Annotated in this window: 56 protein-coding genes (1 of these 56 only partly in view); 19 read left to right on the forward strand and 37 right to left on the reverse strand. The window is 50.3% G+C overall.

Annotated elements, in window-relative coordinates:
* Positions 1-389, reverse strand: the 5' portion of a protein-coding gene (locus D4L85_RS21295) for an SDR family oxidoreductase (RefSeq protein WP_119756199.1). 385 nt of this gene lie to the left of the window's left edge; only the first 389 of its 774 coding nucleotides appear in the window; it begins with the start codon at positions 387-389; its stop codon lies beyond the left edge, outside the window.
* A gap of 133 nt (positions 390-522) precedes the next feature.
* Here D4L85_RS21295 and D4L85_RS21300 point away from each other — a divergent pair, with 133 nt between their 5' ends.
* The 4 genes from D4L85_RS21300 (at position 523) to D4L85_RS21315 (ending at position 3227) form a co-directional block, all read left to right on the forward strand.
* Positions 523-933, forward strand: a complete 411-nt coding sequence (locus D4L85_RS21300) for a winged helix-turn-helix transcriptional regulator (protein ID WP_119758888.1) — start codon at positions 523-525, stop codon at positions 931-933.
* Between the two features lie 137 nt (positions 934-1070).
* Positions 1071-1595, forward strand: coding sequence for a dihydrofolate reductase family protein (locus D4L85_RS21305; RefSeq protein WP_228450565.1), 525 nt, complete (start codon positions 1071-1073; stop codon positions 1593-1595).
* Positions 1596-1635: 40 nt separating this feature from the next.
* Positions 1636-2019, forward strand: coding sequence for a RidA family protein (locus D4L85_RS21310; RefSeq protein WP_228450567.1), 384 nt, complete (start codon positions 1636-1638; stop codon positions 2017-2019).
* Between the two features lie 227 nt (positions 2020-2246).
* Positions 2247-3227, forward strand: a complete 981-nt coding sequence (locus D4L85_RS21315; protein WP_160143894.1) for an ornithine cyclodeaminase family protein — start codon at positions 2247-2249, stop codon at positions 3225-3227.
* Positions 3228-3271: 44 nt separating this feature from the next.
* On the opposite strand, the gene D4L85_RS21320 is transcribed toward D4L85_RS21315, so the two are convergent.
* From D4L85_RS21320 to D4L85_RS21370, 11 genes are all read right to left on the reverse strand, one after another.
* Positions 3272-4111 carry an SDR family oxidoreductase gene (locus D4L85_RS21320; RefSeq protein ID WP_119756202.1) on the reverse strand — a complete coding sequence of 280 codons (840 nt, stop codon included), beginning with the start codon at positions 4109-4111 and terminating at the stop codon, positions 3272-3274.
* A gap of 181 nt (positions 4112-4292) precedes the next feature.
* Positions 4293-4715: an OsmC family protein gene (locus tag D4L85_RS21325; protein ID WP_119756203.1), complete on the reverse strand. Its 423-nt coding sequence runs from the start codon at positions 4713-4715 to the stop codon at positions 4293-4295.
* Positions 4716-4813: 98 nt separating this feature from the next.
* Positions 4814-5917 (reverse strand): NAD(P)H-dependent flavin oxidoreductase, encoded by a 1104-nt coding sequence (locus tag D4L85_RS21330; protein ID WP_119756204.1) that lies wholly within the window; start codon positions 5915-5917, stop codon positions 4814-4816.
* Between the two features lie 12 nt (positions 5918-5929).
* Positions 5930-6382, reverse strand: a complete 453-nt coding sequence (locus tag D4L85_RS21335; RefSeq protein WP_119756205.1) for a nuclear transport factor 2 family protein — start codon at positions 6380-6382, stop codon at positions 5930-5932.
* Between the two features lie 4 nt (positions 6383-6386).
* Positions 6387-7121 carry an SDR family NAD(P)-dependent oxidoreductase gene (locus D4L85_RS21340; protein ID WP_119756206.1) on the reverse strand — a complete coding sequence of 245 codons (735 nt, stop codon included), beginning with the start codon at positions 7119-7121 and terminating at the stop codon, positions 6387-6389.
* A gap of 4 nt (positions 7122-7125) precedes the next feature.
* The gene (locus D4L85_RS21345; RefSeq protein ID WP_119756207.1) at positions 7126-7344 is read right to left on the reverse strand and encodes a tautomerase family protein; all 219 of its coding nucleotides are present in this window, start codon (positions 7342-7344) and stop codon (positions 7126-7128) included.
* A gap of 12 nt (positions 7345-7356) precedes the next feature.
* Positions 7357-7893: a YceI family protein gene (locus D4L85_RS21350; protein WP_119756208.1), complete on the reverse strand. Its 537-nt coding sequence runs from the start codon at positions 7891-7893 to the stop codon at positions 7357-7359.
* 132 nt (positions 7894-8025) lie between these two features.
* Positions 8026-8616: a Crp/Fnr family transcriptional regulator gene (locus D4L85_RS21355; protein WP_228450568.1), complete on the reverse strand. Its 591-nt coding sequence runs from the start codon at positions 8614-8616 to the stop codon at positions 8026-8028.
* Between the two features lie 90 nt (positions 8617-8706).
* Positions 8707-9516 (reverse strand): AraC family transcriptional regulator, encoded by an 810-nt coding sequence (locus D4L85_RS21360; protein WP_119756210.1) that lies wholly within the window; start codon positions 9514-9516, stop codon positions 8707-8709.
* Between the two features lie 83 nt (positions 9517-9599).
* Positions 9600-10616 carry an SDR family NAD(P)-dependent oxidoreductase gene (locus D4L85_RS21365; protein ID WP_119756211.1) on the reverse strand — a complete coding sequence of 339 codons (1017 nt, stop codon included), beginning with the start codon at positions 10614-10616 and terminating at the stop codon, positions 9600-9602.
* A gap of 142 nt (positions 10617-10758) precedes the next feature.
* A complete protein-coding gene (locus D4L85_RS21370; protein ID WP_119756212.1) occupies positions 10759-11166 on the reverse strand; it encodes a DoxX family protein in 408 nt (135 codons plus the stop codon).
* 130 nt (positions 11167-11296) lie between these two features.
* On the opposite strand from D4L85_RS21370, the gene D4L85_RS21375 reads away from it, so the two are divergent.
* The 3 genes from D4L85_RS21375 (at position 11297) to D4L85_RS21390 (ending at position 13338) form a co-directional block, all read left to right on the forward strand.
* On the forward strand, positions 11297-11635 hold the full coding sequence (locus D4L85_RS21375; protein ID WP_119756213.1) for a winged helix-turn-helix transcriptional regulator: 339 nt from the start codon (positions 11297-11299) through the stop codon (positions 11633-11635).
* Between the two features lie 221 nt (positions 11636-11856).
* Complete coding sequence (locus D4L85_RS21380; protein WP_119756214.1) at positions 11857-12318, forward strand: DUF2267 domain-containing protein; 462 nt, start codon at positions 11857-11859, stop codon at positions 12316-12318.
* A 759-nt stretch (positions 12319-13077) separates the two neighbouring features.
* Positions 13078-13338, forward strand: coding sequence for a helix-turn-helix domain-containing protein (locus tag D4L85_RS21390; protein WP_160143895.1), 261 nt, complete (start codon positions 13078-13080; stop codon positions 13336-13338).
* 161 nt (positions 13339-13499) lie between these two features.
* Here the strand turns inward: D4L85_RS21390 and D4L85_RS21395 are convergent, their stop codons facing one another.
* Both D4L85_RS21395 and D4L85_RS21400 read right to left on the reverse strand, forming a co-directional pair.
* On the reverse strand, positions 13500-14120 hold the full coding sequence (locus D4L85_RS21395; RefSeq protein WP_160143896.1) for a DUF4136 domain-containing protein: 621 nt from the start codon (positions 14118-14120) through the stop codon (positions 13500-13502).
* Positions 14121-14365: 245 nt separating this feature from the next.
* On the reverse strand, positions 14366-16876 hold the full coding sequence (locus tag D4L85_RS21400; RefSeq protein WP_119756218.1) for a TonB-dependent receptor plug domain-containing protein: 2511 nt from the start codon (positions 16874-16876) through the stop codon (positions 14366-14368).
* 307 nt (positions 16877-17183) lie between these two features.
* Between D4L85_RS21400 and D4L85_RS21405 the strand changes: the two genes are divergently transcribed.
* The 3 genes from D4L85_RS21405 (at position 17184) to D4L85_RS21415 (ending at position 20989) form a co-directional block, all read left to right on the forward strand.
* The gene (locus D4L85_RS21405) at positions 17184-18212 is read left to right on the forward strand and encodes a helix-turn-helix transcriptional regulator (RefSeq protein WP_160143897.1); all 1029 of its coding nucleotides are present in this window, start codon (positions 17184-17186) and stop codon (positions 18210-18212) included.
* 118 nt (positions 18213-18330) lie between these two features.
* Positions 18331-18795, forward strand: a complete 465-nt coding sequence (locus D4L85_RS21410; RefSeq protein WP_119756220.1) for a (2Fe-2S)-binding protein — start codon at positions 18331-18333, stop codon at positions 18793-18795.
* A 16-nt stretch (positions 18796-18811) separates the two neighbouring features.
* Positions 18812-20989, forward strand: a complete 2178-nt coding sequence (locus D4L85_RS21415) for a xanthine dehydrogenase family protein molybdopterin-binding subunit (RefSeq protein ID WP_119756221.1) — start codon at positions 18812-18814, stop codon at positions 20987-20989.
* Between the two features lie 122 nt (positions 20990-21111).
* Here the strand turns inward: D4L85_RS21415 and D4L85_RS21420 are convergent, their stop codons facing one another.
* The 6 genes from D4L85_RS21420 to D4L85_RS21445 form a co-directional block, all read right to left on the reverse strand.
* Positions 21112-22839, reverse strand: a complete 1728-nt coding sequence (locus tag D4L85_RS21420) for a RagB/SusD family nutrient uptake outer membrane protein (RefSeq protein ID WP_119758890.1) — start codon at positions 22837-22839, stop codon at positions 21112-21114.
* Between the two features lie 39 nt (positions 22840-22878).
* Positions 22879-26208, reverse strand: a complete 3330-nt coding sequence (locus D4L85_RS21425) for a SusC/RagA family TonB-linked outer membrane protein (RefSeq protein WP_228450570.1) — start codon at positions 26206-26208, stop codon at positions 22879-22881.
* A 57-nt stretch (positions 26209-26265) separates the two neighbouring features.
* Positions 26266-26442, reverse strand: coding sequence for a hypothetical protein (locus D4L85_RS34480; protein ID WP_160143898.1), 177 nt, complete (start codon positions 26440-26442; stop codon positions 26266-26268).
* Positions 26443-27559: 1117 nt separating this feature from the next.
* Positions 27560-28399, reverse strand: a complete 840-nt coding sequence (locus tag D4L85_RS21435; protein WP_228450572.1) for an alpha/beta fold hydrolase — start codon at positions 28397-28399, stop codon at positions 27560-27562.
* A gap of 6 nt (positions 28400-28405) precedes the next feature.
* Positions 28406-28879 carry an SRPBCC family protein gene (locus D4L85_RS21440; protein ID WP_119756225.1) on the reverse strand — a complete coding sequence of 158 codons (474 nt, stop codon included), beginning with the start codon at positions 28877-28879 and terminating at the stop codon, positions 28406-28408.
* Positions 28860-29201, reverse strand: a complete 342-nt coding sequence (locus D4L85_RS21445) for an ArsR/SmtB family transcription factor (protein WP_119756226.1) — start codon at positions 29199-29201, stop codon at positions 28860-28862. Before D4L85_RS21445 ends, D4L85_RS21440 begins: the two co-directional genes overlap by 20 nt.
* A 74-nt stretch (positions 29202-29275) precedes the next feature.
* Here D4L85_RS21445 and D4L85_RS34485 point away from each other — a divergent pair, with 74 nt between their 5' ends.
* From D4L85_RS34485 to D4L85_RS21465, 5 genes are all read left to right on the forward strand, one after another.
* The gene (locus tag D4L85_RS34485; RefSeq protein ID WP_160143899.1) at positions 29276-29788 is read left to right on the forward strand and encodes a hypothetical protein; all 513 of its coding nucleotides are present in this window, start codon (positions 29276-29278) and stop codon (positions 29786-29788) included.
* A 143-nt stretch (positions 29789-29931) separates the two neighbouring features.
* A complete protein-coding gene (locus D4L85_RS21450) occupies positions 29932-30576 on the forward strand; it encodes a DUF2231 domain-containing protein (protein WP_119758891.1) in 645 nt (214 codons plus the stop codon).
* 36 nt (positions 30577-30612) lie between these two features.
* A complete protein-coding gene (locus D4L85_RS34690; RefSeq protein ID WP_185154859.1) occupies positions 30613-30909 on the forward strand; it encodes a heavy metal-binding domain-containing protein in 297 nt (98 codons plus the stop codon).
* Between the two features lie 116 nt (positions 30910-31025).
* Positions 31026-31589, forward strand: coding sequence for a TlpA family protein disulfide reductase (locus D4L85_RS21460; RefSeq protein ID WP_119756227.1), 564 nt, complete (start codon positions 31026-31028; stop codon positions 31587-31589).
* On the forward strand, positions 31582-32775 hold the full coding sequence (locus D4L85_RS21465; protein WP_160143900.1) for a sialidase family protein: 1194 nt from the start codon (positions 31582-31584) through the stop codon (positions 32773-32775). Before D4L85_RS21460 ends, D4L85_RS21465 begins: the two co-directional genes overlap by 8 nt.
* Before the next feature lie 44 nt (positions 32776-32819).
* On the opposite strand, the gene D4L85_RS21470 is transcribed toward D4L85_RS21465, so the two are convergent.
* The 5 genes from D4L85_RS21470 to D4L85_RS21490 form a co-directional block, all read right to left on the reverse strand.
* The gene (locus tag D4L85_RS21470; RefSeq protein WP_160143901.1) at positions 32820-33608 is read right to left on the reverse strand and encodes a cyclase family protein; all 789 of its coding nucleotides are present in this window, start codon (positions 33606-33608) and stop codon (positions 32820-32822) included.
* A gap of 238 nt (positions 33609-33846) precedes the next feature.
* Positions 33847-34251 (reverse strand): helix-turn-helix domain-containing protein, encoded by a 405-nt coding sequence (locus D4L85_RS21475; protein ID WP_119756230.1) that lies wholly within the window; start codon positions 34249-34251, stop codon positions 33847-33849.
* Position 34252: 1 nt separating this feature from the next.
* Positions 34253-34639: a hypothetical protein gene (locus D4L85_RS21480; RefSeq protein WP_119756231.1), complete on the reverse strand. Its 387-nt coding sequence runs from the start codon at positions 34637-34639 to the stop codon at positions 34253-34255.
* Between the two features lie 143 nt (positions 34640-34782).
* The gene (locus tag D4L85_RS21485; protein ID WP_174236167.1) at positions 34783-35124 is read right to left on the reverse strand and encodes a DUF488 domain-containing protein; all 342 of its coding nucleotides are present in this window, start codon (positions 35122-35124) and stop codon (positions 34783-34785) included.
* Between the two features lie 85 nt (positions 35125-35209).
* A complete protein-coding gene (locus D4L85_RS21490) occupies positions 35210-36274 on the reverse strand; it encodes a substrate-binding domain-containing protein (protein ID WP_119756232.1) in 1065 nt (354 codons plus the stop codon).
* A 255-nt stretch (positions 36275-36529) separates the two neighbouring features.
* Here D4L85_RS21490 and D4L85_RS21495 point away from each other — a divergent pair, with 255 nt between their 5' ends.
* Complete coding sequence (locus tag D4L85_RS21495) at positions 36530-39847, forward strand: SusC/RagA family TonB-linked outer membrane protein (protein WP_119756233.1); 3318 nt, start codon at positions 36530-36532, stop codon at positions 39845-39847.
* 28 nt (positions 39848-39875) lie between these two features.
* Positions 39876-41477 (forward strand): SusD/RagB family nutrient-binding outer membrane lipoprotein, encoded by a 1602-nt coding sequence (locus D4L85_RS21500; RefSeq protein WP_119756234.1) that lies wholly within the window; start codon positions 39876-39878, stop codon positions 41475-41477.
* 79 nt (positions 41478-41556) lie between these two features.
* On the opposite strand, the gene D4L85_RS21505 is transcribed toward D4L85_RS21500, so the two are convergent.
* From D4L85_RS21505 to D4L85_RS21525, 5 genes are all read right to left on the reverse strand, one after another.
* Positions 41557-42384, reverse strand: coding sequence for an aspartate/glutamate racemase family protein (locus D4L85_RS21505; RefSeq protein WP_119756235.1), 828 nt, complete (start codon positions 42382-42384; stop codon positions 41557-41559).
* On the reverse strand, positions 42381-43175 hold the full coding sequence (locus D4L85_RS21510; protein ID WP_119756236.1) for a class I SAM-dependent methyltransferase: 795 nt from the start codon (positions 43173-43175) through the stop codon (positions 42381-42383). The genes D4L85_RS21505 and D4L85_RS21510 overlap by 4 nt, the downstream gene beginning before the upstream one ends.
* The gene (locus D4L85_RS21515; RefSeq protein ID WP_119756237.1) at positions 43172-43564 is read right to left on the reverse strand and encodes a DoxX family protein; all 393 of its coding nucleotides are present in this window, start codon (positions 43562-43564) and stop codon (positions 43172-43174) included. Before D4L85_RS21515 ends, D4L85_RS21510 begins: the two co-directional genes overlap by 4 nt.
* An 80-nt stretch (positions 43565-43644) precedes the next feature.
* Complete coding sequence (locus D4L85_RS21520; RefSeq protein ID WP_119756238.1) at positions 43645-44226, reverse strand: Crp/Fnr family transcriptional regulator; 582 nt, start codon at positions 44224-44226, stop codon at positions 43645-43647.
* Positions 44227-44339: 113 nt separating this feature from the next.
* The gene (locus D4L85_RS21525; protein ID WP_160143902.1) at positions 44340-44726 is read right to left on the reverse strand and encodes a DUF5763 domain-containing protein; all 387 of its coding nucleotides are present in this window, start codon (positions 44724-44726) and stop codon (positions 44340-44342) included.
* 262 nt (positions 44727-44988) lie between these two features.
* Here D4L85_RS21525 and D4L85_RS21530 point away from each other — a divergent pair, with 262 nt between their 5' ends.
* Positions 44989-45777, forward strand: coding sequence for an alpha/beta hydrolase (locus tag D4L85_RS21530; RefSeq protein ID WP_119756240.1), 789 nt, complete (start codon positions 44989-44991; stop codon positions 45775-45777).
* A 581-nt stretch (positions 45778-46358) separates the two neighbouring features.
* Positions 46359-47822: a TIR domain-containing protein gene (locus D4L85_RS21535; RefSeq protein WP_119756241.1), complete on the forward strand. Its 1464-nt coding sequence runs from the start codon at positions 46359-46361 to the stop codon at positions 47820-47822.
* 121 nt (positions 47823-47943) lie between these two features.
* Here the strand turns inward: D4L85_RS21535 and D4L85_RS21540 are convergent, their stop codons facing one another.
* The 7 genes from D4L85_RS21540 to D4L85_RS21570 all read right to left on the reverse strand — a co-directional run bounded on the left by D4L85_RS21540 (position 47944) and on the right by D4L85_RS21570 (position 57551).
* Positions 47944-49125, reverse strand: a complete 1182-nt coding sequence (locus tag D4L85_RS21540; RefSeq protein ID WP_119756242.1) for an adenylate/guanylate cyclase domain-containing protein — start codon at positions 49123-49125, stop codon at positions 47944-47946.
* A 33-nt stretch (positions 49126-49158) separates the two neighbouring features.
* Positions 49159-49860, reverse strand: coding sequence for a hypothetical protein (locus tag D4L85_RS21545; protein WP_119756243.1), 702 nt, complete (start codon positions 49858-49860; stop codon positions 49159-49161).
* Positions 49861-49964: 104 nt separating this feature from the next.
* Positions 49965-53096 carry an efflux RND transporter permease subunit gene (locus D4L85_RS21550; protein WP_119756244.1) on the reverse strand — a complete coding sequence of 1044 codons (3132 nt, stop codon included), beginning with the start codon at positions 53094-53096 and terminating at the stop codon, positions 49965-49967.
* A 35-nt stretch (positions 53097-53131) separates the two neighbouring features.
* Positions 53132-54187, reverse strand: coding sequence for an efflux RND transporter periplasmic adaptor subunit (locus D4L85_RS21555; protein ID WP_119756245.1), 1056 nt, complete (start codon positions 54185-54187; stop codon positions 53132-53134).
* Positions 54188-54233: 46 nt separating this feature from the next.
* Positions 54234-55565, reverse strand: coding sequence for a TolC family protein (locus tag D4L85_RS21560; RefSeq protein ID WP_160143903.1), 1332 nt, complete (start codon positions 55563-55565; stop codon positions 54234-54236).
* Positions 55566-55903: 338 nt separating this feature from the next.
* Positions 55904-57073 (reverse strand): helix-turn-helix domain-containing protein, encoded by a 1170-nt coding sequence (locus D4L85_RS21565; RefSeq protein WP_119756247.1) that lies wholly within the window; start codon positions 57071-57073, stop codon positions 55904-55906.
* 133 nt (positions 57074-57206) lie between these two features.
* On the reverse strand, positions 57207-57551 hold the full coding sequence (locus D4L85_RS21570) for a hypothetical protein (protein WP_119756248.1): 345 nt from the start codon (positions 57549-57551) through the stop codon (positions 57207-57209).
* Positions 57552-57671: the final 120 nt, after the last annotated feature.

Raw genomic sequence — 57671 nt, forward strand, 5'->3', positions numbered from 1 at the left:
CTTGATTTCAACATTTCCATAAAAAGGTTGTTCAGACGGATCACGCCGAGATAATTGACATTCATTTCATGCTCCGCCTCATGGGAATGCCTGTCGTTCGCTACTCCCAGGTTAGTGGAGAGGCTTAAAACACCGGCATTATTATATAGAATATCGATTCCACCGAGTTCCTTGATTTGATTGAAAAGCGTTTGCGCATCGCCGGCATTGGCAACATCACTTTTTATGGCCGTCAGGGCTGGATATAATTTTTTCGCCTGGTCCAATTTTGATTGATCCCTTCCAGTGATGATCACTTTAGCACCCTTGGCTAGAAATTGCTTTGCTGCTTCGAGGCCAATGCCTGCCGTGCCGCCGGTGATCAATATTGTTTTTCCTTGTATTTCCATGTTTTGACCTTATTTAATAGTATTTAATGTGCCGGGTTTGTTTCTTTTCGTCTTGTCCTTTAAATTTACTTGCAAATTGCAAGTGCAAAGATTGTTATTTACTTGCAAAATGCAAGTGATTTATGCTATTTTTATGAAGAAGACGAAAAAACGATCGGATTGCCCGGTGAGTACCTCGCTGGACATATGGGGAGATAAGTGGTCACTGTTGATCATCAGGGACCTCATGTTTGCAAAAGAATGCACCTATGGCGACTTTCTAAAATCCCCGGAAGGTATAGCGACGAATATTTTGGCCTCAAGATTAGAAGTGCTGGAGGAAAACGAGCTGATCGAAAAATTAGATCACCCGGACAGCAAAGCAAAAGTGTTGTATAGACTCGCCAAAAAGGGAATTGACTTACTTCCCATCATGATTGAAATAAACTTATGGGCTGAAAAATATTTTCCCATACCGGCCGATAGAAAGGCAATGTTGAAAGAGGTGAAAAAGGATAAAACCGCATTTATTAAATCAAAGATCAAGGAATTGGAGACGCGATGATTAGGGGATTCAAGGGAAAAGCGTTTTGCAAGACAAGCATAGGGAAACTGTCGTGGATAGACACTCATTTTTAACAGAATTGACATCAACAGCGCATACCGAAAATGACGACAACCCCATTTAAACTAACGATCCACATGGTCTCAAGCCTCGACGGGATCATTGCCAAAAAAGACAATAGCGTTTCGTGGTTTGATACCCCTGACCACTACGAGAAGGGCGTTGGCGAACCAGACGTAGCAGCGTTTCTTAAGACAATAGATTGCTACGTCATGGGCGCCCGCACCTACGAACACGCCATAGAACTTTCGAAGTCCTATGGCTGGGCTTATGGGGACGTCCCGACCATCGTGGTAACCCACAGAAACATTCCCATTGACAGACCCAACATCGAAATTTACTCAGGTGACTTGAACAAACTTGTGAATGAACGGCTCAAGCCAAACTATAAAAATGTTTGGCTCGTCGGCGGAGCACTGCTCGCCAAGGATTTCATTCGCGCAAAATTGGCGGACGATATCAGGTTGTCGGTCCTGCCCATTATTTTGGGTGACGGACTGCTGTTTTTTGATCAGATCGGAAAAGAACAAGCCCTGCACCTCAAAGACGTGACCGCCTACAAAAGTGGAATGGTGGAGTTGTGGTATGAAATAAAAAAATAGTCGCACCGAAGCCATGCGATAATCCGTAAAAGCTCTTACTATGGAAAACAGAAGAAATCACAACTCTACCAAAGTGCCCCGCATGTCGGAGATATTTCCCCAGGCGGTCATTGCCGACAAGTTTGTCTTTCTATCGGGAACTCCCGGCATCAACCCCTCGACGGGAAAGCTTAGTGAAAGTTTCGAGGAACAAACGAGACAAGCGTTCTTAAACATAAAAACCATATTGGAAGAAGCCGGAAGCAGTCTGGAGAAAATTGTGAAGACGACGGTTTTTATGGTTGCCGGCAACGACTTTGCTTTGCTGAACAAAGTCTATAACGAAATCTTTCCCGCCAATGCCCCAGCGCGAAGCGCTCCTCAGGTGATGCCGTTCCCTGGAGGCATTTTAGTGTCTGTTGAGTGCATTGCACTTTTGGAATAATTTAAGTTGTGTTTTACGCGAAGTTGGAGATCCCGTGCGTCTCCGTCTTGCGCACTGGCGTTGAGGAACTGCCGACGTGCAGCCGTTTCCTGCAATGCCCACTTTTTCAGCAAAAAGAGTTCAGAAAAGTAAACAAGATCCCAAAAGTAAATTTCCTTCTATACTTGATGATCTGAGTTTTATAGCTTGTATGGACGATTCTCGATGCTATGGATCTCCAGGAAACATTGATCATCACCAAACGGGAAGTAGAGTGGCTTTTAGATATCCAGGAATGCATGGATGCCGTAGCGTATGCTTTTAAGTTGCATGCCGAAGGAAAAGCTTTGCAGCCCAAAATACTTGGCCTTCACGTTCCGCACGGCGGCTTTCACATCAAAGCCGGAGCAATGGATCTTGGGCGGCCCTACTTTGTAGCAAAAGCAAATGCAAACTTCCCGGACAACATGAAAAACAATGGGCTCCCCACGATACAAGGCGTCATTATAGTTTGTGATGCTGCCAACGGAAAACTGCTCGCCCTGATGGACTCTATTGCAATAACCGTCATCCGAACGGGAGCCGCGACAGGTATTGCTGCAAAATATCTGGCAAGAAAGGACGCCAAGGTGGCAACGATCTGCGGATGCGGCAATCAAGGCAGAGTATCATTGAAGGCCATGATGACTGTGCGCCCCATCGAAAGGGTCTATGCTTACGACATTGACCAAACACAAAAAAATAAGTTCACCAAAGAGTTGACGGAAGCGCTGAACGTTCAGGTCATACCGGTTGATGACCTCGGCTTGGCCGTGAGGCAGAGCGATATCTGCGTGACCTGCACGACATCGAAGAAACCTTTCCTGAATAAGGAAGATGTCAAACCGGGGACATTCATTGCCGCGGTCGGGGCCGACAGCGAAGACAAACAAGAGCTACAAACCACGTTGCTGGCATCCTGCAAATTGGTGGTTGACATCCTGGAGCAAAGTGCAACGATCGGAGAGCTTCATCATGCGCTGGAATATGGAGTGGTTACGCGTGACCATGTTCATGCCGAATTGGGTGAGATCATTGCCGGCAGTAAAACAGGGCGAACGTCTGATGATGAAGTTATTGTCTTTGACAGTACGGGGACAGCCTTGCAGGATGTAGCCTCCGCGGCCATTGTTTATGAGAAAGCGATCGGAGCTGGAATTGGGATGAGCGTGAACTTGGCGAACGGATGAGCAAAATATGAAATCACCGTTGATGAAAACGCTGTAAGGTGTTTCTATTTAAAATCCGCCCCGATCGTTATTGACTTCCATTCTTCCAACTCCGCAGACATCGCCGTTAATTTTTCCGAGGCTCTATTGTAAGCATCCTTCCCAAGAAACAGATGAATCGGGGGCTCCGGACTTTCAGCCAGTTCCATAAATATTTCAGCTGCACGATCCGGATCTCCTGCCTGTTCGCCATTCATAGCAAGGTAACGCTCCTGTGTTTTTTTCACGGCTTCGTAGCCGTCAATGTTGGTGGTGATGAATTCAAGCGAGCCCTTGGTTAAAAAGCCTGTGCGAAAACCCGAGGGTTCGGCAACAGTGACTTTGATCCCAAATTCTTTAACATCCAAAGCGAGCACTTCAGAGAAGGCAGCGACAGCCGCTTTGGTGGCCGAATATACAGACCACCCGGGAGCACCCACAAAACCTGCAACCGAACCGATATTGATAACATAGCCAGACCGTTGACTGCGCATAATGGGCAAGACACTTTTTGTAACGTTGATGGTGGCCATGACATTCACATTGAAAATGTTTCGGATCGCCTGTTCACTGATATCTTCCACCGTTCCCGCCATACCATAACCCGCATTGTTCACCACCACATCGATGCGGCCGAACGCGGCCAGGGTTTGCTGAATGGAGTCGTCGATACAATCGGGGTTTGTGAGATCGACTGCGAGGGGGAGGAAACGGGTCGAGTCGATCAGTCCCACCGACTGGCTCAATTGGTGCGCGTCGCGGGAGGTGGCAGCGACGCGATGGCCGTTGGTGAGCAATTTTTTTACGAGCGTCAGCCCTAATCCCTGGGAGGCTCCGGTTACATACCAAACTTTTGGTGTGTTCATGATGTGAATGTTTTTATATGTTTATTCAGAAAGGTCGTTTCATTTGGGGCGTTACCACTTTTATCGGTGGTTGCCATGGCCGATAAGTTATTTCTTATGAGCGTACCATCTTCCCAAACAACATCACACTTCATGCTGGTACGCTCACTCGAAATAAAAATGAGCAACGCTTAACCCTCCTTCACGAAGGATAGGAAACACTTAAAGTAATGGGCACGCTCAGCGCCCGGGATACAAGACAATTGGCTTTAGCGCCTTCGGCAAACTCACGAAAAGCCTCGGCGGATACACCGTTGATCAACGATGCCTTCATCTCTAAATGAATGCCCGTGATCGAAAGGCTCGCCATGTCCACCTCAAGAGTGGCTTCGGTGTTCAGATCGTTGGCTATAAAACCTGCACGCTCGAGGGTGGCACTGAGCGCCATGGTAAAACAGCCTGCGTGCGCCGCGGCGATCAATTCTTCCGGATTGGTACCGATGCCAGACTCGAACCGGGTTTTAAACGAATAGGGTGTTTGATTAAGGACCGTGCTTTGAGAAGATATTTCGCCTTTACCTCCTTTAAGATTGCCATTCCAATGTGCTTTTGCTGTGCGTTTCATGGGTTTGTTTTTGTTGGGTTGAAAATTTATGGATTCAGTAATAAATTATCTGAGTACGGGCGACGGATATTTCGTGTCTATGATGACAGGTTCCGGGATCAATTAGTATGATTTGCTTTTTTGCTCAGACTATCAAAATATGCCGTCGTTTCTTCCAGGATTGATTTCATCAGCGCATCGGCTTTGGTGTGTTTCAGCACTGGCGCGATCTGACCACCCCAGAACAAGATCATATCCCATTGCTCTTGTTCCAGGGCCGCCGTCCGGAGGGGCGACATGAACTGGGTTTGCAGCGGGAAGGGGAGAAAGCCTTTTTCTTTTTGGTACAGGTCTTTGGCGATGCGGCTGGTCAGTCCCCGGCCCAGCCGGCCGGTGAAGGCCCGTGATAAGGTGGTGTACTTCGCGGCATCCGAAAATAACATTTGTCTATGGATTGGGGTGGCGTTGGATTCGTCGGTGGCCAGGAACGCGGTGCCGATTTGTGCAGCATCGGCACCGAGTGCCAGGGCGGCAGCAACACCTTTTCCATTGGCAATGCCACCGGCAGCGATGATCGGCGTTTTTACTTTTTCTTTGATGAGCTGGAGCAACACAAACGTTCCGGTGGTCGACGATTCGGCAGGCGCGAGAAACGACGGGCGATGTCCACCGGCCTCAAAGCCGGAAGCGATGATAAGGTCGACGCCGGCAGATTCCAGGGCGATCGCTTCATCCAATGTAGTCGCAGCTCCAACGGTGACGATACCCAGCCGGCGGCATTGTTCGAGGATGTCGGCCGAAGGGATCCCAAACATAAAGCTAAATACCGGCGGGCGCTGGTGAAGGATCACCTCGACCTGGTTTTCGAAACGGGTCTTGAACGGCGCAGGCTTGGCGGGTAGCGGAATTCCCAGCGCGTCAAAATAAGGCTTGAACAACTCACGCGCTTTTCCAAACTGCTCGTCCGAAACGGCGCCATCCACGGCATCGGTATCCGAGACCCACAGGTTGATGTTGTAAGGCTTGTTCGTGGCCGCTTTGATCTGGCGATCAACGTCCAGGATCTCCTGCGGGCTGAGCGTGTAGGCCCCGTATCCGCCAAGTCCCCCGGCGTTGGACACTTTGGCCACCAGCTCGACCGACGACAGATTGCCGCCAAACGGCCCTTGCAGGATGGGATATTGAATGCCCAGGAGCTGTGATGCTTTTGTTTGGTACCACATAGCGTTAAGGTTTTATTTGGCCACGTCGGTGATCATTTTATTGACGATCATCCAGCGGTTGTCAATTTTATGAAAGGAGAGGAACTGATCATAGCTAAAGTCGTACATTTTTACGTTCGCCTTTACCATCGCGATGGAGTTGATCACCTCCACCGAGTAGATCGTTCCCTTAAAAGGCTTGCCGGAATCTTTCGGGCTTTGGCGGTTCTTCACACCGTCGAGATACATGTCGAGTGCCTTGGCGTAGGGTTGTCCTTTCACGTCCCCGAACAACAAGGTGCCGGGGTTAAAGATTTTTTTCAGGGCATCGATATCGCCTTCGTAGAGGCCTTTGAAGTAATACGTTTCCAGGGCCTGGGTGATGGCTGCTGAATCTTGTTTTGTGGTTTCCATGTGCTTTGAATTTTGTGCTTTTGAGACCAGCGAAGCGCTGATCAAAAAAGCGGTTAGGAAAAGGGTTTTCATATAGTTAGCTCAGATGGTGTCCTGCTCCCATGCCACCGTCGACGTTGATGATGGCACCGCTGACAAAGTTACTCTTCGCCACGGTGTACACTATTTGGGCAATGTCTTCCACTTCACCGATGCGGTTCACCAGGTGCAATCCTGCACTTTCATCGGCTCCCGCGCCATGCATGGGCGTGCGGATCACACCCGGTGCGATGGTGTTGACCCGGATGTTTTGTTTGCCAAATTCTGCAGCCAGTTGCAAGGTGAGGGCGTGGATCGCTCCCTTCGAAGCAATCGGCGCCGTGGAGGGTGCACCACCCAACGCGTGGTTAACGAGCGGGGTGCCGATATTGATCACCACGCCACCATGTTGTTTTAGCATTTGAGGAAGGATAGCCTGTGTAGTGAAAAACGAACCCTTCAGGTTGGTGTTCAGAAACCGGTCCAGGTAAGCTTCGTCCACTTCGAGGAACGGCTTGGTTTCATAGATGCCGGCATTGTTCACCAGGATATCGGCCGAGCCGAATTTCTCGAGGGCGATGGCCAACAATTTTTCTCCGGTGCGTTTGTCCCGCACGTCGCCCGCTACCCTGGCGAGGTTTTCACCGCCACCCAGTTCCTGGTAGGCCTTCTCCAATTTTTCGGCAGTAGCCGAATTGATCACGACGTTGTCGCCATTTTTCAGAAAGTGGCGGGCTACTTCTTTACCGATGCCGGATGAGGCACCGGTAATGATCACGGTTTGCTTTTTCATGGTGTTATTTTTTATCTGCTGTAATCCCTTTTTCTCTCAACACCGACACTTGCTCCCCGGCAAAACCCCAGTCGTCCAGTTCAACCTCCTGGATCACCACGTGGGTTAGTTGCGGGTCTTTATTTAGAACATGGGTCATCAGATCGGTCACGCCTTTGATCAGCTTTTGTTTTTGTTCTCTGGTGACACCTTCGCGGGTTACTTCTATTTTAATGTATGGCATGGCTTTGTCTGTTTATGCTAAGACAGCTTGGTTAGCAGTTTTCGCGGTTACCGTTACGTCCAGTTCGAAATGATCATAGATCAGGGTGTCGCCCAGGTTCAGAAAGAAGTTTCCGGAGCGGAATTTCATTTCATATTTGGTGCGGTCGATGACCAGCTTGCCGGAGGCGGTTAACAAGTCGCCATCGGTCTTCACCACAGCATCAAAACCAACGGGGTGCGTGATGCCTTTGATGGTGAGGTTGCCATTCACATGGTTTCCTGAAGCGGAAACGATCTCCAACACGGCTTCCGGATATTTTTCGGAGGAGAAGAAATCATCCGAAGCAAGGTGGCCGGCAAACTGCGCGTTGGTGGCGGGATCGGTGATGTCCAGGATCTTAATGGCGGTGGTGTCGACGATGATCTTGCCGCCGGCGACCTTACCATCGTTCAAAATAATTTCGCCTTTCTTAATGGCGATGGTGCCGTTGTGTGTACCGGTTACTTTTCTGCCCACCCAGTCGATATTGCTTTGGGGGCCTACGATTTCAAATTTTTGATTTTTCATTTTTGGTGTCTTCATTGTGACACTCAAAATAACGTAGGATGCCGCCGGGGGTCGCGTGACCTAGATCACTTTCAAAAAAGAAGGGCACTTATGTGATGTAGATCACATCACCGAAGTGACGTAGATCACATTTCAGGGGTGGTAGAGGCGGCTAAGGGTTTCTCTGGAGACACCCAGGTATGCGGCAATCAGGTTTTTAGGGACGATATTATAAAGTTCAGGATACTGTTTTAAAAGTTCCTCGTACCGTTCCTTAACGTTGTTGTTCATCACGGAGAGCAACCGTTTCTGCGTAGCGAGAAATCCCTTATTGGTTCGCCAGCGAAAGAAGTGCTCTACGCTATGCAGTTCTTTGCATACCTTTTCCCTGTCGGCATTGGAAAGGGAAAGCACCTGCGCATCGGTGATGCAGTCCAGGTTGATGGTGGCTTTGGTTTGATTATAGAGTGCGTTGAAGTCGGTGGTCCACCACGTGGACATGGCAAACTGCAGGATGAACATCTTTTGTTCATCGTTGATAAAAAAGGACTTTAAACACCCCGAGACCACAAAGTATTCATGCTCGACGTGATCGCCTTTGCTAATGATGACCTGCCCTTTATGAAAACTTTGGCTTTTGAAATGCGAAAAGAAATAATCAAACTGATCATCCGTGAGAATGACCGTTTTGGCAATGTGTGCTTTCAGGATTTCTTTGGCGTCCATGAGGGTTGTCGCTGACAAAAGTAAACAATTTTTAAAGGTATACATCCTGCGTCGATCGGCCTACAGGGGCGGACGGAATTATCCATATGGGGGACACGCTGTCTGGCGCTACCGGTTGAGAAGCGTGTTGGGCGGATATCCAAAGTGGTTTTTGAAAGCATGCGAAAAATGGGAGAGGTTCTCAAAGCCCACTTCAAAATAAACGTCGATGGGTTTTCGCTGTTGTTGGGCGATCTGATAATGCGCCAGCTGCAATCGTTTTTCGGTCAGCCATTTTTGGGGCGTGGTGTGGTATGTCTTTTTAAAATCCCGCCGGAAGGTGGCCAGGCTGCGGCCCGTGAGATAGCCAAACTTGTCCATGGTCATATTGAACATAAAGTGCCGCTCCATGAAGTCGGAGAGGTTTATTTTGCCGGGCTCGTCAAAGTCGGCCAGCAATCCATCCACGCTTTTGTCTATCGACCTCAGGATGCTGATGGCTTCTTCAATTTTAATAGCGGCGATATCGCCGGGCAGGTTTTCGCCAAGATCAAAATAGGGGATGAGCGAGGCGAGGCAGCTCTCCAGCAACGGGTGTTTGGAGAAGCGATATACTTTTGAGAGCGAGGCTTTTTTTCCAACGGCCTTGCGTTTAGCGTAAAATTCCTTCAGTCGTTCGGTGGTCAAATGCATGGCCACGGCTTTGTGCGGCAACCCGTCTTTGGGGTAGTTGATGACCGTGGCCAATTGGTGCCGCGGGATCAGGAAGGTATCGCCGGCATTAAAAATATACGTTGCGTCGGCCAGGATTATTTTTGTTTCACCCGAGATAAACCAAACCAGCATGTGGTGCTCGAACATCACTTCTATTTTGAAAGCCTTGCCGGTATACTCCGACAGCTTGATATCGGGCGTGATGTATTTCGTTTCAAAGTCCATTTTCGAGGGCAATCGGTTCACAAATAAAAGTAAGCCGAATATATGCATTCGGCTTGAGATCGCGATTGAACGGTCAGGATCGCTTAGGCCACGGGGAATGAAACGCCTGTCAGGTCTTCGGTGAGCGTCCATAATTTTCGGGCAAGGTCAGCGTCCAGGGAATAGGGTTTCACACCGCGCAAGGATAAGGGCTCACCATAATTGTGTTCAATATTTCCATTGTCCAGCTCAGCGACGTCTGTGTTCTCGCAATAAACACCACCCATACCGTTCAGGTTTGGGCTGGTCGCGCACCACACGGAGGTAGCGGCGCCCTGCTCGACAGTCTTGAGTTTGGCGGCCACTTCCGGTTTTATATTTCCGGTCTCATCGTGGGTACCCATTTGCTGAAACAACGCCATGGGAGCAACTCGCCCCAGGTCGGTGCCATTGACAGAACCCGGGTGCACGGAAAAGGCCCGTACCCCAAACGTCTTGGCACGACGATCCAGTTCGACCGTGAAGAGATTGTTGGCGGTTTTCGATTGTCCATAGCCCTGCAAGGTTTCATATTCCCGTGTCAGGAAATTGGGGTCATCAAAATTGAAGGGCGCCATCTGGTGACCAAACGAGGACACATTCACCACCCTGCCACCGTTGGCCTTCTTGAGTGCGGGCCAAAGCCGGGCGGTTAACTGAAAATGTCCTAAATGATTGGTGGCAAGTTGAGATTCGTAGCCACGTTTATCCCGTTGCAGCGGCACCCACATGATGCCGGCATTGTTGATCAGGAGATCCAGTGCGCAACCCAGGGCAAGAAATCTCTTCGCGAAGGAATCGATCGACGCCGGCGTCATTAAGTCCATGGCCTCGACGGTCACATTTTGAATCCCTTTCAAATTGTTTGCAGCCTTTTGAATGTCGCGGGCCGGTACGATGACCGTTGTGCCTGCGCGGACAAGTGTTTTCACCGTTTCCAAGCCAATGCCAGCATAACCACCGGTGACGATAGCGGTTTTGCCGCTGAGGTCGATCCCGCGGATCACATCATGCGTCGTTGAGTTTGCGTCGAACCCCGAATGAATCGGTTTCTGTAGCGTTCCGTTATGATTGTCTTTCATACTTTGTAATAGTTTTAGACAAAAGTAAAGGGCATGTCACGGAACCGTTTTGTTTAAAACGTCAAGTTGCTTTGTTTAAAACGTCATTGTTATGAGGTCGATCACCGTCACGCGGCTTATCGGCCCATCCGCAGCGCCCTTCTTATTTTGACGCGATCGGCACCTTCCTAAACCGGCCCCAGGCTACGAAAGCGGCCAGGCCTGCAAAGACAATATTTACCCCGATCACCGAGGCTTCTCCTCTCATAATATGGAATAGGCTTGCGCAGACCATGAGGGCAATGACGCCAAGGGCAGCAATGGGTGTGAGTTTAGGTTGCGCGCGAAGTGCAGCAGGTAGCGTTAACCCTACGGCCCCTGCGATATCCACCAACCCGGTTAGTTTTACAAATGCCGCCGGGATCTCACCGGTCCACGGCCACATGGCGGAAAGTTTTTCTATCGATTGAAAACATTTCATTGCGCCTGCCCAAAGGAGGGTGGCGGCCAGAAGAAGTTGCACCACCCAAAGGGCGATGTGGAGCGTTTTTGATTTTTGTTGCGTTGTCATGTCAGGATCCGTTTTTGAGGATGGACCAAAGTAGCTACATTAGCTTTCCGTTGGAAAGCACTATCCCGTTGGATAGTATCTTGCCAATGGGATAGTGAGCAACACAACCCAATAACACACGCGACAAACGATGCTGACCAAAGGAGGATGTCCCAAGAATATGCTTTCCATCCGGGATGCATTGGAAGCCCTGGAAGGACGATGGAAATTGTTGATCTTATTTTCATTACAGGCAGGCGCCAAGCGATTTAAAGAGATCTCCAAAGAGGTGAATGGGATCACCGACAAGACGTTGTCTAAAGAGTTGAAAATTTTAGAGATGAACCGCCTGGTGAAACGGGAGGTCTATGATACGTTCCCTCCCACGGTGGAATACACCATTACGGCGCATGGCAAATCGCTGGAGAAGGTGATGGAGGAACTTCACTATTGGGGGCTGGCACATCGCAAGGAGATCATGGGGAAATGAACGGACGTGATCGTTGTTCGAACGTCGCCTCATTACCAATGGATGGTTTGCTGGCTTTATGTCGCATGACCCCTTCTGAAAATCAAATCTCACCAAAAGTTCGTCGATAAATTGGAAAAAATCATCCGATTGCCGGGTCTTGGAATGGATGCTGTTGCCATTTCAAATTTTAGAGGTATGAATTTTGAGAGCACTGACCAAACGTACCTTAACATCGCAATATGAAATTCGAACAATATTGCCAGGACGCTCGCGACTTTGTAAATGAAATTGCTGTTGAACTCGGCGAGCCCGCCAACAAAGGCCAGGCGGAGCGGATCATGACCTCTGTGCTCCACACGGTGCGAGAGGTTCTCTCGCCCGAAGAATCCCTTCATTTCATCGCTCAACTCCCCATGATGATGAAGGGGATCTACGTGGACGGCTGGCGCCTCGAAACCCAAAACAGGATCCGGTCGATGAACGAATTTATCGAGTGCCTGATACTGCAAAGTCCAAGGACAGCCCTCAATGATTTTGGCAATGGGGAAAAAGCAGAAACCAATGCCAGGGCTGTGCTTCGGGTTTTATCCAGACACGTTGCAACGGGTGAGGTAAAGGACATCGTGAGTCAATTTCCGGTAGAACTGGCCGATCTTTGGCGCAATGAAACCGAAGCTACCGAGCGCGCTCAAACGAAATGAACATCGATCTTTTGTTTAACGTCATCCAACATGGATCGCGGAACGGCATGAAGACGCGTCGCTGAAACTGATGCATTCACTCCACAAATAGATGAATTTCTCCTCAATTCGCTTGAGGTTATCCGGTTGGATTATAGCCCATTTAAAAATTAACTGAAGTTCACCCCGCGCGTGATTCCGTTGTCGACGATGTTGTCTTGCCAAGACCAATTACTAACAACGAAATAGTGTAACCCTGCTGACTTTTACTCCAGTAAATCAATTGGTTTTTGAAAAACCCCCAATAGCAGGGGGATCGTAGTCGGTTATATTTTCCTATATTCATATAGCTATTTCAACTATCGCTTTCATAGGCCTTCGTGTTCGAGGCATAGCCATACTTAGGTTAGATGAGGCAGGTACGTTTACTGCCGTTGTTGTTGGAAGGGGTCGGTTTCGACCCCTTTTTTTTATGTCATGACTTCAATTCATTTTGTGTCCATTACCCCGCGATCAAAGTAATTTTTTGATTGTCTTCTAAGATAATCGATGCGCAATAGCCTGCAAAGGACATCTGAACCTTGTGAACAAATATCCTCGTTGCGTAGAAAAATTGCTCACCAAAAAATGTGTCGCAGATGACGCTGTGTATACAAATGTGAATTGGATTTCTGAAATTTTGAAAGAACAGGCGCAGAGCGCGTTTCACGAAGGTGTGCCAAAAAGACAGGCAAGTCGGGCATGCAATTTGATTTTATCACGACAAATAAAATTTTCAGCATGAGAAAGACCACAAAAAAATATAGAGAGTCCTTGATTCATATTGGCGCGGCATTGTCCAGCCTGCGCCAAATGAAAGGTTACACAACCGTAAAAGAGTTTGCCAGCCGATATAAATTGCCGGTGATCCAATATTGGAGGATCGAAAGAGGGAAGGCGAACCTTACACTAAAATCGCTGGCAAGAATACTGGACATTCATAAACTCTCCGTCCAGGACTTCTTTTGCTTAATGACCGGTCATGAGTTAGCCATGACATGATCCGGAAAGCGATCGTGTATACTTAGAAATAATTATTGTAGCTCGGCTTAATCTGCGAGACCTTGGAAAACTACCTCCAAGGTTTCTTTTTTGATACGCTTTTGAATAAAGAAAGCCCGCGTGGGGCTTTCTTTATTCATGGCTATGCATTTTTTCGGGCGCTAACTAATCGTATGCTTAGGCCCCTGCGTTGGAATCTCGCCCGGGTGGACAGGATATTTCTTCAGGATTGCCTTTATGCCCTTATGAAGTTGTTTCGACAGACTGCTCGTGTACTCTACATTTCCTTTTACCGTACCACGCCAGATCAAGTCATTCGACGCCTTGTCGGTGATGTCGATGATCAGGGTTCCCTGCATGTAGTCATAACTTCGTCCGTTGTAGTAGCCATAGGGCATCATGCCAAAGCCATAGGGCATGTACATGTAGCTGAATCGATAAGGCATGAAATACGGTCCGTACATGTACGGGCCATAAGACGCGTTGGCGTAGGCGTCGCGTCGTCTTTCCGTAAACGTTTTGTAACCCACGAGGAAGTCGGGGTGTTTGGCATCAAAATAGATTCCGCGCTTGGCGAATTCTTCCTTCACGGTGGCTTTGATGCGCTTGTCGATCAGGCCGCTCCTGTATTCGGGGTTGCCCACCTTGATTTCGGAAGGCCCCCAGGCAAAAGTGCGGTAGTGACCAAAGTCGATGTCGCGATCAAAATCCGTCACCGCGCACGCCGCAAGTCCGAAGACCAGTGCCATTGCCAGTATGAACTTATTTGACAGCTGTTTCATTTTTTTCTTGATTTTTGTCTTACTACATAACAAATATGCGCCATCAATTTGTTCCTTTTTTATGATGGTTGCGGACAAACGCGCAAGCGCTTTTAATATTGTCTGAAGCAGGTTGTTGTCGCTCATTTTCCACAAGGCAATCGACACTCACGCGTGATGCATGTGAACTGCTGAGAGTAAAGCGCTAAACTTTTCAGCGGAGTAGTAAAGTGGAATGATAAGTAAAGAATGTCGCGCGCAGGCGATCATTTAAGTCCATACGTCACGCTGACGTAGTACATTCCCCCGATAGAGGGCCCACCCAGGTAGGAATAGTAATGCGTATTGGTGAGATTGGTTGCCCCACATTTCCAGGTCACGCCCAACATCTTCCAGTTCACTTGTGCGTTGAGCGTTCCAAATGAGGGCACGTTCCCGTTCACCAGGAAGGATTGCCAGTAATATGTGCTTTGCCAGCGGTAGTTGAGCATCACACCAACGCGATTGAACAACTGGCTGTTGCCGATCGATACGTTATACATCCACTTCGGCGTATTGAATCCATCTTCCAATCCATCCGTGCTGGTTCGGTGTTGCAAGACGGCATAGGTCACGTTTCCGCTGGCCATGAATTCTTTATAAAATTTGTAGGACAATCCAACGCTCGATCCATAGTTGTACGCCACGGTCATCGAGTTGGTCCACATGCGGTATTTGTCCTGGCCCGCTTTGCTGTTCATGTAGTAGGGGATAGAATCGGCGATAGTCGTTTTAGGAACATTCACTTCTACCTGGGCGATAAAGTCGTTGTATTGATTGAAGTACACATCGACATCTACTTTCAGGTTGTTGAATAACACCCCCCGGTAGCCCGCTTCAAAAGATTGGATGTGTTCCGGTTGAAGATAGGTATAACTATTTTTCTTCAGCAGCCCCTGGTTGTTGACGATAGCCTGATTCACGGAAGTTCCATTGGTATTGACATCCTTGGTGACGGCCGCCTGAAACGCATCGACGGAAGCCCGCAGATAGGAGTTCTCAAAAATGCCGTGCGACATCACCGGCAGGCCACCCACTCTTTTCACGCCACCGCTGTTGATGTTGGAAAAGGCTTCAAACACGCTGGGGAAGCGAAATCCGCTCTGAAACGAAAAGCGGAAACTTTGATTGGGGGCTGGCGAGTACACGACCGTAAAGCGCGGGTTCCACTTTACGTCATAGTATTGGTTTTTGTCGGCGCGGAGGGTCGCGCCTATTTTTAGTTTGTCGTTTAAGATCGTCTTGGTGGCTTCCACAAATGCACCATACTTATAATACACCAGGTTCTTGCCGGGCTCCTCCGGGTTGATAAAATAGTTGCCGTCCGGCACGATCACATAGGAACGATAGTCACCTCCAGTCAAAAGGTGGATCCGATTCCCGACCACGTTGGACAGATCATATTGGATGTCGCCATGATACATTTGTGATTTTACGCGGAGCGCAGCCCCATAGTCCCAGTTGTTGATGTTGCGTAGCTGGCTGATCATGTTAGAGAACGCTTCCGTCCCGGGTTGGGGCCTGCCTTCATCGGCCGTGGCGCGGGCCAGGTGATGTGCTTCGGCCACAGTGGAGCCCGCATTGATGGCCGAGGTGAAACGGTTGGAGTAGTCCGTGTACCACTGGTTGTCGGGTTTAAACGTCCGGTCAATATTTTCCGCCATCGAGCGGGCGTTGTAGGATTTTCCCGTGTTCTCGATGTTCACATAGGCATGGGCCAGCAGGTTGGCATCCTGGTAGGTGAGCGCGTGTTGCTGGAGAATGTAGTCTTCGAGCCGGAAGCGGTTCGCCCGCTGATACACATTGTTGATGTCTGCAAAGCGATAGGTGTAAGAAAGTTTTGACTGGGGCCGGATCTTATAAACCAAGGTGGCATCCGCCTTTATGTTTTTCAGGGTGTAGTCGACCACGTCCTTTTCAAGATACCCCGTTCGTGCCACAACATAGTTCTTCCCATTGAGGTTAATGGTTCTCCTGTCCGACGACTCGTTGCCATAGGAGTTGACGGGATCTTGGGCCGGGTTGTCGGCGCCCGTGAGCCCGGTGGTGGCATTCGCATTGGGATTGATGTCGGAATAGTTGTTGGCGATAAAATCATAACCCCGCATATAGGTCGCGTTGATTTTGTAGGCAAAGCGGTCGGAAGTTTTTTGCGCCCAGCGAAGGACCGTTTCGGAAAACAGTTTGTTTCCATCGGCTGGCGATACGTTGTTGATCCCCACTTTTTGCTGAAGGCTCAACCCCGTGTTTTGAAATGGATCCAGCGACGTGAAGTTGGCCAGGCCATTGATGGCGTTCATGCCATAGAGCGCGGAGGCCACACCCGGAACAATTTCGGTGCTCTCGAGATCCAGGTCGCTTGGCCCCATCATGTTGGCGATGGGCGCCCCGATGTGCGGCGCCTGGACGTCGGCTCCGTCCACCAGTTGTACGAAACGCACGTTGGTGGTATTGGCGAACCCCCGCGTGTTGATCACCTTGAACCCCAGGCTTGGCGTGATCAACTGGACACCCTTGACAAAATCCAAACCATCAAAAAAGGAAGGTGCCGGCGATTGCTGAAACGCCTTGCGCGTTGTCTTCTCGACGGTTACAGGCGATTTGTAGATATCCTCCAGGGCCCGTGAGCCGGTCACCACGACCTCATCCAATTGCCGTGTTTTTAAGGAATCTTGTTGATCCTGTGAAAAAACCTGGACCGATAGAAATGCCAGTGCGGCCGTGATAAAGATCTTCAAAGGGTTTGAGGGTTTACGGTATTCAAATGTAAAATATTTTTAAATCAAGATTAGCGTTATTTCCGATCGTATATAACGAAATTAATAAAACTCAGGCCTTGATGCTTCATGGTTCCGGCCCCGGAAGATGGGGCGAGCCTTTTTTTCTGCGAATCACCGTTTGTTTATGACTAACAGTGCAGCACCACCGCTATACGTCAATCCGATCCGGACGTTTGGTCTCGGCGATTGATCGGAAAGGGAATTTCAAATTTTTGGGACCAACCGTGCCGTGCGGGCAATCAAAAATGTTTGTAACTTGTTCGGCATGGGAATCCCTTTTGAAGTTTTACTTTTGACAAGCGGGGCAGGCGCCCTGCAGAGCGCTTTTTTTAGCGTCTATCTTTTTTCGATCCGCAAGGAAAGAAGTCTTGCCAATATCCTGCTGGCGTTGTTGCTATTAGCCTTTGCCGTCCGCATCGTAAAATCTGTGGTTTATTACTTTTCCCTGGGGCACCAGGTTTCAACCGTGGTGATGAATTTCGGTTTTGGCGCCAACCTGGCCATTTTTCCCCTGCTGCTGCTCTATCTGAATTCCTTCCATAAAAAGGACTACCGCTTTGATTGGCGGAAGCATTTACCACACCTGGTCCCAGCCTTACTGGTCATTCTCCTCAGCCCAGTGCTGACTTCCTATTTTTGGATGCAACAACACGGCTATGAGATCTCCTTATGGTCTGCCGCGTTGTATCTGCCGTTTTGCGTTCGGGTGGTCGTTATGAACTTCCTAAACATTAACAAGACACAAAGGATCTGGGTGCTGAGCGTTATGGTGGGTGTCGTGTTGGTTTGGGCTGGATACATGGCAAATTTTATTTTTGGCCTGGTTCCCTACATTGCCGCACCGGTTCTATTTTCTTTTCTGATCTATTTCATGAGCTACCTGGGGCTGAAGAAAGGTGAGCTCTTCAGACCTCGTGAAAAGTATGAGCGCTCGGCCTATAGCGAGGACCAAATTGACCGGTGCTTTGAAGAATTGCAAACCTGTCTTGCCGGCCGCCATCCTTACCGGGAGGCCACCATCACCCTGCCGAAAATGGCGGACCAATTGAAGGTCCCCACAAACCTGTTGTCTGAAACGATAAACCGGCGCACGCAACAGTCCTTTCCGGACTACATCAATACCTTCCGGATCAAGGATGCCCAGGCGCGGTTAAAAGACCCGGCCTACGCCAACGAAAAGATCGCCACGATAGCCCGTGAAACCGGGTTTAGAAGTATTTCCGTGTTCAATGCTGCCTTCAAAAAGCATACGAACACGACGCCGTCAGCCTATCGCGACGGTTCTCCAGCGTAAAATCTGATTTTTTATTCCTGTTTTATAAATCAGGTAGTGTAAAATGCCCGTCCCGTAGCCCGTCGGCGGCTTGCTTCCGTATTTGCAGTGTTCTCCGTGAATATCATCCTTACTGCAAATGAAAACGTATAGCATCACCGTAAATCGCAAACCCTACGAGGTGGAGGCCGAGCCCGACGTGCCCCTGTTGTGGATTCTCCGGGATTACCTGGGACTGAAGGGGACTAAATTTGGGTGCGGAATTGCCTCGTGCGGGGCCTGCACCGTCCACCTGAACAACAACCCGGTCAGGTCATGCCAATTGCGCATCTCGGCCATTCCGGCCAATGCAAAGATCACGACCATAGAAGGCATTGGGGAGGATGCACTCCACCCGGTTCAGAAGGCCTGGATTGAACTCCAGGTGCCGCAATGTGGCTATTGCCAGTCCGGGCAAATCATGTCGGCCGTCGCACTCTTAGCAAAAAAGCCCATGCCCTCCGATCAGGACATCGACGCTGCGCTGGCGGGAAATCTCTGCCGCTGTGGCACCTACGATAGAATAAGAAAAGCCATTCACCTGGCTTGTGAAAACCCAAAATAATGCGGGAAGATTTTGTATGAACGTAAACGATAATTTTTTAAGAACCGGGCGCCGGGATTTCATAAAGCAAGCAGGCCTTGCCACCCTGGGGCTGGTGATTGGGGTTGATTCCTTTTCAAAGATCCGCAATCTTTCCGGACGAAACGGATTAATTGATCAATTCGAAATCAACCCCTTCATTCTGATCGGCATCGACAATACGATCACGATCGTCAATCCCCGCAACGACATGGGGCAGGGCACCCTCCACTCGGTCCCGGCTATGATTGCCGAGGAACTGGAAGTATCGCTGGCCCAGATCACGATCATACAAAGCGACGGGCAAAGTAAGTACGGTGCGCAAACCTCCGGAAACAGTAGCTCGATTAGAAGGCTATGGTTGCCTCTGCGAAAAGCTGGCGCGGCAACAAAGGAAATGTTGATCAAAGCTGCCGCACGGAGATGGAGCGTTTCAGAGAGCGAGTGCCACGCGAGAGCAGCAAGGATTTTTAGAAAGGGCAGCGATAAGAGTTTTACCTACGGCGAACTTGCCGAAGAAGCCTCTAAACTAGAAATACCCACCGATCCCGTCCTAAAGAATCCCGCAGACTTCAACATTATCGGGAAGGATATCAAACGGGCAGAAATTCCACCGCGAACGACGGGGAAAGCCGTCTATGGGATCGACATCGAAGTGCCCGGTATGGTCTACGCTTCCATACTTCACAGCCCGATGCTCTTTGCAAAAATCGTGACCATCGACGATGGCGATGCATTGAAAATACCAGGCGTCTTGCGGGTGATGAAGTGTGAACGGAAAATGATCCATCGCGATGCGGAGTCCGTTGCCGTGATCGCCACAAACTGGTGGGCAGCCTCCAAAGGAAGAAACGCACTCAAAGTGCAATGGGATAATTCGAACTTGAGTGAGGTCCTTGATACGGCCGATTATTTTCAAAGGTGTCATGCACAAGTCAAGGAGGAAGGCATCAATCACCATGAGTTGGGTGACTTCAGCAGAAAGTTCAAGGTGGCAACGTCCAGGTTGGAATGCACTTATGAAACACCGTTTCTGTCGCATGCCCCGATTGAACCGGAAAACACCACGGCACACGTAAAGGAAGATGGTTCCGTAGAGATCTGGGCTCCGATCCAGGGACCGGGAGAGACCTTGCCGGACGTGGCGAGCTATCTCAATATCCCCGTGGAAAAAATTAAGATCCACACGATTTTGATGGGGGGATCTTTTGGACGGAAAGCTTACATCGACTTTGTGAAAGAAGCCTGTTTTCTTTCCCATACGCTGAAGGTTCCCGTAAAAGTGATCTGGACACGCGAGGACGATATCGCGCAAGGCCCTTACCGCCCTGGGCTGCTCAGTCACATGCAGGGATTTGTTGAAGCGGGGAAGATCACCGGATTTCATCATCACATCATCGGCGAATCCATCTTGCGACAAGTTTTCAAAGGACTGGCCGACGACGAAGCCGATCCGTGGATGGGCGGGGAATTGAAAGACAACACCCGGTATGAATTTAAGACTTCGAATAAAGTAAGTTGGACGAATGTGAAGACGGAAATACCCATCATGTGGTGGCGATCGGTCAACGCATCGAATTTGGCCTGGGGACAGGAGTGCTTCATCGATGAGCTTGCCCACCTGGCCGGCAAGGACCCACTTGCTGCCAGGCTGGAGTTGTTGGAGGATGAAAGATTTATAAAAGTACTCAAAACACTCGCGGAAAAATCAGACTACTATGCGAAGACAACACCGGGAACAGGAAAAGGCATCGCGCTATTCAAAGCCTTCGAGACCATCTGTGCATGTTGTGTGGCGGTATCCGCGAACAACGGGGGAGTAAGGATCGACAAGGTCGTATCCGTTATCGACTGCGGAATGTACGTGAACGCCGACACGGTTCGGGCGCAAACGGAAGGCAACATCGTGATGGGATTGTCGGCTGCCATAAAGGGCGGTATCATTTTTAAAAAGGGTGTTTGCCAGCAATCCAATTTCAATAACTATCATGTCCTTCGTATGCATGAGATGCCGGCTGTGGAAGTTTTTATTATGGAGAATGGTGAAGCTCCGGGTGGAGTGGGAGAAGCAGGTTTGCCGCCGGTGGCGCCTGCGTTAGGGAATGCCATCTTTTCTGCGTGTGGGGTTCGGGTTAGGAATCTCCCGGTTGACCTCACTACGTTGGTAAAGGGCTGAGTCGTATTCAAATGCACTAAACAGAGAACGCAAAGAAATACCTTGGTGTCCTGGCTATAAAATGAAGAAGCCGTCTCGATCATCGAGACGGCTTCTTTTTTACTACGGTTTAAACTACTTCGTCAATACCCCTGGTTCTGGGTCAGTGTCGGTTGGCCGCCAATCTGGGTGTTGAGGATCTCCTGGATCGGAATGGGGAAATACTCGTGTTTGCTGGGCACAAACTGGACGTTCTTCAGGTACGAACGTTTTGTGCCTTCCACCAGGTAATAGGCGTTGAGAGTTTCGGCGGCAATTTTCCAGCGCACGAGGTCGAAGCGACGGTGGCCTTCCATGGCAAACTCCAGGCGTTGTTCGAATTGAACAGCCTTGAGGGCCAGGGCGGCGTCGGTCCACGTGGTGGTGTATTCGCCAATGAGGTAGTTGGCGGCTGGTGTGCCGTCGGCATTTTTCACAAAGCCATCGGGATGGGCTGCTCTCGCGCGGATCTGGTTCACATAGCCGCGGGCGGTTTCAAGATCACCTTGTTTCACGGCAATTTCGGCGAGCCACAGGATCACATGCGAGTAGCGGATCATGCGATAGTTGTTGGCATTGAGACGCGGGTTTCCGGCAAACGTGGCGGAGCCGACATCGGACCGGTACATCACGTGTTTCTTCGGAGAGTAAGGACCGCCATAGGCCTGGTCGCGCACGTAGGTCTTGCCGGGATGCACACCCCAGTCGAGATAGGGAATACCGCGGCGTCCAACGGTCCAGTCGAGACGGGGGTCAACGGTGCCGGTATACGGTGTGAAAGGCGCTGTGGCTTCGATACCCTGGTCGCTCGTGACGTCGGCGTCGTTGAACGTGTCGAGCAGAGGCAACCCGTTCGCATCGGTCTTGAAGGCATTCACGAGGTTCTGTGACGGTTGGAAAAATCCGCAGCACGTAGTCACACCGCCACCACCATAGGGATAGTTAAGCGTTGAACCGATATTGCCGTTTTCGCCGCCCGGTGCACCGTCGTTCACGGAATACTGTACTTCGAAGATGGATTCCTTATTGTTGTTGGTGACCTGGCGGAAATTGTCGTGGTATTTATCCATGAGTGCAAACTGATTGCTGGCCACGATCTCTTCGAGCAGGGTTTTGGCATCGCCCCATTTTTCCTGGAACAAATAAGCTTTTGCCAGTGTGGCGGCAGCGGCCCATTTAGAGGCACGGCCCGGCGAGGCCTGCTTGGTGGGAAGCACTCCGTAGGCGGCTTGCAGATCGGCTTCGATCTTGGGCCAGATGTCTGCGGTGTTCGGTACCTTGGTGCTTTCCAGGTTATTCGGATCGTAGGTGACCTCATCGATGTAGGGCACCATGTTGTACATTTTCTTCAGTTCGAAATGAAAATGTCCGCGCAGAAAGCGGGCTTCGGCAACAATCTGTGCGCGTTCGGCATCAGAGATGTCGGTTACCTTGGCCAGAAGTTGCAAGGCGTCGTTGCAACGCGCAATGCCGTCGTACATGCCCCGCCACTTGCCTCTGAAATAGATATTGTCAGAAGCGATGTTGGCTTGTTCGATCAGGGAGATCGGAGGTTGGTCGCCTGCGATCGTTCCCTTGTAGGCATCGTCGGAGGCCACACTGCCATAAACCCAGTTGTCGGCACCGACCTGGTATGACCGGTAAGCACCTTCTGCGGTGGCCCAGCCATCCAGCATGGAGTAGGCTGCCACGAGAAGCGAATTGACGCCTTTGGTATTTTGTAAAGTGGTGGCGCTGAGCGCCGCTTTAGGCTTCACATCCAGGAACGAATCGGAACAGGCGCTCCACAGCGTGAGGAGGATGACGCCACATAGGATCGTGATCTTTTTCATGTGTATAATGTTTGATCGATTTTTCATAAACAGCATTCGTTAGAAGGTTAAATTCAGACCCACCAGGTATTGCTTTGCTGCGGGGTACGCTCCGCCATCCACACCGAGTTGGCGATCGGTTCCGGCCGTGTATTGAAAGCTTCCGCCAACGCGGTCGTTGCCCGACGTGTAGTTACGCAGGTTGATCTCGGGGTCCATACCCGAATAGTTGGTGATGGTCCACAGGTTTTGTCCTTGAACATAAACGCGAACGGAGGACATACCAATTTTGGACACCAGTCCTTTGGGCAGGGTGTAGGTCAGTTGAATGTTCTTGAAACGGAAATACGAGCCCGACTCCAGGTAGTAGGTCGAAGGCAGGATGCTCACCTGGTCGCTGGAGGTTAACTGCGGAAGAACGGCGTCGGTCTTGCCCGGTCTCCACGAATCGTTGAGCATGCGCGTGCTCCGGTTTCCGGCAAAGGTGGGGAAGTCGGTCCAGTACTTCACATAGTTGAAGATCTGGTTGCCATAAACACCTTGACCGAAAAGGGTGAGTCCGAAGTTTTTATAGTTGACATTGATGTTGATGCCATAGGTGAAATCGGGGTGCGGATTGCCAATGATGGAAAGGTCCTTCGTATTGATCACGCCGTCGTTGTTCACATCCCGGAATTTAAACCGGCCTGCTTTGTTCTGGTTGGTGCCCAGGTTGTTCACAGGGGCTGCGGCGGCCTCGTCGTCGGTTTGAAAAATACCATCGATGGTATAGCCGAAGAAGGAAGAGATGGGATAGTTCTGCTGCGTAACGATGAAGTTTTGAATGCGCTCATCATTGAGACCGAACAATTGCGTATTGGCGTCGCCATTGGTTTTGGTAACCACGTTGCGATAGGTACTGAAATTACCCTCGATGTTGTAGGTGAGCTCGTTGCCCATCGCCTGACCGTGGTAAGCCAACGCGAGATCGATTCCGCGATTCCGCATGGTTCCGATGTTCTGATAGGGCACGGTGGCTACACCTGACGTGAGCGGCGCTGCTACAGGGAACAGCATGTCGGTCGTGTTGCGTGTATACCAATCCAGGTTCACATCGAATTTGCCATTCATCAAGGTAACATCAAGACCAATGTTGGTGGAGGTTGTAGTTTCCCATTTTGCTTTCGGGTTTCCGAATTGCGTTAACTCATACCCGGGAATGGCCGTAGTGCGGGTGCCGTTCAGGTCGTAGAAGGAGGTGGCGGGGTTGGTGGAGAAGATGGTTAGGGGGTTATAAAAACCGATCTCCTGGTTCCCCGTTTGTCCCCAGCCCACACGCAGTTTGGCGCGGTCGAGCCAGGTGTTCATGTTTTGAGCAAACGATTCTTCCGAGAACACCCAGCCAGCGCTCACGGCCGGGAAATACGCTACCAGGTTTGCGGCAGAGAACCGCGAGGAGCGGTCGCGGCGCACGGTTCCTTCCAACAGGTATTTGTCTTTCAAATTGTAGTTCACCTTGGCGAATTCAGACGCGAGGCTCCAGTTGTTCGCACCGCCGTTGTTGGTTTGAACACCCGTGCCACCACTCAGATAACGGTTCTCGATATCGTCGGAGGCGAAATTGGTGCGGCTGGCATCGAAGGTTTCATAGTAATCTTTGATGGACTCGACACCGAGGATGAAGTTAAATTTGTGGATGTCGTTGATCGTGGCGTTGTAGGTGAGGGTGTTGAACCACGTCCAGGTCCATTCGTAGTTGTTGGTTGTTTTTAACGAATTCGATCCGCGGGATTCGGCCGATTCGATGTCGCGTATGGTATAGTCCCGGAAATTGAAGATGTTGTAGTCGATGCCGAAGCTGGTTTTGGCCGTGAGGTTTTCGAGGATGTCGTACTCGGCATAGGCATTTCCAAACAGGCGTACTTCCCTCTGAATGTTGTCTTTGTTGCGCCACAGGTCGGCCACGGGATTCCGCGAGTTGTCGAGGTCGGTGCCCCGGGTACCGGCAAATGTTGTTCCCGAAACGTCATAGACGGGCACGATCGGCTGGATACGGAAGGCGAAGGATGTGGGGTTGCTTTCCTGGCTGTTTCCATTGGGCTGGTTCACCCGTTGGGTAGTAGCGATCTGAAGGTTTTCGCCTACGCGGAATTTTTTATTGATGTTGAACTCCGTGTTTGCCCGTATGGAATAGCGTTTGAAGTTCGTGTAGATCATGATCCCTTTTTGATCGAAATAATTTAAGGACATGGCATAACGTCCGCTCTCGTTACCACCCGAGACACCGATCTGGTGGTTCTGGATGGGCGCCGGGTTGAAGATCTCGTCCAGCCAGTTGGTGCCGCTCTTGTTGGCTTTGGTGATGAGCCATTTGGTCTTGTTGAAATCGGCGGCGTCGATGTTGTTGCTGTAGTTGATGTATTTTCCACTGGCATCCTGGGCCACACGGGGATCGCCTTCCATGGCACCTGCCGGGAAAATGTAGTCCGGGATGACCGGCGTGGCACCATTGCCAAATTGAGCGTGTACGGGGTTGCCATTCGCTCCTACAGCGCCCGCGTTTTTACGCGCCTCCCAGGTCAGGTCGGCATACTGCTGGGTGTTCAGCATGCTCAACAGCTTGCCGGGACGTTGCGTGCCAATGTACATGTCGTAGGTAAAAACGGGCTTGCCGGCTTTTCCCTTTTTGGTGGTGATGATCACCACGCCGTTCCCGGCGCGCGAGCCATAGATCGAAGCAGACGACGCGTCCTTCAACACTTGAATCGACTCGATGTCGTTCTGGTTGATGGTGTTTAAATTACCTTTGGTGGGGACACCGTCGATAACGTAGAGGGGAGAGTTGTCGGTAACGGTACCAAAGCCACGGATGCGAACCATGACGCCACCACCGGGGCTGTTCTCATTCCCCACGTTGACGCCGGCCACCTTGCCTTGCATGGCTTGACCCAGGTTGGTCGAAGGCGTGGAGAGCAAACGGTCGGACGCGATCGTGGACACGGCACCGGTGATGTCGCGTTTGGATTGCGATCCATAACCGGTGACCACCACTTCGGACAGCGACACGATGTCGACGGCCAGGGTCACGTTGATCTCCGTTCGGTTGTCGATGCTCACTTCTTGTGTCACATAGCCGATGAATGAAAAGATCAGCGACGTGCTGTTGTCAGGCACCACGAGCGAAAAGTTGCCGTCCGAATCGGTTGTAGTACCGGTCGTGGTACCCTTCACCAGGACGTTTACGCCCGGCAAGGATTCGCCGGTTTCTTCTGTTACTTTACCTTTGATCGTTATTTCGGGCGCCACCGGGCTGTCGGGCGTCCGCGCTTTCGAGAACACCGCTTCGGGCATGAAGCATAGTGTTGCTGACAAGGCAATACAGCATAATGCATTGCGTAATTGATTACTCATAGGTATGGGGGTTAAGTTGACGAATACAAATAAAGAATAAGGCGATGTGCGATTCCCTTACAGGAAATCGGGTAAACCGAGTTTTTGTTGGTGCGTAGATCGGGTGTCGTGAAAGAAGGGACACTCGTGTCGGTCAAAGAAGTCGCTGATAGGCCAGTATTTTTCCTGCGCAGACAGGCGGCCTGATGTACTGCTGTTGGTCAGCAGTGGGTGAGGGGGGAGAATGTTTTTCATGGGGGGTATTGTTTTTTACATAGACAGATTTTATGTGAACAATCTTTTTAAAAGGTTACACGCCATTCGTACAACGTTGTTGCTGTACGACGATCGAGAACGGTCAACCTTGTGCTGAACGACACCGTGTCGTGCCATGGCACGGGGATACGATGACGATCGATTCAAACGAAAAAGGAATACCAAATAAAAACGGAATACCAACGCCAGGGTTGGTGGTTTACAACGATCTCTTCAAAAAATGAAGAAGTTCGTAAACCTCGTAGTGCTCGAATAAAGCCCGCTAAATCAATTCTTTATTTAAGAGTAGCGTTGTACAGGAGTTTCATTTTCCACAAAAGCTCAGCGCATAGATCCTAATACAACGGGTTGGATGGTCAATTTCAAAGTTCAACTGCACTCATTTCTTTGAGCGCCGTCGAGAATTTTGATGAATGATTTTTTATCGATTTGTTATCGTTTTGTTTTAGACATGAACAAAAGTCCACACATTGTTCGGCCATCTCGAGCGCAGTGTTTCCTTGCCAATGTCGATTTATGTCAATGATAAGAAACTATCGAGGTAAAGTCAATCGTTTGCGATTTCGAGATGATAATTTTTGAAAAAATCACGCCACTAAATTTGTTGCCGGATTGATGTATATACAGGTGTCCGGAAATGATATGGAGGAAGAATGGCGAACAGCATGTTGGGCGGTACCGTTCCCGCGCTAATGCAAGATGATTTTTTTGATAGGATACCGACAAAGGGCCACGCGCATGGGGATGCATTTCACCAACGGATAGATGCGTCCCCACAGGGTATCACAAACCCGGCGGGCATTGGGAGAGGAGTGATGATAGACTGGAAAAATTTGCAACGGGATACCAAAGGTGGAGGAGATTAAAATAGACGCGGTCTTGCTGCGCGATACTCCACCTTGGGGGGACTGGTGGTTTAAAAGACTTTGTTGACTCGTTCACTTGTTTTTGAATTGCTGCCGTTGTTGCTCCCGCAAGGCGACAGAGATTGGGGAATTTTTTACACGATCCTGTAAGGGTAGATCCCTTCGCCAGAGTCTATGCATGTTCATAGACTCCGGGCAAAACAGGACCATTGATCACCAACGGTATGACGTTATTTCGGGCTAATCGTGTTCAGAAAGTCTTCGATCACCGGCAACGCCACTGGTGGGTTATGCGCTTCCTTTAACATCGCGAGTTCGCCCATGAACGTTCCATGACCACCGGGAAATAACGCAAGGCTGGCGTGCGGCATCCGGCGATACATTTCAACGGCATGTTCCGGCAAAGGCACATCGTGGTCGCCGGCGACGATCAACACAGGTTTTTGAATGGCTTCGATGGTCTCGTCGGGTATGTCTTTGAACTGCTGCATCCGGTGAGCGCATTGCTCGAACATGATGTGCAGCGCTTCCTCGCTGGGATTGATGGACAGGAATTCCTTCTTATAAATGTCAGGCATATCCGAAAACTTTGGCGTCTTCATGGCTTCCCAAAATCCGGGTGCTACGCCGGCGCGTTTGTACATAGAGGAGGCGATGATGAGTTTATCGACCAGGGCCGGTTGGCGAATGGCAATTTGCAATGCGGTGGTGCCGCCATTACTAAAACCAAAAATGTCGGCCTTGTCGATCTTTAATTGCTGCAACAGCGCGATCACATCGTCGGCATCTTGTTCGAAGGTGATCTGCCGGCCGTCGCGATTGTCGCTGTGACCGTGCGCTTGCAACTCCACCGCAATGACCTTGTGCGTCCTGGACAGCGCCGGGATGAGCCGGCCAAACGTGGATTGTATGGTCGACGCCCCGCCGTGAATGAGAACCAGCGGTTTGCCGTTGCCGTGGATCTCGTAGTACATGTGCAGGCCATTGACGTTGGCGTATTTTCCGTTTTGTGCGATCGCAGCATTCATGAGCGTGATGGTTAATGTGAGTAACGTGAGGAAGGTCTTCATAGGGATTCAGCGTTGTGTTTTTGTTTTCATTTCGGACAAGTACACGTTGAGTTTCTCGATATTTTGCTTCAGGCCTTCGTCTGCTTTGAACGTTTTCACGGTCTGGACAAACTCTTCAACGCTTTCAAAGAGCATGTGCCAGGTGATGAACGTTTGATCGCCTTGCTCCTGGAACTCTATCGTGGCCACAAACCTGGGGCCGGTGATGTGTTCGTAGACCAGTTTTTTATGAAGAATGATCTCTTTGAAGATGCTCTTGTTTTTATAGTTCGTTCCATCCGGGCCGTGCATGACCAAATCCCACTCGCCACCGGGCTTGAGATCCATCTTGTGGATGGTGTTGGTGAAACCGTTGGGCCCCCACCAGTTGGCGATGTGTTCGGGCTTGGTCCAAACTTCCCACACCAGGTCGATGGGTGCATTCAGCTTTCGGGAGAGGCGAAGCTCGCGGTCGGCCGTATTACTTTTTTTGTTTTCCATAGCGTTGTTTTTTGAGTTTTTCCAAATAAGACTCCAAGCTGTCGAGTTTGCTTTCCCAATGCTTCCGGTACTGGTCCACCCACGCCGACACTTCGCTGAGCTGATCCAGTTGCGCCTCACAAAACCGGTCGCGGCCACGCTGGGTGATGGTGATGAGACCACAGTCGATAAGAATTTTGACATGCAGGGAGATGGCCTGCCGGCTGACGTCGAACTTTTCGGCGATGGCGTTCACATTGTGTGGTTCCGCAGAAATCAAGTTGATGATGGCCCTCCGCGTGGGGTCGGCAATGGCCTGGTAGACGTCCCGTCTGGCTTTCATAATATGCAAGTAAGTGCTTGCAAATATAGTGCAAGTAAGTGCTTGCGCAATATTTTTGATAAAAATTTTATGCTTTGGGTATTTTGAACGCTAAACCACTTTTTAGGCTTTTTGCAACATTTTTAGGTATTTTTGAAAAAAGCACAAAGTTCTCCCGGTCAAAGGGAGAGGTAAGCATGATAAGAGGCCAATGGATATCGTTTCTCTTCAGCATCGCGTTTGCGATGTCATTGGCGCACAGTGTCCTTCCCCACGCCCATTCAAAAGAAAAAGCAAAGCAAGGGAAAGAGACGGCTTCTCACCACCATCACGGTCATCATCATTCACATGCACAGGATGAAAAGTCAAAGCCTGCGCTACCGGTCTTCGCGCATTTTTCCAACGCGGATTTTATTGGTTCAGTAAAATATTCGTTTCAGGAGAAACAGCAACGCCCAGAGTTGACCTGCGTCCAAGCCGTTGTCGTTTCGGTAGCTTTGCCGCTTCTGACGTACCTGCCTTCCCCTGTGCCCCACGCACGCGACCTACCAAACAAGGTATTCCTCTCTCTTCGATCACTCCGCGGCCCTCCTTATTTCCTTTCTTAAAAATCCAGGAAGCGATTCCGTCATGGAATCATATCGCCTTCACCTGGTAAATTCCTATTGACTTTTTTGACGAATTGCGTAACGCATGCCGGGACATGGAGGCCTTTTTAGCTGCCGATGTTTTGGTAAAAAAAGAATTTAACATGAAAACAAGACTCGTGCTAGTGATGGCACTGCTGCTTTCTATTTCAATGCCGACAGAGGCACATCAAGGGCATAAAAACAACGCGCAGGACAGTATTGTAACAAACCCTGAACAAGTTCACGGCGATACCGCCCATCATCATGATGGGGCCGTGGCAAATAACCCATCCAAGGTCACGGCAGACCTCGGTGACTTCCCCACGCTTCATCCGCTCATTGTCCATTTTGCCATCGTACTGATCATGGTGGCCGCAGTTCTCCAACTGCTGAACCTGATCCTGATCAAAAAGGAAATTGCCTGGATCATCACCGGCATTCTTTTGATTGGGGTGTTGGCGGCATGGATGGCCGGAAGGAATTTTCACCCGCACACCCATGGGATCAGCGACCACGCCAAAAGCGTATTGGAACAACACGATACATGGGCGGACTGGACCATCAACATCGGCGTAATCAGTTTGCTGTTGCAAGTCGTGAATTTATTTTTCTTCAAAACAAAACGGTGGGCCATGGCGGTCATTGCCATGGCCCTTGTCCTATCGGGATGCAGCGTGGCCCTGGCAGGACATTACGGCGCGCAGCTGGTGCACCTCGAAGGCATCGGCCCACAAGGAAAATATTTGGAAAAAGGACATCATCATTAATCTTTTAATCTTTTGCTAAACTCAAACCCCATAACTATGAAAAAAACAATCTTAATGACGACCGTTGTCATCGCCGGGCTATTTACTTCCGCAGTATTGATTTCCAGCTGCGGTGGCAAAAAAGAACACGGCACAGAAGAACACCATCATGGGGAAGGTGACACGACCGCGCACCACGATGAAATGGAAATGGACTCAACACAAATGGCATATGCCTGCCCCATGCATCCTGAAGTAACGGGTAAAGAAGGGGATGCCTGCTCCAAGTGTGGAATGAAGCTGGTAGCGGTGAACGCCGACAGCACAAAAATGCACGGTGAGCACGAGCACTAAGCGCCGAACAGGTATTTGTATGCCATAAAATTTAGAACGGATGGTGTCCCTTTTGGCGCCATTCCAGATCTCTTATGTATGAGAAAATTGTATGATCTAAACGCAGTCACGAGAACATGGAACATTTAGTAATGAAATACACAGCCACGCCATTCAAGCGCCATGACGCCAGGCTTGTCACAACTTTGGCGTGTGCCATGCTTTTATGGAGTATGCCAGGATGCGGAAGTAAAACTTCAGAACAAGCGGCCGCACCGGAGGTAAAGGAGAGCATCACCACCAAGATCAAGATCAACGAGTTGAACAATGAGGCCATTGCGTTAGATCAACATCGAGGGAAAACCATTTTCATCAACTTTTGGGCAACCTGGTGTGGGCCTTGCATCAAAGAGATGCCCTCCATCGAAAGAGCAAAAAATATTCTGAAAGACCGGAACATTGAATTTATGGTGGCCTCCAATGAGTCGGTCGAACAAATTCAGGGCTTTGCTACAAAACGAAATCTAGACATTCACTATGTGCAGTTGCAAAACCTGGAAGAACTCAATATTCCGGCATTGCCCACCACCTACATCATTGATCCTGCGGGCGAACTGGTCTTTTCAGAGACAGGCTATCGCGAATGGGACGAGGCAGCCAACATCGAACTACTCACTAAAATCATCGACAGCCATGAATAGATACCCGTTTCTCGCCTTGTCGTTGTTGCTGGTTGCCGGCTGTAGTGTTCAGAAAACAAATGAAACCGCGACGGTCATCGCCATGGATTCGCCGGCGAAGGAAGGCAGCGGCGAGCCTTACCTGTTTACCGATGAGAAAGGAAAAGTCTACTTGTCGTGGTTGGAAAAAATGGAGGGTCACCAGGCGTTTAAATATTCCAGCCTGGCCGTGGGGAAATGGTCTGAACCGATCCTGATCGATTCGGGAAAGAATTGGTTTGTGAACTGGGCGGACTATCCCATGATCGCATCGTCAGGGAAAGATCTGCTGGCACATTACCTGGAGAAAAATGGAGAAGGAACCTATTCTTATAATGTGAAGGTGACCTCTTCTCCGGACCATGGCAAAACATGGAAAGCTCCCATAACGCTGCACGACGACGGGAAGGAAGCCGAACATGGCTTTGTGTCCATGCTTCCTTATCAGGAGCATTTTTTCTTTGCCTGGTTGGACGGTAGAAATACGGTGGCCGAGGGAATGGAAAATCATGATGGACACCAGGGCCCGATGAGTTTGCGCGCGGCGATTGTCGATAAAGAGGGGAATAAAATAAAGGAATGGGAATTGGATGATCGTACCTGTGATTGTTGCCAAACCAGTGCAGCCCTGACCGAGAGTGGGCCCGTAGTCGTGTATCGGGATCGTTCGGAAGGTGAAATTCGCGATATGTCCATTGTGCGCTTCGTGAACAACGCCTGGACAAAGCCGGAAGAGATTCATCATGACAACTGGAAAATCGCGGGATGCCCCGTGAATGGACCACGCGTGGTGGCCAACGGAAATTTTCTCGCCATTGCCTGGTATACGGTGTCTGAAGGCAGATCGAAAGTAAGCGTGATTTTTTCACAGGATGGAGGAAAGTCTTTTGGTCATCCTGTTCAGGTGGACGAGGGCAGGGCCATTGGCAGGGTGGATATCGTTATGCTGGAAGATGAATCGATCATGGTCAGTTGGATGGAGGGCACTACGATCAAGGCAGCAAAGGTACATGCCGATGGAACAAAGGATTCATCGCTGACCATTGCGTCGTCATCGGAGGCCAGGTCGAGCGGTTTCCCCCAGATGACAAAGTCGGGCAACGAACTGTTTTTTGCCTGGACAGATGACAAGGACAACGTAGTGAAGGTCGCCAAGCTAACGTTGTAGCAAACGCGTCGGTTATCAAGTTTTTACTGGATTCCTGCCGGTGTTTACCAAACGGCAATGATCCTTGAAAATCCGCCTGTAGCTTTTCCCACTTTTGGTGCGGCCACGATCACGGTCGCACCTGTTTTTGGGATTTTATCCAGGTTGGCCACGCATTCTACGCCCCATTTTCCAGCTTCAAAAAGGGTTTTGTGTCCGGTATAATTTTCATCGATCCCCGGGTCAAAGGACAATACATCAACACCAATGCCGGCAATATTTCTTTCTTCAACTAAGAATTTTATGGCGTCATTCGAAAACCCCGGATAGTGTTTTACCTGTTGACTATCCAATCCAACAAACAAGGAGTCTCTTAAATGTTTCTCCCAACCGGAATACATCATCACACAGGCGTGGTCGGGTATTTTTCCAAACGCTTTTTCAAAGGTCATGATATCCTCAACGGTTAACACGGCATCGCTGTTTTTTGATGCTTTCTCTTCAATGTCGATAACCACGACGGGAACAATGAGGTCTTTTAATTCCAATTGATCCAGCGATTTTTGATTCGCGATGAAATGATTGGGGGCGTCGGTATGCGTGCCTAAATGTTCGTGTATTTTCCAGGAGTTTGCTTCGACGCCATTGTCCTTTAAAGTTGCCATAGGAATTAGCGCAAAGGGGTAGGTCAATTTTTTTACAGGGATGAAAGGAAAATCCGACGTAAGGGTATGAGTTAAATCAACAATGTTGTCGATGCGGATAGTGGTACCTACATCTTTGGGTTGTTCGCGGGTGCAACCGGCTAAAAAGATGATCACAAAAAAGGTTATCCCGGATAGTATTGCTTTCATTTTCATTTTGAGTTAGAAGGTCCTGACTTTTCTCTCAAACGCATTTGAGCATAGGTTGGTTGAGTCAATATGAATTCGTCAAGCTTTTGGTAAAGATATGAGAGTTTGTACGGGGTAGCGGACAAGGATCACCCGGACATGCAGGGTCAGCGTTGGAACATAAGTATAAGCGCCATTTTCCCGAAATGAACGAGAGCCGGTCAACAAACTAACATTTGGCGATATATCTGGTCGCCGATCAGTTTCTTCTGGCCGGTTTAACCGCGCTGGTTTTTCCAGGGGACTTCCCGGAACGTTTACTTTTCATGCGAGCGGCCGGAACCTTCTCGGTGGCGCGATCACCCAAAGGGCTCCTTGAATCCCCATTCCCCTCACGGATTAAATAGTCGTTGATGCTCACAAATTCAAGTGTGGGGACTTTGCCCATCATGAGCGATAGTTCGATCAATTTCTTTAGCGTGAAATTGAAATTGCCTTTTAACACCTGGTTCACGTAAGAGCTGCTTACCCCCAAATGATCGGCAATTTCTTTTTGCGTGAGGCTGTGATCGTCCATGTATTGCTGCAATTGGCGATACACTTCAGCCTGATATTTCGACAACAAGTAGTCGGGATGTTTGAAAAGCTTGTGTTTTGAGATCATTTTAACCCCCTTTAAAGCGTTGATATTCTTTTATTATTTTCTTGAACCGGTCAATGTCCTGGGCTTGATTCTTCTTTGTACCTCCGATAACAACGATTTGGCCGGTTCCTTTTTCATGAAAGAAATATGTTCTTAAATGTTTTGATTTTGCCTCGTACCCCTGGATTTTGCTCTTGCCAAGTCGAAGCTTTTTACATTTGGGATGGACTTTGCAATTGGCAACGTCTTCAATAATTTGATAGATAGCGGTTAGCTCCCCTTCCAAATTTGAGTCTTCATATTCCTCTATAAACGGGTCCAATAAACACTTGCTATCGCGTATAAGCTTATAAACGCGTTGTATTGTCGAATCGAACTGGGATATTCTTGCAACGGTAAAAGTAATCATAAATTAAGTTATAACTTAATTTTATTGAATATTTTTTTGAGGGTTGAAACGAAGCGACCGGAGAGTAAACTTATGGCTAAAACGGTGCTATGATAAAGATAGGGAATATTTGAACAAAAAAGCAAGTGCTTTCAACGGCATGGCTATCCTATGAACTTTGTTAACGCCACCGCCTGGTTATGTTGTTCGTCCTTTGCGCCATACAGTAGTGTGACAGTTTTGTGTTGTTTCAACAAAGCCAGCAATTCGTCCAGCGCGGCAGACCCCTTTAGTTCGGCCTTATATTTTGTCAGGAACGATTTCCACTTCTCCGGCTCGTGATTGAACCATTTCCGCAACGCCGTCGAGGGAGCGATCTCTTTCAGCCATTGATCCACATGAGCATCTTCCTTTTTTATACCGCGCGGCCACAGCCGGTCGACCAAGATGCGGTAGCCATCCGTTTTTGAAAAAGGTTCATAGACCCGTTTTATGGCGATTGACATTGGAGTGTGGATATTTTATAGAATGTACGTAGAGCGAGCATTCATTCCAGGAAAACAATTTCAGAGAGCTATGGTTCTCTCGACCCTAATGATCCGCCCCCTGCAAATGCGAATTCAAATTGCTTTTCGTAATGATCTCTAACGGAAAGAAATAATTTGACAACACGTCCTTTTTAAAGACCAGGTGGCTTGCCAGTTGGTTGATTCCCGTAAAGGCCTGCCGTTTTGAATTCTGATTGATCAGAAAATCGATGATTCCCTTTTTTAGGTAGTAGATGTTCTGTTCCAGCAGATCGTAGGCCACCAACCGGATCCCGTTCTTGCCGTGTTTTTCCAGGAGCCGTGAAACGACCGAGGCGCCCTTGGAAGTGGTCACCATGATCCCCTTCAGGTCGGGGGTATTCAGAAGTTGGTTGAGTTCTTTCTCGAGGGTGGGCTCGTGGGTCACATTCAAGTCGACGCTCAACACGGTGCACTTGTGTGTTTTCACGCTATTGAAATAGTGCTTGAACCCCTTTTCTTTTTCCGACAAGTGAACGGAGCTGTGGATGTCGTCGTACACGTGCAACATCGCATAGGTGCCGGGTTGCTGTTGGTTGATGTGCAACAGCTCCGCGCCTACCATGCCGCTCTCATAGAGGTCCTGGCCGATGAAGGTGAGGGATCCGGTCTTGGGGATGTTGTTGTTGAAGACGGCAAACGGGATCTTCTGGGTCTTGCACTGCTCGAAATAGTCGATCGCCTCCTGGTAGAAGATCGGGGCCGTGAGGATGCCGTCGGGAGCGAACTTGATGGCGGCGGCGAAGTTTTTCTTGAATGACTTCTTGTCGTATAGGTCGAACGATGTGACCTTGATGGCCACGCCGTATTGCGCCCAGTCCTTTTCCGCCTTCAGAACCCCCTCGTGTGCCATTTTCCAATACTCATCCTGCGCCGCATCGGGGAGCAGGGCCACCACTTTAAAGGTCTTGTGATTGCCCAAGGTCCGGGCGATGAGGTTCGGTTTGTAGCCGGTTTTCTCCAGGATGGCCATCACCTTCTGGTACGATTCGGTTGAAACTTCTCCTCTTTTGTGAATAACGCGGTCTACTGTTCCGATAGAGACATTGGCCATTTTTGCAATGTCTTTGATTCTAATGGTACCCTTCATGGATCGATTCCTAATAATATACTATAGAGTTAAATGGGGGTTCGAAAAGCAAGCTTAGAGAGATTAAAAGTAAGTTAAAGAAGATTTTTCGCCCCAGAAGGGGTAGGCCCGAATATTTTCCGTTATCGCACACGATGTCACCGTGTGCGGAAACGAAATGATTTTTTTCTTGCGCTTTTAGATTCCTCCTTTTACCTTAGCATTAGGCTGGCACCTCAAATCGGGGTGTTTTATTTAAAACCTAATCCTAGACCTATGAAAAAACGACTACTGTATTTGTCGGTCATTTTTGTGATGATCGGCTTCACCGCCTATGGCCAAACGGTCACCGGAACGGTTACTTCATCTTCGGATGCAAGTGCGTTACCGGGCGTATCCGTGTTGCTGAAGGGCTCAACCACCGGAACCACCACGGATTCCGATGGACATTTCACCATCCAGGTTCCGGAAGGTGATAACAGCGCCACGCTGGTCTTCTCTTTTATTGGATTTGCATCGCAGGAAGTCCAGGTTGGCGGAAGAACAACCTTCGACGTCGCCCTGGAAACGGACATGACCCAGTTGGGCGAGGTTGTGGTCACCGCACTGGGTATCTCGCGCGAAAAGAAAGCGCTGGGCTATGCCACCAGCACCATCAGCTCCGACCAGATCACGGCCGCGGGCAACACCAACTTTGCCTCTGCTTTATATGGAAAGGCGCCCGGGGTTAGAATCACCACCGCGCCCGGCGGTGCCACCAGCGCCGTGAACGTGCAGATCCGGGGCATCAACTCCATCAATGCGAAAGGCAACCAACCCCTCTATGTTGTCGATGGCGTGATGATCCGCAACATGGAGCAGTCGCCCACCGGCACCAACAACGGTGGATACTGGGACGACCAGAAGATCCGTGGAAACGGTATTCTCGATATTAACCCGGCCGACATCGAGTCACTCAACATCCTGAAAGGCGCCAGCGCCGCCGCCCTTTACGGGTCGGAAGCTTCCAACGGCGTGATCGTGATCACGACGAAGAAAGGCACCAAGCATAATGGTCTTGGGGTAGATTTCAATTATAATTTTACCGTGGAAAAGGTGGCTTTCACTCCCAAGTATCAAAACACCTATGGCCCGGGCTACGACCGGGAAACCAACACCACGGCATTTGGCGCCAATGAAGAAGGCTTTATCCCGACCGATGTCGATGGCGACGGCGTGAACGAAACCGTTCGCCCCATCTTCCGCGCATGGGCTCAATTCGGTCCCCGCATGGATGGCCGCCAGGTTGCATGGTGGGATGGCAGCACAAGGGCGTATTCCGCGCAGCCGGACAACTACAAAGATCTTTATCGCACGGGCTCAAGCTCCAACTTCAACATTGCCGTATCGAACAGCACCGATCGCGGTTCTTTCCGCCTCTCGTATACCCGCCTGGACTATAAAGGCATCTCGCGCGGTTCAGACCTGGGACGGAACACCTTTAACTTGAACAGCACCGTGAAGCTGAGCAATAAAGTATCGGCCGACATCGTGGTGAACTATATCAACAACAAAATTCACAATCGCCCCGAGCAGATCAACCGACTCGCAGCCAACTACGGCGGCTTCTTCAGCCGCGCCGACTACATGGATGTTTACCTGAACAAATACCAGACTTCGCAAGGCTATAAATATGTTACCTACGATCAGCCGCAGAAAAACCCTGCTGAGGCGATCAAGTATAACATTCGCGCCGTCGATTTGCTGGAATACCTCTGGAGAAACGTGCGCGACAACGACGACGAATACCAGGACCGCATCATTTCCAGCACCACGCTGAATTATGAGATCGCCAAAGGACTGAAGCTGAGAGGCCGCGTGGGTAACGATTTTACCAGCGTGCGCAACGAGATCGAACGACACAATGAATATCCCACATCCTTCAACACGTCGTCGTCAACCGGAAGTTATTCCTTGTCGACAGGCCGGTATTCTATTTTTTACACCGATGCGCTCTTGACCTATTCGAAGGACCTCAACCAAGACTTCGCATTTTCGGTGATGGGCGGCTTCCAATCGCGTTCGCAAAACTACATCGATCAGAAATCGAGCACGGAAGGTGGCTTGGTGCAGGAAAACTGGTTTAGTCTCAACAACTCCTATGGCGTGAAGTCCACTTCTTCGGCGCGTACGAAGGCCACCATGTATGCCTACCTGGGTATGGTGAACTTAAGCTTTAAAGAATACCTGTATTTAGAAGCCACGGCGCGCCAGGAATATACCTCCACGCTGCCCCCCGGCCACAACGGCTATTTCTATCCCAGCGCTAACCTTGGCTTTGTATTCTCCGATGCATTCCAATTGCCGTCTTTCATAAGCTTGGGTAAGATCCGCGTTTCGCAGGCGCGCATTGCCAACGGCTCGTCGCCCTATGCGGCCAACATTGTATACTCGCAGCAGACACTCGCCACCACCCAAGGTACGGTCACCCAACTGCAGGCCGCCAACAACTATGGTAACAGCAACATTGCGCCGGAGCGCAAGACGGAAACGGAGTTGGGCTTGGAAATGGCTTTCTTCCAAAACAAACTCGGCCTCGATGCCACGGTTTATAAGAACACCATCAAAGACCAGATCATCGATCAAAGTCTTGCGCCCAGCAACGGTGCTTCGTCGGTGTTGGCCAACCTGGGCGAGTTGTCGTCCAAGGGCATTGAAATCGGGTTGTCGGCAACACCCTACAACAGCGGCAATTTCCGTTGGGACACGCGATTCAGCTTTGCGAAAAGCGTTACCCGTGTGATGAAGCTTGCTCCCGGCATGGATGAAATGACGTTCTACAATGCCGATGCCGGCGCAGTGCTCATCAAAGCGAAGGCAGGTGATGTGCTGGGCGACATCTATACCCACACACGCGATAAAGATAGCAACGGTAACTACATCATTAACAGCGACGGATATTACCAGATGTCCACAGGCAATAACTATGAAAAAGTAGGCAACGTGTTGCCGAAAGGCGTAGGCGGATGGTCGAACACGTTGACCTATAAAGGCTTCGGGCTCAATTTTCTGATCGACTACCGTTATGGTGGACAACTGGTTTCGGCTCCTCACTTGTATGCCTATGGTGCCGGCATGTACGAAAGCACCATGCAATACCGCGATGCCGCGCACGGCGGATTGTCGTACAACGTCGACGGTTCCGGCAACAAAGTGCTGGCCACCAACGGTCAATACAACGACGGCCTTATCCTTGATGGCGTAACGACCACCGGTGAGAAGAATACCAAGATCTTGGATGCAGCCAACTATTACATCAACTCATACTACTGGGCTTCCGGCTGGTATGAGAAAGAAGGCGTGCTGAAGAACGACTACATCAAGATGCGCGAAGTGTCGTTGACCTATAACTTGCCGAGAAGTATCGCGCAAAAGTTGCGCTTCCAAAACCTGAAAGTGTCGGTCATTGGCCGCAACCTGTTCTACTTGTACAGGACCATGAAGGATCTCGATCCTGAAGTAGCCATCGGATCCAGCTGGCAACGGCAAGGCATCGACGAAGGCTCGCTGGCAGCGACACGCAGTCTTGGCTTCTCTCTCAATGGCAGCTTCTAATCCATCCCATCAACGAAATCATTAGCATATGAACTTACAAAAATATATAGCGGGAATTATCGCTGCCGCTTTTGTCGCGGCGTGCGCAACCTCGTGCCAGGACCGGCTCGAAGAACAATATCAAAATCCGGAGAAAACCACGAATGCCTCCATCGACAAATTCTTCACCAAGATGCTCGACAACCGCCGTGTGCGTGCTGACTATTGGAACATTCGTACGCTCCTCGTCATGCACCCCGCCGTTTACACCAACATCGTGAGCTATCCCAACACACCGAAGCGTTATCAGGAACAGTTGAGCTACCTCAACGACTATTGGAAAGATTATTTTACGCCCAATGGCGATGGCGTGGCAGGCATCGTACCCCACATGCGTGAGATCGAGAAACAATACGCCACCCTGTCGGCTGAAGACAAGGTCAAGGCCGATGTATTCCTGAATGCGGCGCGGATCGTTTATTATGATCAGACCTCGCAAGTGGTGGACTTGTTTGGCGACATTCCCTTTTCAGAAGCGGGCATGCTGAACCTTACAGGCGAAACCAAGGCGCCAAAGTTTGATAGTGCGGATGAAATCTACAATGCGCTGATCGCAGGCTTGAAGGAATCCGCTGCCTATTTTGCAACGGCTAGCCTTGACCCGCTGGTTGCCTCCTCTTTTGGAAAACAAGATATGTTGCTTCAGGGAAGTTTGGATAAATGGGAACGCTATGCCAACTCGATCCGTCTCCGTTTGTTGATGCGCATTTCTTTCCAGAATGAACAAAAGGCCAAGACCGAGATCCTGGAGATGCTGAATGCGCCCGGTGACTATCCTTTGGTGGACGAAACCACAAACAACATCTTACTATCGCCGTTGACCACCTATACCGATTACATGCGCAACGCCGTCACGGAACTCGAGTCGCACCTCGCCCCGGAATACCTGATGGAAAATGTTCTGAGACCGGCCAACGATCCCCGCATCCGCGTGCTGTTTGATAAGAACGTGAATACGAAAACGAAAGTACCGAACGCAGACTACTACAGCATGCCGGCGAACATTCCTTCGACCGACCAGGAAACCAATATCGCAGCGGGTAAGTATGCTGTTCTGGACTCTACAACGTTCATGTTCAACACCAAATTCCCCGGTATTGTGATCACCGCCGCCGAAGTGAACTTCATCAGGGCAGAGGCTTTCGAACGCTGGGGAAGCACGGCACAGGCACAGACTGCCTATGAGAAGGCCGTCAAGCAAGCCGTCGACTTTGTTTTTTACCTCAACAATGTCGGAGCGACCTTCAGGGGTGTGCCCGCGGAAGACGCACTCACACCCACCGAAGTCTCTGACTTGCTGGCAAGCGCCACCGTGGCCTACACCGGAACGACAGACGAAAAGCTCGCGAAGATCTGGACCCAAAAATGGGTGGACTTCGGCTTCATGCAGTCCATTCAGGGCTGGTCGGAAGTGAGAAGGACAAAATATCCCCAGCTCACGTTCGTGCCCGACACCGGCACACCGGGCTCGGTCAATCCTCCTTCACGTCTGCTCTATCCCGATTCCGAGAAGGTTTACAACGCCACAAACTACGAGTCGGTGCAATCCAAAGACACCCGCGATACCAAAATATTCTGGGACGTACATTAGTTTTTTTTCATATTGTTTGGGTGGGATTTATTTCCCGGGAGGTTGCGGAAACGCAGCCTCTTTTTTTTTGTATAAGCTATCAGATCATGGCTTGCTTCACCGCGGCCTCCGCCAGTAATTGAATGGGATGAACAAAGCCGACACTGTCCAGATTTTCTTTTAATAAAAGTGGGATCTCCGTGCACCCGGGAATGATGCCGTCGACATTTTGCTTGCGCAACTGCGACACCACCTCGAGCGCAACGGCATGATCTTCGGCGGTGTCGCGCCCTTCCATGACCCGCATGATGGAGGCATCCAGTTTTTGTTGCAACGCTTCATCGATGGTCGCGGGGATCAATCCCAGGGCCTTAAACTTTTGAATGTATACCATCGCATTTTTAAATCCGGCCACACCCACCGTGCGCCAGTTCCGTCGCGCCACTTCTTGCAAGGTAACGTCGATCATACTCAATACCTTTCTCCCCGAAGCTTCTTCTATTTCCTTTTGAACGAGGTGTGCACCATTGGATGCGATGATCATAAAGTCCACCACGGCACCCAGTTGCTTGGCAAGCTCCAACAGTTCGGGATCAGGTTGGAGGGGGAACACGAGGGCATCACCTTTCACCACAAACGGCGGACGGCGGTGATAGGCCACGAGGAGCGGCGGGTACCCGCTGTTGATCTGGGGAGGGATCAGTCGTTGCGAGGCAAGATGGATCTGCGCCTCCAGGTCGAGCGTGGCTTGTGGTCCCAGACCACCCAGTATGCCGATGGTCTTCATGCCGCCCGTGCCCGGCGCTCTCATGTTTGGGTTGGGTTGAGTGGCGAATGAATGGGCAGCGGGCAGGGTGAAACACGCCATGCCCAGTGTGCTGATGAGCTTGCGACGGCTTAGGGTATTTTGTTTTTTGGAGGTGTTCATTTCGTTTTCTTTTGAGCGTGAAGGATCAATCGGGGTGACGTGGCAACGTCGTAGTCGTTCAGTTGGTAGTCGCCGAATACGGTGAGCAAGATCAAACCGTGCACTTCAAAGAGGACTTGAAAATCGTTCAGTGAAAGTTTGGCTACCCGTTCGGTGTATTCGAAAGGTCCGTCGGCCTGCAGGTTGTCGATCACGATCTTTTTATAGAAATGCTTCTCGTCAGCATGCCGGCTGATGTGATAGGCGACACCGTCGATCTCTTTTTCTTCGCGGGGCACGAGGTGCGCTTCAGAATAAGCCACATTCAGGTAGTCCATCACTAGGATGCCACCCGGTTTCAGTGTGTTCGCAATATTTCGGATCACGTCGTGGTTCTCGGCATCGGTGTCGAAGTAGCCGAAGCTGGTGAAGAAGTTGAAGACATAATCGAAGTAGCTTGCCCCAAAGGGCACGCGCATATCGTGGCGATAGAATTGGAGATTGGTGGTCTCATATTGCCGCGCCGCCTGGATGCTGGACCCGGCCAAGTCAAGACCGGTGACACTGAATCCCTTCGAAGCCAGAAACTTGGCATGGCGACCTGCGCCACAGCCGAGGTCGAGCATGCGGGCCGCAGGTTCGGGCTGGAGCTTGTCCAGCAACTCGTTTATAAAATCCGCGGCTTCCTTTTGGCTGCGGTGTGCATAGAGTTGGTGGTAGAAGGAGGAGTCGAACCATTTCTTGAACCAACCCGCAGGGGCGGCGTCAACTTCGTGCGCGAGGTTTTTCAAATTTCCCAGGTTGATCTTCATCGCGCAGCTTCGGTTAAGGATTTAACATCGCGACTAGCCGTGGACTTGAAAAGGTTTGCCTGTCGCACATAGGCGGCCACCCACACGCCGCTGAGAATAATACCCGGAGCAAACGGCACCGTTCCGTGCGACAACTCGACGGTCATAGCACCGCCGAAATATCCGGTCAGCAACAGGAACCCGATGGGCATCGATCGGTTGAAGAGAAAGAGTGCCACAAACAGCAGCTCCGTCATACCAAGCCAGGGCAGGTAGGGCAGAAGTCCGATTTGTGCATAGAGGTTTACTAAAAATGGTGCAGCGGCCAGTTTCATGATCGCGCCACCGCCGATGATCACGGCCATCAGAACCGACGGCGTCCAGGAGAGGAATTTTTTTCTTTTGTTCATAACTGTTTGATTTTTGAACAAAAGTATCGGCGCGTCAGGGCGTCGGCATTGATCTATATCAAGATCGAAGGGAGTGAGGGCTAGCGCTTGCGAGACTGAAGCTTGCGAATGCGGCTGAGGGTTTCCGGTGTAATGCCCAGGTAGCTGGCCAACATATGTTGTGGCACGCGCACGGCGATGGAAGGGTAGCTCTTTATAAAATCGTCGTACCGCTCTTCGGCGGTGGCGGTGAGCGAATTGATGATGCGGGTGTCTTTGGCGGTGGCGCGCTTTTGTATGCCGGCCTGGAACGACTTGGCATAGCCGGGAACTTTGTCCATGAGCATGAGGTGTCCGGAGAGATCCATTAACAACACGTCAGAGTCTTCAATGGCGTCGATAAAAAAACTGGCGGCGGTATCGGGATTCATGCCCGACTTGTCGCTAACCCACCAATTTTCGGGAGCAAACTGGATGATGTGTTCTTTGCCTTTGTTGTCGATCACATAGCTTCTCAAAAAACCTTTCGCCACAAAAGCACCCACCCGCGCGGCATCTCCCTCGCGCAGCAGGAACTCACCCTTCTTCAAGGTTCTGTGCGTCACCACCGAGGCAATGGCGGCTTTGTCGTCGTCCGAAAGGGGGAAGCGTTGTTCGAGGTAGGCGAAGAGGGGTTCGTACATCAGGGTTGCTAACGCATAACAGAGGCTTGAGGTTGGTTCCCGCAGTGTTGGGATGTGCAAGGGGCGTCAACATTTTGTTTACAGTCGGCCGACGTGCTCTTTTGAAAGTTGGGTTACTGGTGCTGCCAGCATCGTCCATTCGAACTCGCCGCGCGTTTGCAGCGCGTGCCGGCTTTTGTTGTGGCAGTGCACTGTGTTGACGCCTGTTTTTCGTTTGTTGTTGAATCTGTCTTTGCGGGGAGATCCGCTGCAGGCAATACCTGTGCGTCGGGCCGGCAAACGCTACAGGCGGTGTAGCCACGTTTCCTGGCTTCACTCAGTGTGATGGGAATCTTGCTGGAGTGCAAGTGCACGCATGAACCCTCGTGATATTTTTCTCCGGTTCGTGTGATAAAAACAGATTGTGCTTTGGAACCCGTTGTCGCCGCCAGGAACAAGAGCCAAAGCGTGATGCGGACAAAATGCTGGCGGGATATTTTTTGGACAACGGTGTGATGCATATGCATTCGGATAGAACTTACGTATTCTAAGATAGCGATAAATTTGACGAGGTATTGCGGGCTTCGAAAAAGCTATTATTCGAAAGGCATATGCGTTCGCCTGGTTTCATCCTTCTTCGGGAATTGGGGGCAACGCGAGGGGTAGCTTGTTTCCCTGCAATTCGAAATGCTGAGGGCCTGAGTGCCGCTGTGATTTTGGAGCGAAAATGATAACTATTGATTATCTTGTTGTACTCCTTAATCATCCCAAACCAACCCGCATATGGCAAAAAGACCGATCGTTTTCATCCACGGGCTTTGGATCCATGCCAGCTCTTGGCAACCCTGGATGGACTTCTTTCAACAACATGGCTATACTCCTCTGAATCCGCCGTGGCCGGGCGACTCCGACACCGTAAAAGCTTGCCGCGCCAATCCGCAGATGATCGCCAACCGGGGCGTCACTGAAATTGCCGATGGTTATGCAAAAGTGATCGCCAAACTCGCAGAACCACCCATAGTTATCGGTCATTCTTTCGGGGGACTCCTGGCGCAAGTGATCTTGGGTCGTGGCATAGCTGCCGCGGGCATCGCGATCGATCCCGCACCGATGAAAGGCGTGCGGCAACTACCTTTCTCGGCCCTGAGAGCATCGTTCCCGGTGTTGGGCAATCCCTTCAATTTTAAAAAAGCAAAGTCACTCACGTTTGGCCAGTTCACTTACGGGTTTGCCAATGCTCTACCCCAAAAAGAAGCCAAGGAACTTTACGACCGCTGGACCATTCCCGCCCCATGCCGCCCGCTCTTCCAGGCTGCCACGGCAACCTTCGCCGGCAACCAAACAAAAGTAAACACGGCGAACACTTCACGCGGCCCGTTGCTGATCACCGGGGGCGAAAAAGATCACATCGCACCGCCTATACTGGGACAGGCGGCCCTTAAGAAATATCCGCCTTCGGTGAAGACGGAGTTCAAACTGTTCGAAGGCCGTGGACATTCATTGATTGTTGATCATGGATGGAAGGATGTTGCCGAGTACTCGCTGGCATGGTTGAATGAGAATGGATTTTGATCAATCGCCTGATCTATGCCTGTCCCAAAGTGGTTTGTCTTTAGTACACTGATATAGACCAAACAATCTTTGAGTGTGCTCCGGCGAGTATCTGGTGCTTATTAAATTTTATTTGTGATTCCACCATCGTAAAGTAGAACGTTGTTCTTGAACAACTTCATCCAGTCGTCCTTTGTTTGGGACGATGGGCTCTCCAACATTTCTCGAACGAAAGTTGAAGAATCGTTTTTACATTGGAGTTGGCGCTTAGGACAACGTTTTTGGTAAAATTAGAATAAATTTTTACTTTAGTTCAAGACTCCATGTCCCACCTGATCCAATCGATCGTAAGCACACTTGGAATCTGAAATGTTAAATAGGTGATTTTTGATAATACTCTGCCTGAACAAAGAATAGCAATCTTGTGTGCTTTGATGGTAGTGTTCTCACGGTCAAATTCATTGATGTAAGGAACGCATATGGCTGGATTTCAATGATCTAAATTTCGTGAGACCATGATGCAATTATGTTTGGACAATGAGTTTGGAAAAAGGATCAAGTAAGAAAACAATTCAAATAAAATCATAACGTCCAAAGAAATCATGTCAAAGTCAAAAGTTTTTATAGGATCTTCTGTTGAGGGAATAAGCGTGGCTTATTCAATCCAGGAGAATTTGAAACATGCTGCGGAGGCTACCGTATGGGATCAGGGAGTTTTTCAGTTATCTCAGACCGCAATAGAATCTCTTATTACTGTACTTGATAATTCGGATTTTGGGGTATTTGTATTTACACCAGACGATATTTTAAATATCCGAGGAAAAAAAAATTTAGCAGTTAGGGATAATGTTTTATTTGAGCTGGGACTTTTTATTGGAAAATTAGGGAGAAACAAATGCTTCATAGTCACTCCGGACAAACCCGACATTCATTTGCCTACTGATTTGCTTGGGGTAAATATTGCAAAATACGAATCCAATAGAAGTGATAAAAACTTGCAGGCGGCCACTGGTGGCCTATGCCATAAAATCAAGGAAGCAATCGGGAAGACTCCCAGCCGTGTAACGGTTGTACAAAATGAACCAGAAACTGAGTTTAAAAATGATTCAAAGACTGTTGAACGTGAGACAAGCTGGTTTGGTCTAGCTGACGAAAAGAAATATGATGAAGCTATTTCTGTTCTAAAAAATAAAATTAATAAAGAGAAGGATGCTTTAGAGAAAATTAACCTTAAATCATGGCTTTGTTATGTGGAGTTTTGCAAGGAACCAGTTAATGGTCGAAAACAGTTTGAGAAATTAATTGCCTCCACACCGGGATCAAATATTCCATATTTGAGATTATCTCAAACATTTTCTTGGCAAAAGAATTATTATGATGCCGTAAAAATTGCTGACGAGGGATTGCGGAACTCTGAAAAGAAAATCAGTCTTACCGTTCAAAAGGCGAAGTGTTTAAGTGCGATTAATAAAAAAGAAGAGGCAATGAAACTTTTGGAGGAATATTTTGCTATCTCGAATGAGCCATTAATAGCTTTAGAGCTGTCAAAAGTCTATATAAAATTGGATAAGAAGGAAGAAGCAATAAATTTACTAAATTCTTCGATGAGAGCCTTTCCTGGTGATGAGGAGGTAATTTCTGAATTTGCTGCTCTTGCCCAGGATCTAGGTCTAACTAAACTTAGACTCGTTTTATATAGTAAGCTTGTGTCATTGGATGAATCCAATGCTACTTACTCTTGCCATTTGGGGAATTGTTATTATGATTTAGATTTATTTGATCTTGCATTTGTCGCTTATGATAAAGGCTTAAGTCTTTCTAAGCATGACAAACAAGGGTGGATTTTGGCAAATATGGGTAATCTTTATAGTAGCAAACAACTTTATCATCAAGCCGATGTTTTTTTGAAGGAATCACAAGGCATTGAACCGGATTCAGAGTATACCTTAAAAAGGCGCTCAGAAGTGCAAAAGGCCATAGAAGAAGAGGATAAGATTCTTCAAGGTTTTTTAACGGAGGGTCTAGAAATTTTGAATAGGGAAAGGATAACTATTGATAAACCGTAAATGGGGTTTTATTTTTGATTTAAACATAGTCGACGGTTGAAAAAATGCCGAGATATCCAAACTTCGAACACCATTGTGAATCATCCATCCAGGTAGTCTTCAGACTGTCGATACCGCCACTCTATAACAATCCATTCAACCAAAAATAAAACGGTGCTACCTTCGTTTTCGTAGGCGTAATTTTTTGAAGTCTGTTTTTCGTCGACCTCATGTCCATCCTTGGCGGCTTGCTAACGCCATACAACCGCACCTTCCGATCTTTTCCCCGCAACAAATGCTCACCCAGATCCACATAGCCGAAAGGCATCGTCACCTGCTCCATAACCTCCCCGGACACCAGCAGGTCGCGCCCCAACACATTACACTTGCCCTGTATGCGGGAGGCTGTGTTGATGGCGTCGCCGTGGAAGGCGAGGGTTTTGTGCGTGACGCCCACGGGGGTGCGCACCACTTTGCCGTGATGGATGCCGGCTTTGAATTGGGGGACAAGCCCATAGTGTTTCCGGTAGTAGCCGGCGCGTTGTGCCAGGAGGTCACGGAAATGGAAGAAGTGTTGGATGGCGTAGAGGAAGTTTGCGGGAGAAGTTCTCCAGGTAAATACGGCTTCGTCGCCGATGTATTGGTAGATCTCGGCGGCGGTTTGTTTGGCGGCTTTAGTCATGTCGGCAAAACAATCCTGGATGAGGGCGCTGTATTTTGCGTGTCCCAAGGTTTCGGCGTGTGTAGTCGATCCTTTCATGTCGAGGAACATGAAGATCCGTTCTTCTTCCACGCCTTTGGTCTGGGGTGAGAGAATATGGAGCAGGTTGCTGGTTTGTATCCACGCTGCGGTCAGTTTTGAAAGCTGCAATAGGAAAGTGATCAGCAGTATGTATACGGCCATCACCACCAGGTTGGTATGCATCAGCGAAAGCGACAGGATTTTCACCCCCGACGTCTTCCCCAGCAGCAAGGGCACCAGCACCGAAGTGAGTGCCAGGCCCAAGCAGAGGTTGGCGAGGCCTTTGACGAGCACGCGCCGGATAAACCCCGGACGCCTGAACCACGCATCAAAGCGCACATCAAACCAACTGAAGACCAACCCGTCGATCACCCCCGAGAAGGCGACGACCAAAAACAAGTTGCCATGATCGACCTCCGGCGTTAACAGGCGTAACAAAGGCGCCGTTGTTCCATCGGCAGCCGTCTTATACAAAGCGTTGCCCAGGCCCCAAAGTTTGATGGCGACAAACAGCACCTTGGCAAAACACCAGGTAACGGTGTGGATCGCAATCCACTTTCTATTTTCATTCCAGAAGCGCATGAGGTCTTTTTTAAATCGTGAATTAGGATGAGATCAAGCCGCGGAATGGTCTGAGTAAGCATAGCCCGCATCGTCGTTCGCCGATGTCCGACGTTGGTCCGGGTGTACCCATTCAAATCCCATCCAGGCCTGGGCGAACGCTACGCCGCCGAGTAGGGTGAGGGAAACGAGGTTGCTGTGATGGTCGAATACGTAAAATGAAACGAGCCCGATAACCAGGGCCAGTACAAAGCCCGCGATCATGATCCATAAGGGGCGCTTCGAAATGACGCCTTGCTTGTTCAACCCGATCGTCAGCAGCAATGTGCCGATGAAGAAGGGCAGGAGCAGCGGGACGAGAAATATCAAACCGCCGGTTTGCATGAAGGCCATCACGCGCACGACATCTTCTTGAACGTGTACCGTGTTGTCGGTCATATAATAGGCCAGCAAGTGAAAGAAGGCGTCGGCACACAATCCCATGGCACCGATGTTCAGCAGCACGATGCCGGTGAGGGTCATTTTTTTGTGGTGAAGAAAATGCTGTGACAACAGGCAAAGGGCAACCGAGAAGAGTATGGATGAAACAATTTGTGTGATCACCGAATTCAGCACGTCGTTGCGCGCCGCTTTTACGATCTGCAGAATGTGCGCCGCGTCGGTGGTGCCGGGATCGGGCATGAAAAACCAGCCTAGCCAAAAGGTGACGGCGGCCATCACGAGCAGGTAGCCCGCGGTTTGAATAGATTCGTTCATGGTCTTGATCTTTAGAAGGATATGTTATTTTTTAAAATGACCATCCTGCATGAAAGCGTTGATGCTTTTAACCAGGATGATCATGGTTTTGAAATGGCTTTATGTTAAAGTATGGTTACAGAGGATGCCAATGCGGGTTCTGCAATCGGTGCGGCCGGTTTGGTGAACCGGGCTTTCACCCGGTCAACCAAATAATACATCATGGGCACAATGAAGACAGTGAGCATCAGCGAAGAGAGCAGACCGCCGATCATGACGATGGCCAAACCGTTCTTCCACTCCGAGCCGGCGCCTTCTGCGAGCGCAATGGGAAGCATGCCGATCACCATCGCGATGGTAGTCATCAGGATGGGACGCAACCGCGCCTGACCGGCGTCGATGAGGGCGTCGAAGGTGCTTCGACCCTCTGCTTTGCGCTGGTTGGTAAAGTCCACCAGCAAGATGCCGTTCTTCAACACCAGGCCGATCAGCATGATGATGCCCAGCATAGTGAAGATGCTCAGCGTGCTCATGGCGAGGTTCAGCGCGATGAGGGCACCGATCAGGGCCACCGGCACCGAGAACAATACCACGAACGGATAGATAAAGCTGTCGTAGAGCAACACCATCACGAGGTACACCAGCAGGATGGCCGTCGCCAAGGCCAGCCCCAGCGCTTTGAACGAATCCACCTGACGTTCCACATCACCGGTCCATTTCATTTCCACCGCAGCGGGTAGAGGATGAGCTGCTACAGCGGCGTTGATGTTTTCGGCCAGCGTTCCGGACGTGATGCCCAGTACGTTGCTTTTCAGCGTCACCGATGTACGGCGATTTTTTCTTTCGAGCATCGACGGCCCGCTGCTTTGTTTCACCGTGGCAAATTGTGTGAGGGCGATCTGTTCGCCTTTGCCGTTCACGAAACCGATGTTCTCCACGTCGGTGGGATTGCTGCGGTCGAATTCATCGAGGCGCACGTTGATGTCGTACTCGTTGTTTCCTTCGCGGTACTTGGCGTCGGTGTTGCCGGCGTAGGCATTTTGGAGCGACGCGCCCACCTGGCCAACACTCAGCCCAAGCCGGGCCATCTTTTCGCGATCCAGCTCGATGGTCAGTTCCGGGCTACCGTCTTCCACGCTCACCGACACGTCGTTCGCACCGGGAATGTTTTTGATGAGTTGCTCCAATTGTTTGGTGGCCTTCATCAATTCAACCTTGTTCTCGCTGTTCAACACAATTTGAATAGGCTCCTCCGATTTCGTAATACCAATGACGGTAGAATTTACCTTCAAACCTTCGTACGTAGCTTCCAACGCCTTGCGGACGCGGAGCATAAACGCGGCCGTGGTCTCGTTGCGTTTCTTGGCATCAACCAACCCAACCGTCATCTCCGTTTTGTTCTCGCTGCCCACGGTCGACATCATACCCGAGGTGCTTGCGCCGCCCACGTTGGCCAGCACGGTTTCCACGCCGGGTTGTGCCAGTAGATAATTTTCGATGGCGCGCGAGCGGATGTTGTTTTCCGTCAGTGCTGTGCGCTTGTCAAATTCAAATTTCAACAGCAGTTTGCCACGGTCGCCCGAAGCCACCATTTCCTGCCCGAGGATGCCGAGGCTCATCACGTAGGCCGTGGCTCCGAAGGCAGCAAGAATAACGAGCCCGGTGATGAGCTTATGCCGCAGGGTCCATTTCAGTTGATGCGTATAACCATCAATGACGCGGGTGACGATCGATTCAAAGCCCAGCAGTACTTTGTGAAACAAATTGTTGGGATTGAGGTGCGTCACCTTGCCAAAACGGGAAGCGAGCCAGGGCGTCAGCGTGTAGCACACGAAAAGGCTCATCAAGGTGGACACCACGATGGTGACCGAATACTGCCGCAACACATCGCCGATCACGGTGTTGATCAACGCAATGGGAAGGAACACGACCACGTCCACCATGGTGATGGCCATAGCCGAGAAACCGATTTCCTTGCGCCCGTCGAGCGTGGCTTGCACGCGGTCCTTGCCCATGTGCAAGTGACGGTGAATGTTCTCGAGCACCACGATGGAGTCGTCTACCAGGATGCCGATCACGAGCGACATGGCCAGGAGGGTCATCAGGTTGAGTGAATAGCCGAACAGGTACATCGCGATGAACGTCGACAACAACGAAGCGGGGATGGCTACCAGCACGATGAGCGAGTCGCGGAAGCTGTGAAGGAAAAGCAACATGACCGCGGCTACGAGAATGACAGCGATCGCCAGGTCGTGTGTCACGGCGTCGGCAGCTTCGAGTGTAAACTCGGAGGTGTCGTCGGCAATGATGATCTTGACACCTTGTGCGGCGTATTTCTTTTCGATCGAGGCAATCTTGGCGTGAACTTCTTCACTGATCTTCACGGCGTTGGCATCGGTTTGTTTTTTGATGCTGATGGCAATGCCTTCCTGTCCGTTGAAACGGCTCACCGATTCTTGTTCGCGCGTGCCGTCCAATACATCGGCCACGTCAGCCACCCGCACGGGACTACCGGCGCGCGTGGCAACAATAAGGTTTTCGATCTGCGTAATCGAGCTGAATTTTCCGGCGAGGCGCACGGTGATCTGATCGTCGCGTCCTTTGATCTTGCCCGTAGGAAAGTCAAGGTTGGCGTTGTTCACCGCGTCGGTCACTTGCGATAGGGCCAGGCCGTAGTGGGCCAATTTATCTTTGTCTACTTTCACCTGGATCTCGCGCTTCTGTCCACCGAGCAAACGGGTCTCACCGATGCCTTCGATTTGTTGGATCAGGGGCAAGATCTCGTTTTCCACCAGGTCGTAGGATGCTTCTGCACTCATGTCGGCCACCACCATCAGGTCCATGATCGGTTGATCGCTGGGCGACACCCGGGAGATAGATGGCGTCTCGGCATCGTCGGGCAGATCGTTCAAGATGTTGTTCAGCTTCCGCTGCGCTTCTTCTTGTTTGGCTTCGGTGTCGGTGCCCACGCTAAATTCCACGACGATGACGGAGACCCCTTCGAAGGATTGGGACAAGACGCTTTTCACGCGGTCAAGTCCCGAGACCGCGTCTTCCACTTTCCGGGTCACCGACTGTTCCACTTCTGAGGGCGCGGCGCCGGGATAAGGTGTGGTGATCACCAGCGTAGGCACTTCCATGGGGGGCAAGAGCTCATAACGCAGCGTGGTATAGCAATAGAAGCCGCCGAGCATGAGGATCGTGAAGATGACGATGATCACCGACGGCCTTTTGATGGATATTTCTGTTAAGTTCATATTGAAAAAAGAAGTGAGTTGGTCTTTGGTGAATACTATTTTACAATTTCAACCGGCGAGCCATTGCTCAGGTTGATGTGGCCACTGGCCACGACAATGTCCCCGGCTTGCAGGCCTTCCACGACCTCAATCGATGTGTCGTTGGCGTGACCCGTGCGAATCGAACGAAGGGCAGCCTTGCCATCGCGGATCACAAACACGTGGGGATCTTTGGCGGAGCCCAACAGGGAAGTCCGTAAGATCACCAGCGTTTCGTCTTTCATGCCTTTGTTGAGTAAGGCTGTTCCATACATGCCGGCTTTCAGCAACGACGCCGGGTCCGTGTTCTTTAGCAAAATGCGAACGCTGTAGTTGTGTGCATTGTCGCCGCGGTCTGCTACCTGGTCTGTCTTTCCCCACAGCGTTTTGCCGGGATAGAGATCGGTTTCAATCGCGATGGAATCGCCTTCGTGAAAAAGGAAGACCTCTTTTTCAGGCACGGAGATCTCGAGCTTCAGTTGCGAGAGATCGGTGATGCGGGCCACGGCTCCGCTACCCACGACGGAACCGGGCTCTACATCACGCAAGGTCATGGTGCCGGTGAAGGGCGCAACAAGGTTGCTCCACTCGATCTGCTTGGCCAGTTGTTTCACCTGTGCTTGCGCATTGACGAGCGTCAGCCGCAGGTTGTCCAGTTGCAGGTTGCTCACGCCACCGCTTTGCGAGGCGCCTTCATAGCGTTCCAGGTTCCGCTTGGCATTTTCATAGGTGGCCGCGGCGGAGCTGTATTGGGCTTGAAGAAGATCGTCGTCGATTTGTACCAGTCTGGAACCGGTCACCACATGATCGCCTTCGTCAAAATAGACAGCTTCCACTTCACCGTGTACCTGGGGCACCAGCATCACTTCGCGAAAGGCCGCAAAGGTGCCGGTATACGTAAAGGTCTTTTGCAAGCTTTTTACGATGGCGGTGTCGGCTTGCACCAGCACTTTTTTGTTGGCGTCGGGCCGGTAAACGTTTTCTTCTACGACGCGTTTGTTGTTTTTCAATTTGAACGCTACCGATACGAAGAGCACGGCGATCAAACTGGAAAGGATGATTTTTGTTTTCATGAGGATTTGTTTCTTGTTGGTTTTGTTTTTTATAAATGAATCGGGATTATGGTTTTGTGATCAATGTTCCGTTGGCCTTTTTCAGCGAGAGCTCGGCAAGTTTGAGGTTTAGCAAAGCGTTGCTGTAGTTGGTCCGGGCATTGGTCAGATCGTTCTGGGCGTTGAGCAGATCGGTGAGCGTGGTGATGCCACTTTCGTATTCACCGCTGGCGCTGGCAAATAATTTCTCCGCCAGGTCCAGGCTCTTTTTATTGCTATCCCAAAGTGTTTTGTTCGAGCGGTAGGTGCTGAGGGCATCTTCCATTTCCTTGTCCGCATTGGCGCGCATCATGGCGAGCGTGTTGATGTTGCGTTGTATGGTCATTTCTTTTTGACGGATCTGGTTTTGCTTGCGGAAGCCGTCGAACACAGGCACCTTCAACGTGAGCGCGAAGTAGCTGCTGCGCACCCAGTCGTTGTTTATGGGCGTGAAGGGGCCGAATTCGTTGTTGTAGCCGGTGTAGCCATACGAAAGGGTGTTGGTCAGCGTAGGGAAGTAGCCCGCGGCGATATTTTTCTTTTCGAACTGTGCCACCTTGATCTGAGCTTGTTGAAGCTTCAGGTCCGGACGCTGCGACAAGTCTGCCGCTTCCGGCATGGCGAGCAGCGCGGCGTAGTCGAACGGCTGCACAGCCAGGGAGTCGTTCACGTCCATGTCCATGAGATTTTTTAGTTGCGTCACATTCTTGCTCAGCAACAGCTTCTGGTTTTCGTATTGATTGCGCAAGTTTTCCAGGTTGATGAGCATGCGGTTGTGAGCGTTGGGCGACACCAGTTCGTTGTCCTTCAACACGCTGTTGATTTGGGTGGCGTGTTCAAGGTTGGTGAGGTTGGTGGCCAGCCGCTCGAGGTTGTCGTTCAGCACCTGGATGCTGTAGTAGGTGGCGGTCACATTGTACACCACGTTTTCACGCACGACGCCGTCCTGAAGACGCGTGGCTTCCTGTGCGGCCTGGGCGGTCTTCACACCGGTGCGGACCGACTGGTTGAACAGCGACTGGCTGAGCTGAAGGTTGGCCGAAGCCGTTTGGCGCATGTTCAGGCTCAGCTTGGTGTATTCGCCTTCGGGACCGCCAAAGGCGGAAGACGGCGCATATTGAGCAGGCAAGTCCTTGTAATAGAGCGATTGCCCGGCGAAGTCCACCGTGGGCAGCAGGGCGCTCTTCAGTTCTTTGACGTGAAAGGCGGATGCGGCCATGTCGAGCTGGCTGTTTCTGAGTTGTTGATTGTTCTTCAGGGCCGCGTCGATGCACTCTTCCAGGGAGAGGGTTTGCGCGGCCAGGTCTTTGCACAAAAGGAGCGAGACCAGGAGAAAGAAAAGGGAAATGGTTTTTGTCATGAGCATTGGTTTTTTGTGATGGCGGTGTTTACGCCGCGAAAAAGGGGTTCGGACATGCGATTGGGTTCGGATTGGGGAATCCGAACTTCGTTGAGGTGCGGATTTGAGAGTTCGGTCGTGTTACGTGAATTGGCCTTGGGTAGGGGCGGTGTAACGGGACGACTTGGGCGCTAAAGTTTTTGGTGAGCAATGAATGGCGCCCTCCTTCGCCGAAGCTTCGGCGGCAGCAAGTGAAGTTGAAGCAAAGTTGGCGTTATGGGTTGAACTGGGATGGGGGAGTTGGCCGGGGTCTATGACACTCCGATTGGATGCGATTTATGTTGATCTCGTTCAGGATTTTAAGCAGCAACCGTTTGCGCCTGGTGTTGCTCTTTGAATTCGGAGGGAGTGAGGCCGGTGAATTTTTTGAAGACGGTGTTGAAGGTGGTTTTGGAGTTGAAACCCGAATCGAAGGCGACGGCCATGATCTTTAGGTTCCGGTTTTTGGGGTCGAGCAGGAGGCGTTGGGCCTCCGCGACGCGGCAACCGTTCACCAGGTCGTAGAAGGTTTTTTGGAGTCCTTCGTTGATAGCCTGTGAAACCTGGTAGGCGGGGATGCCCAATTGGTCGGCGAGGTCCTGGAGGGTGAGCTCGGCCTGGAGGTATAATTTATCCTGTTCCATGAGCCCTTGGATCCGGGCGACGATGTCGTCTTTTCTTTCCGGGTTTAGGGTGTTCTTTTGGTTGCGGGCTTCCGTTTCCTCAACAAGATGGATCTCTTCCAGCACTTCTTCGCGGCTGGCTTTAGGCCGGGCCTGCCATAGGGTGGGCTGCGATATGCCTTTGAATGTGACGGCATATAAATAGGGAGTGATCACCGCCGTGTTGATGAGAATGATCAGTCTGAATTGCTCCGGAAATTTCAGGATCATCGCGTAAAGGAAGATCATCCAGATCGTGAGCACGAGAAAGCCGTTGATGAGCCACCGCATCCACGCCAGGTCAATGCGACTGGTTTCCGAATACAATTGCTGGATCGACCGCTGGTAAGACGATAGGCTCCGTCCGGCGAAATAGATGTAGGTCAGCATTTGGATCAGGCGGAGGATCACGCGCGTCATCGGCCATGGGCTGTGGATCACTTCCGGCGGCACTTGTTTCGATGGTGGATATAGCGGGGCAATTTTCACCACGATATACGCCTCTATGACCACCGCCACCAAGAACAAAATGAAGTGCGGCCAGGCTTTGCGAAACGTGATCTGCTCGCGAAAGCTGCAAACGTAGAGATATAAAAAGGGGGCCACCAGCAAAAGTACCGGTGCCAGGTAGAGTACGCGCTGCCAGGAATAGAAATGCAGGATCAGCGGCGCGAACATGGGGATGGTCAGCGACACGATATACCCCACCAGGTAAATGTTCACCGACCGGTCGCCGCGCGGGTTAAAGAAAATAAGTGCCGCCAGAAAGAAAGCCTGTACGATTCCCGCGCTGACAACGAACAACAACATGTTCTCGGTAATGGTCATGACACGGGGGGATTTGAAGCTTATAAAGATAAGAAATTCCGAGCCTTCCTGTATTTCCCTCAACCCTTGCGCGATAAAAAAAGGGACCTCCTGTTTCAAAGAAGGTCCCTCTCAGGATCGGTACGAATGATCATCACTCGTGATCCGGAATGGGCCTGCCGTTGCCATCAAAACGGAAGGTCTTGATTTTTTCGCCATCCTTCATTTCGACGACATAGCCTTCATAATTCTGCGAACGATAAAAGGTTGCGTTCTCCCACCCTTTATACCGCGAACCTTGAAGCTTAGAGCGCAGGCTGGCCGGAATGTCCATGGCCGTGATCTGCACCATGTCCTTCGTATAATGGCTCGAAGGCTCCGCTAGCGCTGCAACACCCTCACGTCCCCCCTTCATCAAAGTCGTGTCTCGCTCCTGAGCATTCATCCCCGTAACCCCCAAGACCAAAACACCCACAAATAGTAGAATGATCTTTTCCATACGATAGATTTTAAGTTTGACATATTGATTGCTGATTAATGGCTACTGACTACTGACTGCTGGCTACTGACTCTTCACGACAACGCTGCACCTATCCCGCTATAACCACCCCGAAGGCCG

Source organism: Chryseolinea soli, assembly GCF_003589925.1.
Classification (GTDB): domain Bacteria; phylum Bacteroidota; class Bacteroidia; order Cytophagales; family Cyclobacteriaceae; genus Chryseolinea; species Chryseolinea soli.

Excerpts from the sequence above, each read along its gene's own strand:
- D4L85_RS21505 (WP_119756235.1), bottom strand. The coding sequence starts at position 42,384 with ATGAACACCTCCAAAAAACAAAATACCCTAAGCCGTCGCAAGCTCATC.
- D4L85_RS21310 (WP_228450567.1), top strand. The coding sequence starts at position 1,636 with ATGGAAAACAGAAGAAATCACAACTCTACCAAAGTGCCCCGCATGTCG.
- D4L85_RS21465 (WP_160143900.1), top strand. The coding sequence starts at position 31,582 with ATGAATAGATACCCGTTTCTCGCCTTGTCGTTGTTGCTGGTTGCCGGC.
- D4L85_RS21530 (WP_119756240.1), top strand. The coding sequence starts at position 44,989 with ATGGCAAAAAGACCGATCGTTTTCATCCACGGGCTTTGGATCCATGCC.
- D4L85_RS34480 (WP_160143898.1), bottom strand. The coding sequence starts at position 26,442 with ATGAAAAACATTCTCCCCCCTCACCCACTGCTGACCAACAGCAGTACA.
- D4L85_RS21345 (WP_119756207.1), bottom strand. The coding sequence starts at position 7,344 with ATGCCATACATTAAAATAGAAGTAACCCGCGAAGGTGTCACCAGAGAA.
- D4L85_RS21375 (WP_119756213.1), top strand. The coding sequence starts at position 11,297 with ATGCTGACCAAAGGAGGATGTCCCAAGAATATGCTTTCCATCCGGGAT.
- D4L85_RS21330 (WP_119756204.1), bottom strand. The coding sequence starts at position 5,917 with ATGTGGTACCAAACAAAAGCATCACAGCTCCTGGGCATTCAATATCCC.
- D4L85_RS21525 (WP_160143902.1), bottom strand. The coding sequence starts at position 44,726 with ATGCATCACACCGTTGTCCAAAAAATATCCCGCCAGCATTTTGTCCGC.
- D4L85_RS21365 (WP_119756211.1), bottom strand. The coding sequence starts at position 10,616 with ATGAAAGACAATCATAACGGAACGCTACAGAAACCGATTCATTCGGGG.
- D4L85_RS21410 (WP_119756220.1), top strand. The coding sequence starts at position 18,331 with ATGAAAACGTATAGCATCACCGTAAATCGCAAACCCTACGAGGTGGAG.
- D4L85_RS21510 (WP_119756236.1), bottom strand. The coding sequence starts at position 43,175 with ATGAAGATCAACCTGGGAAATTTGAAAAACCTCGCGCACGAAGTTGAC.
- D4L85_RS21390 (WP_160143895.1), top strand. The coding sequence starts at position 13,078 with ATGAGAAAGACCACAAAAAAATATAGAGAGTCCTTGATTCATATTGGC.
- D4L85_RS34690 (WP_185154859.1), top strand. The coding sequence starts at position 30,613 with ATGAAAAAAACAATCTTAATGACGACCGTTGTCATCGCCGGGCTATTT.
- D4L85_RS21480 (WP_119756231.1), bottom strand. The coding sequence starts at position 34,639 with ATGATTACTTTTACCGTTGCAAGAATATCCCAGTTCGATTCGACAATA.
- D4L85_RS21450 (WP_119758891.1), top strand. The coding sequence starts at position 29,932 with ATGAAAACAAGACTCGTGCTAGTGATGGCACTGCTGCTTTCTATTTCA.
- D4L85_RS21555 (WP_119756245.1), bottom strand. The coding sequence starts at position 54,187 with ATGAAAACAAAAATCATCCTTTCCAGTTTGATCGCCGTGCTCTTCGTA.
- D4L85_RS21415 (WP_119756221.1), top strand. The coding sequence starts at position 18,812 with ATGAACGTAAACGATAATTTTTTAAGAACCGGGCGCCGGGATTTCATA.
- D4L85_RS21475 (WP_119756230.1), bottom strand. The coding sequence starts at position 34,251 with ATGATCTCAAAACACAAGCTTTTCAAACATCCCGACTACTTGTTGTCG.
- D4L85_RS21420 (WP_119758890.1), bottom strand. The coding sequence starts at position 22,839 with ATGAAAAAGATCACGATCCTATGTGGCGTCATCCTCCTCACGCTGTGG.
- D4L85_RS21560 (WP_160143903.1), bottom strand. The coding sequence starts at position 55,565 with ATGACAAAAACCATTTCCCTTTTCTTTCTCCTGGTCTCGCTCCTTTTG.
- D4L85_RS21485 (WP_174236167.1), bottom strand. The coding sequence starts at position 35,124 with ATGTCAATCGCCATAAAACGGGTCTATGAACCTTTTTCAAAAACGGAT.
- D4L85_RS21490 (WP_119756232.1), bottom strand. The coding sequence starts at position 36,274 with ATGAAGGGTACCATTAGAATCAAAGACATTGCAAAAATGGCCAATGTC.
- D4L85_RS21535 (WP_119756241.1), top strand. The coding sequence starts at position 46,359 with ATGTCAAAGTCAAAAGTTTTTATAGGATCTTCTGTTGAGGGAATAAGC.
- D4L85_RS21425 (WP_228450570.1), bottom strand. The coding sequence starts at position 26,208 with ATGAGTAATCAATTACGCAATGCATTATGCTGTATTGCCTTGTCAGCA.
- D4L85_RS21460 (WP_119756227.1), top strand. The coding sequence starts at position 31,026 with ATGGAACATTTAGTAATGAAATACACAGCCACGCCATTCAAGCGCCAT.
- D4L85_RS21515 (WP_119756237.1), bottom strand. The coding sequence starts at position 43,564 with ATGAACAAAAGAAAAAAATTCCTCTCCTGGACGCCGTCGGTTCTGATG.
- D4L85_RS21335 (WP_119756205.1), bottom strand. The coding sequence starts at position 6,382 with ATGAAAACCCTTTTCCTAACCGCTTTTTTGATCAGCGCTTCGCTGGTC.
- D4L85_RS21405 (WP_160143897.1), top strand. The coding sequence starts at position 17,184 with ATGGGAATCCCTTTTGAAGTTTTACTTTTGACAAGCGGGGCAGGCGCC.
- D4L85_RS21360 (WP_119756210.1), bottom strand. The coding sequence starts at position 9,516 with ATGGACTTTGAAACGAAATACATCACGCCCGATATCAAGCTGTCGGAG.
- D4L85_RS21350 (WP_119756208.1), bottom strand. The coding sequence starts at position 7,893 with ATGAAAAATCAAAAATTTGAAATCGTAGGCCCCCAAAGCAATATCGAC.
- D4L85_RS21320 (WP_119756202.1), bottom strand. The coding sequence starts at position 4,111 with ATGAACACACCAAAAGTTTGGTATGTAACCGGAGCCTCCCAGGGATTA.
- D4L85_RS21325 (WP_119756203.1), bottom strand. The coding sequence starts at position 4,715 with ATGAAACGCACAGCAAAAGCACATTGGAATGGCAATCTTAAAGGAGGT.
- D4L85_RS21565 (WP_119756247.1), bottom strand. The coding sequence starts at position 57,073 with ATGACCATTACCGAGAACATGTTGTTGTTCGTTGTCAGCGCGGGAATC.
- D4L85_RS21470 (WP_160143901.1), bottom strand. The coding sequence starts at position 33,608 with ATGAAAGCAATACTATCCGGGATAACCTTTTTTGTGATCATCTTTTTA.
- D4L85_RS21550 (WP_119756244.1), bottom strand. The coding sequence starts at position 53,096 with ATGAACTTAACAGAAATATCCATCAAAAGGCCGTCGGTGATCATCGTC.
- D4L85_RS21370 (WP_119756212.1), bottom strand. The coding sequence starts at position 11,166 with ATGACAACGCAACAAAAATCAAAAACGCTCCACATCGCCCTTTGGGTG.
- D4L85_RS21440 (WP_119756225.1), bottom strand. The coding sequence starts at position 28,879 with ATGGAAAACAAAAAAAGTAATACGGCCGACCGCGAGCTTCGCCTCTCC.
- D4L85_RS21445 (WP_119756226.1), bottom strand. The coding sequence starts at position 29,201 with ATGAAAGCCAGACGGGACGTCTACCAGGCCATTGCCGACCCCACGCGG.
- D4L85_RS21300 (WP_119758888.1), top strand. The coding sequence starts at position 523 with ATGAAGAAGACGAAAAAACGATCGGATTGCCCGGTGAGTACCTCGCTG.
- D4L85_RS21340 (WP_119756206.1), bottom strand. The coding sequence starts at position 7,121 with ATGAAAAAGCAAACCGTGATCATTACCGGTGCCTCATCCGGCATCGGT.
- D4L85_RS21435 (WP_228450572.1), bottom strand. The coding sequence starts at position 28,399 with ATGAAGACCTTCCTCACGTTACTCACATTAACCATCACGCTCATGAAT.
- D4L85_RS21495 (WP_119756233.1), top strand. The coding sequence starts at position 36,530 with ATGAAAAAACGACTACTGTATTTGTCGGTCATTTTTGTGATGATCGGC.
- D4L85_RS21570 (WP_119756248.1), bottom strand. The coding sequence starts at position 57,551 with ATGGAAAAGATCATTCTACTATTTGTGGGTGTTTTGGTCTTGGGGGTT.
- D4L85_RS21500 (WP_119756234.1), top strand. The coding sequence starts at position 39,876 with ATGAACTTACAAAAATATATAGCGGGAATTATCGCTGCCGCTTTTGTC.
- D4L85_RS21305 (WP_228450565.1), top strand. The coding sequence starts at position 1,071 with ATGGTCTCAAGCCTCGACGGGATCATTGCCAAAAAAGACAATAGCGTT.
- D4L85_RS21540 (WP_119756242.1), bottom strand. The coding sequence starts at position 49,125 with ATGCGCTTCTGGAATGAAAATAGAAAGTGGATTGCGATCCACACCGTT.
- D4L85_RS21380 (WP_119756214.1), top strand. The coding sequence starts at position 11,857 with ATGAAATTCGAACAATATTGCCAGGACGCTCGCGACTTTGTAAATGAA.
- D4L85_RS21545 (WP_119756243.1), bottom strand. The coding sequence starts at position 49,860 with ATGAACGAATCTATTCAAACCGCGGGCTACCTGCTCGTGATGGCCGCC.
- D4L85_RS21520 (WP_119756238.1), bottom strand. The coding sequence starts at position 44,226 with ATGTACGAACCCCTCTTCGCCTACCTCGAACAACGCTTCCCCCTTTCG.
- D4L85_RS21395 (WP_160143896.1), bottom strand. The coding sequence starts at position 14,120 with ATGAAACAGCTGTCAAATAAGTTCATACTGGCAATGGCACTGGTCTTC.